We start from the raw sequence: 57,671 nt of genomic DNA, 5'->3' as shown, positions 1-57,671 counted from the left end.
TTTATACAGCCCGTTCCTGGCCATACACGGTCTTCATCCAACAGAGAGCCAATTGGAAAATCCTCTGTATCATTGAGATGAACGATAAAGATTTTTTTGCCATCGGCCTTTGCCAGATCTTCAACGTTGGAATTCATTCCATGAAAATGGAAACAATCAAGAGTAATGCCGACATTATCCATAGCAACTTCCTCGATGACCGAATATGCTTCACCAAACGTATTAATAGATGCTGCAGGATGACCGATGAATTCTACCGATATACGCATTTCATAGCTCGCAGCAATCTTCCCCATTTCCTTCAGGCATTTCACAGCGGATTCATGGATTTCCGTACGCGTAACTTTTTTAAGATCAACAGTCGGTACTGTAATAACAGTTTTGCAGCCAATCTTCTTCCCCCACGCACACATCTGGTGAAGTTCTGCCAGAACTTTCTGATAATCTTCTGGTGTACGGTTGTTAAAAAAGCAAAGCGTATTAAAAGCCAATGGCTTTACATGGTGCGTTTTGAAATACTCTCCCAGATCATCAATCGTATGCGTTTTCAAATAATCGGGTAAGCAATCCATCGTGCGCAGTTCGATCATGTCATAGCCATATTTCTCACAAAGCGCCAAATCTTTTTCCAAATTGGATTTTTCCAAAACTGTAGCTTCATTCATACTCAATCTCATTGTTTTTCAATCTCCTTTTTGTTCTTTTCTGTGCACAATTTATAAATTAATGCTTACTACACAAAAACTGTTTTTTTAATATCTCCCAGTTTAAGCCTCTAAAAACCATATTCAATGTAGAAACCAACAGCGCTATCATTGTTACTTTAGATAAGTACAAGGATAAACATCATTCTTTTTCCTTGCAGTATAACCAGATTATCACTGTTTCTATAGATTTTATCTGCCGCGTTCGCTTTGGGTAACAATCATCTTTGGTCATGATAATGTTCAACTTCAATTTTGAACAATTCGCCCCACCTTGTGGTGATATAACTCAATTTCTCCTCACCATCTCAATCAGTTCAACAAGCGTTTTGCAATACTCACGCATTTACTATAACTTCAGTTACTCTAGAAGACTTATGGTTTGTGCAATACACATTAAGTTAATTATAATGTAATATTCAGAAAAATACTTTGTTTTTTCTGTTCGTTTTTAAGCAAAAAAAAGAGTGCAAACCCCAAGTTTTGCACTTTTCTGCAAAAAACATATCCAACCCACTCATTTTTTCTGCCACAATTCGTAAATTTGATTGAGTTGTTTATATTGATTAGCGCCCACTCTATATTTTCGATAGCTTTGCGGTGACATTCCCACAATTTTTTTGAACTGGTTATTGAAATAGCTAATACTATCATAGCCTGCGCTTTCACTAACCTCGGTAATCGAAAGGTCGGTACTGATGAGCAAACTTTGTGCCCGACCAATACGCCGCCGAATAATGTATTGAATGGGCGAAAACCCCGAACGCTTCTTAAACTGATGAGCAAAACTCGATGTACTCATATGTGCCCGAACGCTGAGTTCCTCCACCGTAACCTCCTCCAAATAATGCTGATCGATATAACCTTTAAGCTCGAAGAACAAACTATCTTTATTGTTCTTCTGTTCTTCTGGTTCGTGCGGCACCTGATGCAACAGCATGACCAAGAGTGCATACATTAAATAATGACAAACGGCTCCGCCCTGCATCCGCCCTTCCAGAATCTGATCATATAAAGCATCGAACAACGCCAATATACGTCCGCTCATCATTCCAGTATGCAATATCGGCGAAGCTGCTTCCTCTAGCAGATGGTTTTCTGGTAAACCAGCCAGCTGTAAACCCATGAGGCCGCAGTTATAGAACCAGAGACCTTCTTTTGGGTCTGCACATTCATCATGTAACATACCGCTGTTATAAACAACCATATCACCAGCCCGCACGTCATACACCCGATTTCCAATGCGAATATTGCCGCCTCCTTTGCTAATATACTGTAACTCAAGATGATGTTCATGTGAATGAAATGCTGCTGGCATACTCGTCTGCTCCTGGTCCGCATAACAAACATAGAGCAGTTGCAGCTCCTTTTCGGAAAACTCCGGCTGGAACACATTTTTATTATAGTAAACTACAGTCATACTTTGATACCTCTTTACTGCCAAATAATTAACTTTCCTACCTACATTTTAACAAAAAACGCACCGTAACGACAGTAGTAACAGATGTAAAAACTGCAGAGTGGATTGTATATTTATTAAAGCATGATCTTGTGAAAACAAACTATTATTCCCATCGAAAAGAAAGGAAATATAAAACTGGCAAACGTAATTACAAATATTAATGATGAAATCGCATTACGTATTTTAACTCAATTATGATCTTCCGTCTATTCTTGAAAAGTATGTGTAGAAATCTCTTTCAATACGCTTTCAGTCCCAGCTTTCGATTCACTGATTTTGACAAGAATATTATCCGATTTATTAACTATATCCAAAATTCCCCCAGCAATCAAGGAATACCATTCCTAATAAATACACTGTCATAACATTTCATCTCCTATTCTATAAATTTAAATTCAAAATACACAAAGTTACTCAATGAGTATATTTTGAATAAAAATGGATTTTAAATTCAAAAATAGCTAATAAATTATTAATATATTGATTATATTATGATATTAATTTAATTGCATTATAATGTAATTGCACCAATATAGTCAATAATTAATTTTTATAAAACAAACATAAAAACCTGCTAACAAAAGTCAATCAAAATCAGATGAAATTTCTTTAGATATTTTATTGCATACGAATAGTCCGACACTATTTTAAATTTTTGCCCCGGTTCTGCGTATGTCATTTTTATGCCAGATGAATACGAAAGTTGGAAATAGTCGCATGATTCGGAGGTGCTTATCCTCAAGGAGAAACATGAAATTGAGGTCTCGTCTGTAGGCCTGCTCTATTTTGCGGGAGTTACGAATACAGTTCATGTGAGCATATATAATGATTTCCAGAATCTTCCACAGTACCGCCTGATTTTTCTTGATTTGCTTTTTTGCATACTTAAATTTTACACGTACTCTCAGACGATTAAAATCCTGTAAGTTCTTTTTTTGCAAAAAAAAGTTGCCGCACGTTTTTGTAACGTGCGACAGCCCCGTTTTTATTTTTATTTATATATTTCCTAATATGAAAGCACCATCACCCGTAAGATGCAGCTTTGTTTGATGATGCTGTTTGAGCGTATCACGATGACCAATACTTATCATCACCATCTGTGGCAAATTTTCAGCCAGCAGTTGATACATGATTTTTTCAGTTGCTTCATCCAATGCCGATGAAGCTTCATCTAAAAATGTCCAATCTGGACGAATCAGTAATACGCGCGCAAAGGCAATGCGCTGCTGTTCTCCCAAAGATAAAATTCTCGACCAATCCTCCACAACATCCAGCCTATTGATCAATTGTCCCAACTGGCAAAGCTGCAAAACATTCTGGATTTCATGATCACTCACCGCAATGTTTTTCTCGGGATAAAACAAGACAGTTCTAAGATTTCCCAATGGCAAATATGGCCGCTGTGGTAAGAACAACCGGCTCGTTCCTAAAGGAATGGTAATATTGCCTTTACCAAATGGCCAAATACCCGCAATCGTCCGCATCAAAGTACTCTTCCCACATCCAGAAGCTCCCGTAATCAAAAGCTTATCACCTTGCTTTAAGACAAAGCTGCAATTTTTCAAAAGTGCCTGCCCGTTGGGAAGGTCCACCGTTAAATCCTCAATCGCAATCACTTGACCATTTTTCTTAAATTGCAAGTCTGATTGCACATTTTCCACCAATTGCATATGTTCCGTAAAACCGACCAGACGTTTTACAACGGCAAGCCATTGCGCTACGGATGTATAGGCATCAACAAAAAATGATAAAGCATCCTGTACTCTACCAAAAGCACTGGTCGTCTGCATAAGCCCACCCAAAGCCATTTCTTTGGCAAAATAACGCGGTGCAGCAAATAAGAGCGGGAAAATTATCGCCAATTGTCCATACCCGGCTGTAAACCAGGTCAAGGCTTTTTCTCGACGCATCAAACTCCAATAATTTTTTATGACCTTAGCAAACCGTTCCGAAAACCCAGTTTTTTCGGGCTCTTCGCCACGATAAAAGGCTATACTTTCACCATTTTCTCGAACTCGCACCATATTGAAACGAAAATCAGCTTCATAACGCTGCTGATCATAATTTAAATGAATCAATTCGCGACCTACCCGGTGCGTTAAATAGGTACCCATAATTGCATAAATCAAAGATAACCATACCATATATCCATATATGATAAATTCGTAACCACCAAACGGCACCCGAATGATTCCTGATAAATTCCAAAGGATCATGACAAAAGCACCTAATGTAGCGGTTTGTTTCAAAAAACCCAATGCCAACTGTAATGTCAAGCTCACAAACTGATTGATATCTTCCGAAATACGTTGATCGGGATTATCTGTATCATAGTCTAAGATTTGTAATTTATAATAAGTCTGCTTATCCATCCAATGCTCTAAATAACGAGTTGTCATCCAGGTCCGCCACTTTATCTCGACCATTTGCCGAAGATAAATTGCATAAACAGCAATGGCGATATGACCAACAGCCAGCAACGTGAACCGCCCAATCAGCGGCCAGAATGCTTCATAATTATAATCCTGCAAGGCAGTATAGAAAGTGTTATACCATTGATTGAGCAACACTAAAATATAAACTGCGGCAAAATTAAGTACAATAACGGCCCCCAATAAACCTCGCGCCTTCCACTTTTCATCTGAACTCCAATATCCTTTAAACAGCCGCCAAAAATCAGCCAAGAACTTCTTATTCATTACTCCACACCAAGCTTTCCCTCTATCTATAAATCAAATCCACTGTAAATATCTCCTAGTATAAACTTTATTGAACATTATCGCAAGAAATATCCCTTCAACTATATATAAATAAGCTAAATATGATAAAATAAACGAAGACACTTTATGATATAGGAGATATTATTATGGAAATTTTATCCTACACCTCAGCCAAAACTGCAATTTTCATTACCCTAATCTTGATTGGGTATGCTATTTACATTGAATTCCGCAGCAAAAAAATGATTGCGCTCTTTCTTATTAGCATTTTGGGTGCATCTATTTTTGTCTTGATGACGCACGTTACAACACCAGAAACAGCACTGACAATTGAACAAAAAAATCAAATTCTCCAACAGCAGCACACTTTTATTGATTGGTATACCAATTATAAAAAAGACATCGACCTTCTGGATAGTAACTGGCAGCAATATGATAAAATACTACAGTCTTTTAAAAATGATGACATCAGCATTCAAACCGTCTATCTACGATTGACGCAATTACAAGAACAATCGCTTACACTTAAAAATAAATTTTTCCAGCAAAAACCTCCCGAAAGTTTAGAAGATACAAATTATACTCTAACCGCAAAAATAATTGAGAAAACGAGTAATTATATTACAATGCAAACAGATGTTATAACAAAGTCAAAAGCTGCTGTTGATCCAGCTAACCTCAAGACCAAAAGCCATGATGAACAAGTACAAATACTCGAACGAATCATGACGATCGGCGCCCCTGCCCCTCTCACCATTGCCGACGAAGTTTCCGTACTTAAGGAAAATTTAACACTCCCTGATGAAAAATAAATAAAGCAGCCATTTTGAACTATTTACTGGTTACTTAACAGACTGTTCAAATGGCTGCTTTATTTTGTTTTGTATCCATGTTTATTGATTACAAATCCATTGTTCGTTAAAAAAAGTGCCGCTATAAAATTTTTACAGCGGCTATATAATCATCACAAAATGATGAAGAGGGCCTCAACCGTGTATAACATCCGTATACTCTGGAAAATCAGATAATCTGTCAATTGGTTCAAACCCAACTGCCCCGGTAAACTTGCCCCGTTGCCAATCTTCTTGTGTTGACCAAAACATTTCGGTAAAATCCGTTTCATTGAAAGCACTGATTTGATATTCCTGTAATTCAGGAATAAATGTACCTTCTGACCCTACTTCAGCTGAAAATTCAGTGACAATACGAATGTACTGAGCTGGTGGCAAACCTTCTAAAACAATATAGTTTGTTCCATTTTTAAGAATAATTTGTTGACGTGCTTTAATGGAAGCACCATCATCTGATACCTCAACACTCGCTTTCATTCCTGCTTGCAACGGGAGTTTTGCTTTTGTTTTCAACTGTTTAAAGTTCCAATATTTTTTTTCAGTCTTATATGCTGGATCAAATACAGCTGGATGACACCATTCCGTTGTATGTGTCCCCACTGTTAAAATATCATGAAAATCAAGCCACACTGCCATTTTCTCAGCCTTTATGCCAGCTTTTTGCGGCTGTTCATAAATCTGTCGATTTTCTTGTTCTGATAAATGATCTTTATAAAAGCGGACTTGACTTATTTTTGCCGGAAGATGCGTAAAATATTTAGGTCTATCAATTTCTGTTATCACATGACCTATATAGGAGTATCCAATAAAAATTGGTTCATTTTCCCAATTTCGCAGTTTGGTATCAACAGCAATTCCTGAAACATGGGCCACACGTTTTCCATTACAATATGAATTCCCCCCTATTTGCTTATCAAAAGTCAATGTATATTGTGTCCATTGGTTCAAGTTGACCATACCGCCCTGCCATGAATATTCTGTAATATCATGGCAAGTCCCCCATTTGAGTCCACCCGCACGTTCAACAACCATCCTCATTAAATAAGTTGCTCCCCAGCCAACCGATTTACCCTTTACCATTAAAGGATTATGCCCCATTTCGTTCTGCTTGGCCAAACGATCTACATTTGCCCAAACCATTCCACTAAAAGCATTCTTTACTCGCAAATTGGGTCGCGCCGGTATCTCAATATAATCACCATATTGCTCCAGACAAATCTCAACTTTGTCGGGTCTTGTGATCACTTTTGGATTGCCATGCAAAAGTGCATAGTTTCCCTGCCCTGATTTATCCTGAATTCTTGGTATGATCCGAATCGGTCCAGGAATTTTAATATCACGCGGCAATTGATCCGCAATACTAACCTGATAACTTCCACCCTGATAAAATTTATAACAAAAATCAACCTGTTTTTTTTCGTGCCCCCGAAAAAATATATTTTTAGTTTCAGCAATTCTTTGATCAATATATAAATGGACGGGAACAAAAATCTCCCGATCCAAATTATTCGTTGCTTCAATGCTTGCCATAAGCAGACTTGCATGTTTAACATGATCTAACGTAAGTTTCATATACTGAAATGTCAACTGTTCTGGCTCAAAAACCGTGATATTTTCACTGACATTTTGGACTTTAATTTCATGCTGACCTTGATTAACTGCTCTATACAGCATTGTAAAGCTGCGCTTTTCTTTTTCATTTAAAACAATGACTCTTTCTTTGTCCACAGGTCCAAATAAATTCATGATATTTTCCACATTATTGTCAAAAAGCTGTAATGTCACCTCGGCCAAACCCCGACCAATATTTTCAGCAATTCCTTTAATTTCAACCTTTCCATTATTATCAATACGGCGAATTTCAACTTTGGAAATTGAAATTTTAGGTTCATCATGAACTAAAAGCACACGATCCACAAGTGCTTCATTTCCTGATTGCTGTGAAAATCCATATGTTTCACATTGCAAATGTTCTTCTTCAATAGTAAGTAATGTGTAATTACTTTTTCCCATCGCTACAACTTCCGGAAACTCTTCTAATAGGCGATGTTCTCCTCCGCCCGTATCCAGCTCACATTCCGGTTCCTGCGTACTGCCTTGACTAATATAAACTGTTTTAGCACCAACTTTAGGATCAATTGATACTGTTTTTACATAATAATGCAGGTGCCCCCCGATCACCAAATTTACATTATAAGCTTCAGCAACCGGCACAATATAACGATTATTAAATTCATCTGTATACGGGTGATGAAGAACCAGTACACGCCAAGCTGCGTTTGCCGCAGCTTCACTCGCCAAATCCTGCTTAATCCAATTCAATGTCTGCTGGATGGTCCGCTTTGTTTTGGCATCTGCCTCCACCCCAGAATTAATTGCATTCATTTCAAACAGACCCCAAGAGTTGCTATCTACTAGCGTAAAATGTGTTTTGCCGCAATCAAACGAATATGTGCGACCGGTTTCATCACATCGACATGTTTTCGCCTGTGGTTTTGTAAAAAACTCATCATAAAATGGTCCATCATCATGATTACCCGGAATATAAAAAACGGGTATATGCTTTAACAACTCTGGTATTTTCTTAAACCAATTATTTACATATTGTTCATGTTGGTAGCCTGTTCCAAAAGAAATATCTCCACTATGGATGATAAATTCCGGCTTTATCCGTTCCACCATATCTGAAAACTGTTTTTCTGTATGAAAAAGATGTGAATCACTTAGCATTACAATTTTTAGTTCATTTGGTTGTTTTTCTAACGTTTTAAAAGTTCCTGATTCCATCGCACCAGAATGCAATTTAATTTGATACATATATTTTGTATCCGGCTTTAAATCACGTAAAACTGCTGTATAAAGACAATTTCCCTTATTATTATCTTCATATGGAATTCCACGTTCAAAATTCGGTGTCATCGTCTGATTTAAAAATTCTTGTTCACCATAAATCACTTGAATATCCACCGGAGAGTTTGTTTCCCAGGCAATCGTCATATGTGATGCTGCCGGGTCCAATAAATACGGTCCATTTAGTATAAAAAAATTGCTATTCATATTGCTGCCTCCCCGTTACTGCATCGTCTAATTTGTGTAAAGCCCTGATGTACAGCCTTGTTAAAATTTTAATCTTTATGCCTGCGTTTCCTTTTGCAGTTTCTCATCTAAATTCTTATTGTTGGAACTTTCATTGTGCTTTACTTTTTTAGCCCATAGCGTCGGAACAATAAGAATTGTCATAAGCGCAACTGCACCAATCCAAAAAAGCATGATATTTTCAAAATGATAAATCACCTGACCATCTACAACCGTCTTAGCGGCATCCATAAGTAACCCATTAATCAAATCTTGTGCCGCTGCACCACCATAAGATAATAACCCAATTGTTCCCATGGCGGCACCTGTCGCTTTACGTGAGCAAAGATCCACCGCAAGCATGCCGCCAACAAAACACAAAATAACCCCTAACCCAAATCCAAAAACCGAAATCCATAGCATATCAATCCAAGGACTGCCTGCTGGTGTATAACAAAAACCTATAATTCCAACCAGCATCATACAACCAAAAACAATCGTCGTCAAAGCATGATTTGCTTTGAATATCTTATCCGAAATAATGCCAGAAAAGAATGAACCAACACCTCCCATTAAAGGTGATAAAGCCATTATACTACCAGCTGTCACGAGAGAATACGCTTTATATTCTTGTAAGAATATAACCCCCCAGCTGCTCATTGAGTATCTTGCTATCCCAAGACAAGTTGCCGAAAGAGCAATCAACCAGACATATGGGTTTTTTATAACTTCTAATTGTGCATCCCGTGTTGTTTTTTCTTTTTCTTTTTTTTCCTGAAGAACTTCACCTTCAAATTCATTTGCTGAAGGCAGTCCATAAGCTTCGGGACGATCATACATATAACGATACATGATAAAGGCTAAAACAATACAAGCAATTCCCGGAACAAAAAAGGCTGCATGCCAGCCAAAAGCAACCACAAGCATCGCCGTTCCAAAATATGTTGCACCTTCTCCGATATAATGAGCAATACTGAATACACCATAATACGTGGCTAGCTGGCTTTTTGAATACCATTGCGCCAAAGAAACAATACATGGTGCTGACCCCATCGATTGAAACCAGCCATTTACAAACCATAAAGCTAAAAAAATCCAATATTGGCTAGAAAATCCCAAAATGAAATTTACAATTGCCGCCCCCAATAACCCAATTGGCACAATTTTTTTTATATTGCAGCGATCCGCAATAAACCCATTCAAACATTTCCCGACAGCGATAGCAATAAGCATGGCTGCACCGATTTGTCCAAGTTCTGTCGGTGTAAAACCAGCTTCAATCATTGGTTTTTTTACAACCCCCAAGGTCATTCGCATAACATAATACATGCCATACCCAAGAATCATCGCTGTGACACCTTGTATTCTGGCACTACGAAACATTTTTCTCACCATCGTTGGATCTGTGATTTTGGATTGCTGCTTACCTGTTAAAAACCATTTTAACATAAAAATAGACCTCCTCTTAAAATTTCAATAATCATACAGTAAGTAAATGATACATAAGATCTTTGTCAGTTATGCGCAAGATATTAATTTTCAATAGAAAATTAAGTGGCTTTTCTCTGGCATTTTTGTTAGTATAATATAAATAGTTTCATCATGATCATATTTTGAAACATTTAATATTATATTATGTGTACTTCTTGTCCTCTGATTCTCATTATAGAGACAGTTTGAATACTGTATCTTTGAATTCTTGCTATTTTATAAGCAAAAAAGACAAAATACTTTAAATTTTTGCTCTTTTTGTAAAATCTTAAAAACTGCAGCATTCAATAGTACAAACCGTGTCTATATAATTAATCAGAAGGGAGATATTTTTATGTCACAATATTTTGCCCAGGAGACATTCACCACAATTTTTGAGCTGAACAGCGTACCGGCTTTAGCCTACATCGGCAAAACAAGTCAAACGACCACGCCCCTGCCTCGAACATTCCATGTTCATCACGATTTAGCAGAAATTATTTTTATTCGTCACGGGCAGGGAACCTATACCATTAATAATCACTCCTATGAAATAAAAAAAGGAGATCTTATTTTTATCAACAGCGGTATTCTTCACAATGAAAACAATGAACAGAATTCTATAAGTACCTATTGTATTGGCATCAAAAAACTTCGTTTAAAAAGTTTAGCTGAAAATCAATTGTTGCCCAATACTATGTGTCCAGTTCTCCAAAGCGGCATGCTTTTTTCACGCATACATCAGTTTTTTTCAATTTTGGCTTATTTCGTTGAACATAATTTAGAACCTGGGGCCGCCGAAATTGGGAACTGCACAATGCGGTCTTTATTAGTCCTATGCCGGATCTTAATCGATAATAATAAAGTCGTGTTAGAAGGTGAAGATTATAACCTCGGCTTACGAATCAAGGAATATATTGATGAACATTATCTCGAAGATATTAATCTCTCAACCATCTCAACCGCCATTCGTGTTAATACATATTATCTATCTCATGTATTTAAAAAAATAGTGGGATACTCACCCATGCAATATGTTATTCATCGCCGTATTGGTGAAGCCCAAAACCTCCTCATCAATACCGATTACAGTATCACACAGATTGCCTTAATGAGCGGATACAACAATTCAAATTATTTTCAAGTAGTCTTCAATACCATGGTTGGTATGCCTCCCGGAAAGTACCGTAAATCATGGTTAAATAATTCTTCTAAATAGTAGACTGCTTTTATCGATTAACATACAAAAAAGTTCTTTGCCGTTAAACAAATTGTACTTACTTTAACGACAAAGAACTTTTTATTTTCCTGTTTTATCAAAAAATTCTGGGGTGTCCGTTTCTTTCACCCACGATTTACGATAACGTCCCGGTGACATTCCAACAATTGTACTAAAAACCAGTTGAAAATAATTAGAGTTATTATAACCCACCCACATGGCGATTTTTGTAATACTATCCTCCGTATTGAGTAACAAGTTTTGTGCTTCGCCCACACGACGGCGCATTACATATTGCATGGGAGAATAACCTACCATTTCTTTAAAAACATGTGATAAATAATATGTATTTATATGTAAAGCCTCCGAAATTTTACTTAAATTCAAATCTTCTAGATAATGCGCATCAATATACTGTTTAATCTGAATACCTAAATTATACGGAATTGGTGCCATCGGCACTTCATATTTTTCGATACAATCATGAACTTTCACAACGAAAGCCCGCATCAGGTAATGGCTCATTTCCGTCTTGCAGTTCGTTTCTTCTTTCACTGTATCGCAAAGCAGCAAAAATATTTGTTTTACTTTTTCAAAATCTTGGTCCAAGTGAATAACCGGACACATCAAATTCGATAAAATTTCATTTTTTTCCAAACCCGTAATTTGAAGATTTTTAATAGCAGCACAGTATGTTAAAATATTCTGATCTTCACAAACTGCCTCATCATGAATAACACCACTATTAAAAAATAATAAATCGCCTTTTTGTACATGATATTTATTATTATGAATCGTATAGTCACCAAAACCTTCTACAATCAAAACAATTTCCACCCGATCTTCATGTACATGCATTGTCCGCGGCATTTTAGCATGCACAGGATCGACTTCACATACGTATAAAAGTTCCGGATTTTGATCTCCCAGAAAAATCGATGACAATTTTTCTTTGACAAAATACTGCAGCAAACGAATCACCCACTCTATAGTTAATCGAAAATTCTAATATTTATTTACAAACAAAGCAATAATTTGGAGTATATTTAGCAAACTCATTAAAAGAGCTGAAAAATCAATGTTTTTCTTTGCAAAAAAAGCAAAATACTAGAGGTAATCTTTGTTATTTCACCGTATACTTAAACATAAAGATAATCAAAACAAACATATAATATAACAATAAAGTTATCATCTTTTGAATCACTCTATTCTTATATTACCAAAAATCAAAGATAATAGCCAGTAAAATGAATACTGGCAAACAAAATCAAGGAGCTTCGCAAAAACGGAACTTATTTTGAAAGGCGGAATAAAAATTATGATTAACATTGGTATTATTGGCGTAGGCCGCATCGGCCGCGTTCATGGAGAAAGTATTTCCAATCATGTAAAAAATGCTCAAGTAAAGGCGGTAGCAGACCCATTCTTGAATGAAAACTCAATAGCTTGGGCAAACTCCCTCGGCATAAAAGAAACCTATACGGATTATAAAAAAATATTGGCGGATCCAACAATTGATGCTGTATTAATCTGTGCATCAACCGATCAGCATTCACCTCTTTCTATTGAAGCACTCCAAGCTGGTAAACACGTTTTTTGTGAAAAACCAATCGATCACAGTATTAAAAAAATCAAGGAAGTTCTTAAAGTAGTTGAAACTTCCGGCAAAAAATATCAAGTAGGTTTTAATCGTCGTTTTGACCATAACTTTAAAGCAATTCAGGAAGCGGTAGCCGCTGGTCAAATCGGCAAGCAACAAATTATAAAAATCACCTCACGCGACCCGGAACCACCATCCATTGACTATGTAAAAATTTCTGGCGGTATGTTCCTCGATATGACCATTCATGATTTTGACATGGTCCGCTACCTATCCGGCTCGGAAGTAGAAGAAGTTTATGCTGCAGGCTCGGTTACAGTCGACCCTGCTATCGGTCAAGCCGGTGATGTCGATACTGCCATCATAACTTTAAAACTTGCCAATGGTGCAACAGCTGTCATTGATAACTGCCGTCAAGCTTGTTATGGTTATGACCAACGAGCCGAAGTATTTGGAACAAACGGGGCAATTTCCATTCAAAATGATTCAAGTTCCAATGCAGTATTCAGTGGCAAAAATGGTGTAGTAGCTGAAAAACCACTCTTTTTCTTTTTGGAACGTTACATGAATGCCTATGCTGATGAAATTGCAGCCTTTGTTAATGCAATTGTCAAAGATACGCCAACTCTGGTAACTGCCCAAGATGGGCTAGAACCCGTACTTATTGGTTTAGCAGCACAAAAATCCGTAGCGGAAAATCGTCCCGTTTCACTTAAAGAAATCCGCGCTGTTTATGGTTTATAAAAATAAAATAACCACATCTTTATAAAGTAAAAACCGCTGAAACTATCTCAGCGGTTTTTACTTATTTCTTTAAGCGAATTGAACGAGATCACCAATACGTATGATTGTAACTTCAGACTTCATCGTCTGATTCCTCACTTATCCTCATTAAATAATTTTTGATAACATGACTGTCATGCTAATTGCAACCAGAGATGCAATACAAGTCGCTAATGTATAAGATTTTAATGCATCGGCAACCGTTAAGCCAAAATATTCTTTAACAATCCAAAATCCAGAATCTGTTACATGTGAAAAACAGATTGCGCCCGAGCCTACAGCTAAAGCAACAAAAGCCGGATCAAGATTCGGATATTGCACCAGCATTGGCATTACTATACCAGCTGACGTCATCATTGCAACGGTAGCCGAACCAACGGAAAAGCGCATAACTGCCGCTACGATCCAAGCTAGAATCAATGGACTTAGGTCTAGCCCCGTAAGAACTTTGCCAAGTTCCACGCCTAGGCCACTATCAATCAATACTCGGTTAAACGCCCCGCCAGCACCAATAACAAGCAATATACCCGCAACCGGAGCAAAGGATTGATCGGTAAATTTTAAAAGTTCCGGCATTTTAAAGCCACGTGCCAAGCCTAAAGACCAATAAGCAAAAAAAGCTGAAATCATTAAGGCGGTAATCGGATTACCGATAAAATTCACAATCGGAGCAAATTCTGATGTTTTTAATGAACTTAAATCAAAAATTGTTTTTGAAACCATAATAAGCATTGGTAATAAAATCGTAAATAAAGTAATGCCAAAAGCAGGCAGATCTTTATCCGCTATTTCTTTTATTGGTGTCGTTAAGGATGGAAGATCTACTTTAATACCATTTTTAATGAATTTCGTCCAAATTGGTCCGGCAATTGTAGCGGATACAACACAGACCAAAAGCCCCAGCATAATCACTTTACCAATATCAGCATTGAGTGTCGCAGCAATGGCCATAGCAGCCGGATGCGGCGGCAGCATGCAATGAACAATCTGCAGAGATACGCCCATTGGAATACCGATTGCTACAATTGACATCCCTGTAGCCCTAGCTACACTAATAACCAATGGTATCAATAATACAAATCCTACTTGAAAAAACACAGGAATCCCTGTAATCAGACCAACGACCATCATAGCCCAATTTGCCCGCTGCTTCCCGAGCTTATCAATCAACGTCCGTGCCAAACGTTCAGCCCCGCCTGAAGTTTCCAGCATTTTACCTAAAATACTGCCAAGCCCCAGAACCGTCGCCAAAAAGCCAAGCGTACTGCCCATTCCCGCTTCAATGGATGCACAAATCTTAACCAAAGGCATCCCTGTCATAAACCCTACATACATACAAGCAACAATCAAACTAACAAATGCATGCAAATGCATTTTCATTATCAAAAATACAACTAACAAGATTGCTGTAAACAAAGTAAAAACTAAAAATGTGGTTTCCATCACAAAATCCTCCTATATCGCCGAACGCCTACGCATTTGTAAAAACATAATTTTAACATATGGTGCATTGTCGATCTCATTTATTTAAACAAATTGATATAGTCTGCTACGGTTTGAGACATGGCGCCTTCAACGGCTTTTGCCAATATCTCGAAACGAGTATTTTTATCGAGATGGTCTGCTAAAAATGATCGTGCCGTTTGAATTCCTTTTGTTGATACTTCCGTATTAATATTGATTTTCCGCACACCTAAGGAAATTGCCTTACGCAGAGAATCCAATGGAATACCAGAGCTGCCATGCAAAACAATCGGCACCTTGATAGTTCGCTTAATCTCTTCCAGTCTTAGAAAATCAAGGGTGGGAATACCTTTATAGATACCATGCGCATTACCAATTGCGATAGCTAATGCATCTACTCCAGATTGCTCCGTATATTCTTTAGCCGCTGCAACGGTTGTGTAACCCTCCGCCAAACATAAGCCATCCGGTGATGTTCCATCTTCATTATTCATATACCCTAATTCACCTTCAACACTCACACCCACCAAATGCGACAATTCCACAACTTGGCGACTTCTTCGTATATTTTCATTAAGGGGTAAAGCCGATCCATCATACATGATCGAGGTAAAGCCAGCACGAATTGCTTTCATTATCGTTGCTAATTCTTTGCTATGATCTAAGTGCAAACAAAATGGCACATCTGATTTAATACAGTATATTTTGACAATTTCGGCAATAACTTCGATTGGTGCATGTGAAGTATACGATTCGCCAAACGATATAATAACAGGTTGTTTTGCAGCCAAGGCTGCCTGTACGACAGCCTGAATAGATTCTAAATTATAAACATTGAAGGAACCAATCGCCGATTGATTGACCTTGGCATACTCTAATATATCTTTTAAATTCAGTAACATAAAAACTCCTTCATTAAAATAAAATTAAAAGTTTAACGATCATTCAGCATGTCTACTACTTCACGCAGTGTTTCAACCGCTCCAACATTGCCGGGGAAAATAATATAAGACATATTAGGGAATTTACTTTCACTGCCTGTTTTCCAAACGGGAATACCTGGTTTCACCTGTCCTAAAACTTGCGCTTTTTTCACGCCAAGACCTTTTGTTCCAACATCACTAGATGTAATACCGCCTTTTGCTATTAAAAACCCAGGTTTGATTGACAAACGCTGAACGATACTGGTAATTGCTTCGGAAATCTTAACAGATACTTTGAGTGATTCTTCCTCCGAACCAACATCCAATCTTTTTCTGCCAGTAAAGACAACAACCGCTTGTCCGTTTTTAATATCGCTTTCGGCTTCACTAATAATGCGTTTTAATTCAAGTTCTAAATTTTCTGGCTGCAAAACTAATAAATGGTTAAATTCAATAAATTTAATATAATCACATTTTTGTAGTTCAGCTAACTGCTGGGTTGTTTTTTGTACATGTGAACCAACAATTACCAGACCACCATTTGTGTTCCCCGTTTCAACCAATTCTTTTTTCGTTAAAAGCGGTTGATCTGTAACGCCACCAATGACTTTAGTAAATGCAGCAGCAGTTCTAAACATAAATGTTTTTCCCTTACGCATCGCTTGAATCAAAGCAATTGCAAACACTTTCACATCAACATAATCGACAGCATTAACAATAACTTTATTGAAATTTTCTACTTTTAAGAGTTGATTGGTAATTTCTTGAATTTTAAATTTTCTGATATCTGTAAGCGATATATACGTTGTATCCGCCGCTTTGTATGCTCCTTTTGTTTTCTCTTCTATATACTCACCTAGATTAGAAGCTGTATAAGCAAAAGTTTTATCCTTCGCAAATTCCGTTTCACCTGCTGGAACTAAATATTCATCTTCCTGTACATAATGAATATTATTGATTGTAAAACGTCCGCCTTCTTTAAAAAATGGCATGATAACTTCACCATCCGTCTGTACACCGGAATTTTTTGCAACTGTGCTTTCAAGTATCTGTGTTTCTAATGGATAATGTCCCCGCAGCGTAGAATCACTACGGCTGATAATCATAAATTCCTGCTGCGTTTTTTTAGCTTCGCTTGCTATACGATTCGCAATATCACGATGAACAAGTTCGGTTTCGGCTGTTGAAAAAGCGCGTGAATTCGTTAAGATAAAGAACATCGAATTTTTTTCGGCAAAACCGGCAGCAATACTTTCTGCAGACCAATCTGTATAGACCGAAATATCATGTACCGTTTGAACCCCTGTTGGATCATCATCTAAAACCACAATTTTTTTACCAAATGCTTTTAATACATCTTTTAATGTGTCATCGACCATTGTTTCGTCGATTACTGGAATATCTTTAAATAATTCACTTTTGAGTATTTTTGCCATGATAAAGCTCCTCTGTCTTTCATTTAATTTTCAGCCTAAGACTAGTGAGACGATTCTGCCAGCTCAGGCTGAAATAATTTATAAGCTATATATAAATTGCAGCTTATTAGGCTGCTAGGAAAGAGGTATAGGGCATCGTTTGCTTCCTCCGTAACGCCACTCAACCCTACACCCCTTTCCTGACGATTGCCATACAAAATATTTAATGCAACTTATCTAGAATTGACTCACAATTTATTTTTGTGGAGTTTTTACTTCCACGCCAGAAATTTTTTCATAAAATTGAACAATACCACTATGGTCATCCATAATATGTCCATCGGATTTTAGGCTCAGCATAATTTGCTGTAACTGGCTTGTAAGAATCAACGGTACTTCAAGACTTTTGGCGGTATCCATAACATTGGTAATATCTTTTAAATTGATTGCAAGCGTTCCGCCTGGTTTAAAATTACGATTGAACATCATCGGTGCTTTTGCATCGAGTACGGTACTGCCCGCAAGTCCGCCGCGAACTGCTTCATATACTTTCTTCGGATCTGCGCCGGCTTTTTGGGCTAAAATCAAAGCTTCGGAAACCGCGGCAATATTAAGATTTACCATGATCTGGTTCGCAAGCTTTGCTACCGAACCACTACCATTTGGTCCAACTACTGTAATTGAAGTTCCCATTGCTTCATAAACATCTCTGATTTGTTCCACAACAGCTTCATCACCACCGACCATAAATGCTAACGTTGCATTTATGGCACCGGGCTCCCCACCACTTACTGGAGAATCAAGGAAAGGACATTGTTTGCTCTTTGCCAGTTCCGCAAAATATTTTGAATCCACAGGTGAAACCGAACTCATATCGACAATGACAGTGCCTGGTTTTACACCAGCTAAAATTCCATCAGGACCTTCTAGTAAAATGCCAACAATCTTAGCATTTGGAACCATTGTGATAACAACATCATTTCCGCCTGCTAATTCTTTCGGCGAAACTGCACCTTTTGCCCCAGCTTCTTTTAATGCATCAACCGCTGCCGGATTAATATCATATACCGTTGTTTCAATTCCTGCTTTTAATAAATTCAATACCATTGGTTTTCCCATAATTCCTAATCCAACAAAACCTACTTTTGACATAAAAAGACCTCCTTGATATTTTCTATTTATAAATGATAGGCTGTACACTACTTTTTTATATGAACCTGTATGTAGCATACCACTAGATATAAAAACAAAACATTGCTATGAAAGGCTATATTTTCATTTTCTTGAAATTAGTCTAACTGGCAATGTTTCATAATTTCTTCCGTTATTTTCATATGTTTTTCAAATGATTGATACGCTGCGTCAACATTACCGCTCTGTATCTTTGTCAGTAAATCCCGATGTTCAATTAAAGCGGCATTGGTTCTATTATATGCTTTAAGTGAACTGACCGTTGCTTTTTCCAGTCGGGATCTGAGCATATCGATCGTCTTAACAAAATATTCATTATCTGTAAAGGCTATAATAAGTCCATGGAACTGTACATCGGCTTTCATAAAATCATAAATTCCTAAGTCTTGCACTTCAACGGCTCGTTCTTGATCAAGACACGACTGCATTTTTTTTAAAGTTTCGCGCGCAACATCCGTTTCTACACGCTGCGTTAAATAACGTACACTATAGCCTTCAATGGCTACACGTGTTTGGATGATTTTCTGCGCGTCAAGAAAAGACAACGGTTTTACCATAATACCGCGATTATTATAAACTTCAAGCATATTTTCATTTTTAAGCTGTAAAACAGCTTCCCGCACAGGAGTCCTTGAAACTTGCAGTTGATCAGCAAACATCTGTTCAGAGTAAATTTCACCGGTACTCAGTTCACCATTTACAATGGCTTTTTTTAAATATTCATAAACCTGATCTTTAAAAGAAATTCTCTGTAAAATAGTATCACCGCCTTTCTGCAATAAAAGAGTAACTACGCATTATGTATTGTTTTATATTCTTTCGTTTTGATTACCTGTATGTAGCATACTATTAGTTATTGTTAAAGTCAATATATTTTATTAAGATATTACAATTTATTTTTTTATCATACGTCAAAAACATCGAGTCCCACAACTTTGTCTGTGAACTCGATATTTATCCCTAGATTAAATACTTTTTTTCAACCAACATCGTGCTAGATATTCTTGTACTTTATTACTGTGCATCGTTAGATATACACCAGCAAAAATTCCTATAGCACCAACAATATCAGCCCGTCCGATTATTTCATTAAAAAATATGGTTCCCCCTATTACACCAACAACTGGTGTAATATTTTGGAAAATTGCTGTCAAGCTCGGACCAGCATCTTTTACGCCCATGTTCCAAAATAACATTGCTAAGACACCACCACAAATTACCGTATACATAAATGCCGCAACTGCTGGTACGAATAATGGCAAAAAATGTACCTCCTCAACGATTAAACCATAAAGAGCTGTAAACGTTGCTCCAAAAAAGCCCGCCCAGGCAGTTGCAGCAAGTGCCGATATTTGATGCATAACTTTAAGACCGATTATCGAATAAAGGGTCCAACTAAGCTGACAGATAAAAAACAAAATATCGCCCCGATTAAACTCACTATATAATATAAATGTTAGGGAACCATGGCTTATTATACATAATACTCCCGCAAAAGAAATTCCAATTCCCATCCATTGTATGCCATTAAGACGTTCTTTAATACAGATAGCTGATAAAAAAGCTGTAATAGCCGGTGAGGTAGCGGAAATAAGCGTGCAATTAATAATAGTAGAATACTGCAGCCCCGTAAACTGGGCAATATTGTTTATCGCAATCCCCATAATCCCCATGAGAATCAAAGGGAAAAGACATTTTTGCGGTGGGAACAAACCTTTATCCTTCCGCAGGTATAAAATAAAGAAAAGTATCCCACTGATTACAAAGTAGCGGGCGCAGGTGATTGTCACTGGTGTCCACTTTGTAACAAGCAGTTTGATACAAAGTGGCTGAATTCCCCAAAAAGCTGTCGCAATTACCAACAAAAAATAGGTCTTGTTTTTATTTTCCATATGAATTCCTTCTTAATGATCTTATCCCTATCCCTCGATATCACTCAGACCAGTCCAGTTAATGTATAAATTGCTAAGCAGATAAATACTACCGCGGTCTTTAGCCCTGTTAAAATTATAACATCATAATAAGATTCTTTGTGCGTAAGCCCACAAACTGCCATAAGGGTCACCAATGCCCCAGCTTGAGGTACTGTATCTATACACTCCGAAGCCATACAGATTATACGGTGTAAAACTTCTGGTGACATGCCAATTTGCTGTGCCCAATCAAGCCATTGCTGTCCCAGCATTCCAAGAGCAATCGTCATCCCTCCTGAAGAAGATCCAGTCACTGCCGTCATAATATTGGTCGTAAAAATCACTGACAAAAGCGGTCCGCCGCCAAAAGTTATACCTAACAGCATTTCTCGAATGACCTGAAATGCCGGTAAGGCCGCAATAACACAACCAAAAGCATACCCAGAAGCAACATTTAAAATTGCACTGGTTGACCCAATCGCACCACTATTAATGGGATGTACCACACCACCTTTTCCTTGTAAGCGTTTTTTGCCAATCACAGCAGCTGCTATACTGCTGATTACAAGTGCTGCATTAATCGACCAGATTGCCTGTACTTTATCAACACTGGATGCCAATAAAGACAAATTTAATGGTAAAAAGGAATCCAAACTGCTGCTATCCCAATGATAGGCCCACGCCCAATGGAATGGATTACTTATCAATAAATTTAAAACAATAACTAACAGAAGCGGCAATGCTGACAATCGCCAATCTGGTAAAGCTTCTTTTGCTACCTCTGGCTCATTTAATACATGTTTACCATAGCCTTCACCACGGGCTTTTAATTTTATATGGCGATGACGAATCCAGCCCCAGGCAATCAAAAAATAAAGAACTGCACCAATAAGCCCCAACCCTATACCGGCCCAAGTCGTCGTTCCAAAAAAAGAAGTTGGAATAATATTTTGAATTTGCGGTGTTCCTGGGATGGCTACCATGCTATATGTAAAAATCCCCATCCAAAGCAATGCCGGCAACAAACGTTTCGGAATATCTGCTTCTTTAAATAAAATTGCTGAAAACGGATACATTACAAAAGCAACAACAAATACACTTAATCCACCGTATGTTAGAACACCACACCCCAAAAGTATAGCCAGAATCGCTTTTTCTTTTCCCAATGTGGATACAATTTTTTCGGCTACAGCTGCGGCCAACCCACCTTCTTCCATGATTTTAGCAAAAACTGCTCCCAATAAAAAAACCGGATAATACGTTTTAATATATTCTGCGGCCTTAGTCATATAAATCTCACTATAAATCGGCATAGCTGCATGCCCGCTGCCGATCGCAGCTACAATAGCAAACAATGGGGCAATAAAAATAATAGAATAACCTCGATACGCAAAAAACATAAGCAACAGTAAACTGATTACAATCATTGTAAGTCCCACGAAAATCACCCCATCTATAAAAAATGAGCTGCTGCGAAATAAATATGGCCAATAAGCCAACCTCAATTTTAGAAATTCATCTAAAATAGGTATATTTATTTTCACAGCACCCCTACCAGCCTAACCTATAAATTTAACATAAAAAATTGTATTGCTGAATATTACAATTTTGCCTGTTCTCTGATATATTTTCTTGCTATTTGTGCATATTCCAGAGGATTTGCCTTAGCTGGATCTTGTTCTGCTTCGACAATATACCAACCCTGATACTGACTTTTATTAACAAGGTCAAATACTGGCGCAAAATCAACATCTCCATCGCCAGGAACCGTAAACATACCAGCTCGAACGCCATCAAGGAAACTCATATTTTTTTCCTTAACCTGTTTAACTATATTCTTACGAATATCCTTTAAATGGATATGCTGGATACGCGGTAAGTATTTTTGGAGAATGCCCAGATAATCTTCACCTGAACAGACTAAATGACCCGTATCAAATAAAAGATATACCAATGCTGGATCTGTCATTTCCATCAGTTTATCAATTTCACTTTCAGTTTGGACACCAGTCCCCATATGATGATGATACACGACTTTCATGCCCTTTTCTTTTGCCAGTTCACCTAGTTTATTAAGTCCTTGGACAAGTTTGTCCCATTCCATATCTGTAAAATATGGTTTCCCCGCAAATACGGGTGTATTGAGCATTCCCTGAACACTATGCCCTTGTTCAGCAACAACAATAACCTTTGCGCCCATGGCAAAGAGAAAATCCCGATGTTCAATAAAAGCCGTTACTGTTTCTTGTAATGGTTTCGTTGTTAAAAATGAACTAAACCAAGCGCTGGCAATTGACATATTGCGAAGTTTTAGTGCTTTTTGTAAAACCTCTGTATCTCGTGGATATTTACCACCAACTTCGCACCCTGTAAAGCCAGCCAGGGCCATTTCGCTGACACATTGTTCAAATGTATTTTCTTTTCCAAGATCGGGCATATCATCGTTTGTCCAAGCAATCGGTGCAATACCCAATGTTATATCTGCCATTTCATTTTCCTCCAATTCATTCTACTAATCTGTATATTTATAATTTTTTTGTCATTTGATCATCCTATTCCCCGAAAAATTTCGCTTAGCTTAATTGTAATTTAATTTTAACAGCAGTCTATCATTAATTAGATAACCTGCTGTTAAACAACACAGAGAAACTCGATCAGACATTGACAAGTTAAAAAAATAACTCTAGTATTAGGATGTAACACTTAGGACGTTATTCGCAATTTATGCGAGGCCTGCTTTGCAGTGCTGGTTCTCAGGTCTTAGCGGGACTGAACCATAGCGTTCTTTTTTATATGTAATTATCATCCTGCACCTCTTATCATTCTGCAGAAGTACTCGCTTTAGTCAGTGTTTCTGCTTTTTTTTTGCCATGATTTCTAAAATCTTGTTCGATCTGTTCTAAGGAGCGGCCTCTCGTTTCTGGAACAAATTTATACGCAAATAGTAACCCAAAAAGACCAATTCCTACAAACGCAAAAAATGTATGCGATAGTCCAAATGCATCCATTAATACAGGAAAACTTAAACCAACGAAGAAATTTGTGATCCATAAACATAAAACCGTTAAGCCCATGCCCATCCCACGAAGTCTCATCGGAAAAACTTCGGAAAGCATCAACCAGGTAATTGGTGACAAAAAACCTTGTTGAAAAAATAAGAAAGTTACAGTCAATGAAAGTACAACATATGGCAATATGGTAGTTCCTTCTAATACATTGGAAAATGTTCCAATTAAAAACAGTGCACAAATCGTACCAATCTGACCTGTCATTAAGAGTGGTCGGCGCCCATGACGGCCCATCATCCAAATGCCAAAAAATGTAGCCGACACCGAAATTACACCATTCGCAATGTTACCAATCAGTGCTGCTTCTGTACTAAATCCCGCTTTTTGCAAAATCTGCGTTCCGTAATACATAATTGAATTTACGCCCGATATCTGCTGGCAAATTGCAATCCCCATAGCGATAAAGACAATTCGCCTCACCCAAGGCGTTGTAAGATCTTTTAGTGTTGCTTTTTCAATACTTGTTTCTTGTGCCAGATTATCCTGAATTTCATTTAACTCAGCAATCGCGCGACCTTCATCTCTGGCCTGTTTCAAAACTTTAAGAGCTTCACCAATTTTACCATTCATCACAAGCCATCTTGGGCTTTCTGGCATCGCCAGCATTCCAAACCAGAGCACAACCGCTGGAAGCGAGGCAATTACTAACATGTAACGCCAAACATGTGCGCTTTCACCAAAACTTACACCAATGATTGCATTAAAAACAAAAGCACATAACTGACCACTTACAATCATCAGTTCATTTTGCGTGACCATTCGTCCACGATTTTCCGCTGGTGACATTTCAGCTAAATATGCTGGCACCGTTACAGATGCACCCCCAACTGCTAACCCCAGCAAAAATCTAAAGCATACCATAACTTCAACGGTTGGTGATAATGTGCAGCCAATTGTTGCAAAAAAGAAAATAACGGCAAGCATTAAAAGCATTTTTCTGCGACCCTTTGCATCGGAAATGCGTCCACCCAAAAATGAACCAATTGCCGCTCCAAATAGAAGCCCACTCGCGACAAGTCCTTCTGTAAATGGTGTAAGATTTAATTGATCGGGAAGTGCCATGTACGGCAATGCACCATTGACCACACCCGTATCATACCCAAAAAGCAAACCTCCAAATGTAGATATAATTGTGACTGTTCTTAAAAATTGCTTAGGTGTTTTCTGTTGTCCCATACTATTTCCCCCTCATCATTTAGTCTTTAATAGACTTTATAAAATAGTAATTTGCGAGAATATCCTGAAGCAGTATTATATTTTAAGAAATTAAAAGATTAAGAAATTTTCATTACGGTTCTTACAAATTCATAACTCAAAATTAAAACTATTCAGTCTATTCTACTGGATAATCCTGGGTCACCTATCTAAAGATAAAACGAAACCCGCAATGCCATTTTTATAATATATGTCAGTAATAAATATTTTATGCGGATTTCGTATATCAAAAGAACCTTTTAGTATTTCCTAGCTTCAGCCAAATGAGGTAAAATTACATTTTCATAAACATCGTGTACTTTTTGACTTTTTGAAACTTCCGCAACGCCGACACGCCACCAAGATCCATATTTATGCACCATGGTTTTCGGTAATACTTTAATATCAATTAAAGTAGATACAGTTTGCTTTTTCGAGTCAATAAGTGCAGTTTTCAGTTCTTCTACCGTTTTAACAGTATATGTCTTGCAGCCATAAGATGCTGCATTCATCGCAAAATCAATCGGCACAAACCCGCCATCAAGCTTACCTGTTGCTTGATTTCTAAATCTAAATTCTGTACCAAAGCTGCCTTGTCCATGTTCAATCTGTAAATTATTGATACAGCCAAACGTCATATTATCAAATAATATAACATTGATTTTTTTGCGTTCTTGAATAGAGGTTGGTAATTCTGAATGAAGCATCATATATGAACCATCGCCTAGAAAAGAATACACTTCTTTATCTGGTTCAGCCAGCTTTACACCAAGTGCCGCATTAACTTCATAACCCATACAGGAAAATCCATATTCCACATGATATGTATTGGATCCTTTTACGCGCCACGCCCTCTGCAAATCTCCCGGCAGACTGCCTGAAGAACCTACAATAATATCTGTATCATTCAAACATTCATTTAATACACCTAAAGCACGCGATTGTGTGAGACAAGACCCCGTAATTGCTTGATATTCAGCAAACACTTTTTCGCGATCTAAGCTGTCATCAATTTCAGGAATGAAGCCTACACCTGTGTATTCTACGTTATAAACACGATCTATCTCAGTATCATATTTCCTTTTTGCTATCTTTATTTCATCTGTATACGCTGTTTTCCAATCTGTTGTACTAAGAATTTCCTCAATTGCCGCCAAACCCGCTTTTGCATCGGCTATAATCTGTACTCCATCCATTTTAGCAGCATGGAATTCAGATACATTGATATTAAGGAATTCCACATCTGGATTTTGAAACAACCATTTCGAAGATGTTGTAAAATCCGTATAACGTGTGCCTACACCAATAACTAAATCTGCTTCTTTAGCAATCATATTTGCAGCCAAACCACCTGTTTCACCAATGCCGCCAAGATTTAATGGATGATTCCACACAATTGCACCACGACCAGCTTGTGTTTCAGCGATGGGAATATTATAGGTTTCGGCAAATTCTTTGTACATTTCAACAGCTTCTGAATATTTTACCCCTCCGCCGAAAATAATAATCGGCTTTTTCTTGCGCGTAATAATATCCACCGCATCAGCAACCATTGCTTTTGTCGCCGGACGACGGTCAATACGATGAACACGCTTTTGGAAGAAATATTCCGGATAATCATAGGCTTCACCTTCTACATCCTGCGGCAGCGCAATTGTAACCGCCCCCGTATCGGCTGGGTCCGTAAGCACACGCATTGCATTGATACAAGCCGACATGAGAATTTCCGGGCGAGTAATTCTGTCCCAATACTTGCTGACAGCCTTAAACGCGTCATTTGTGCTAATAGACAAATTACTCGGTTGCTCCATCTGCTGCAATACTGGATCCGGTTGACGCGTCGCATAGACATCGCCTGGTAAAAATAGCACTGGAATACAATTGGCAGTTGCTGTTGCTGCTGCTGTCACCATATTGGCCGCACCAGGTCCAACCGATGAAGTACAAGCATAAATCTGTTTACGCATTTTTTGCTTGGCAAACCCCATCGCCGCATGAGCCATGCCTTGTTCATTGCGTCCCTGATGTACAACCAGTTCTCCTGGATCTTCCTCCAATGCCTGTCCTAACCCAATTACATTACCATGCCCAAAAATAGTAAAAATACCTTTGAACATTCTATTTTGTTTACCATCAAATTCAATATACTGATTATTTAAAAATTTAACAAGAGCCTGCGCTACTGTGAGTTTAATCGTATTTGCCATTTCATTCCACCCTTTCGTGATCTGTCATACCTTAAAATTACAAAATTTTAACAACTTACTCCAATAACCATACATGATCCGGATCATCTGTTCTTGTTTTATTCCATGGATCTCCTGGTAAATGGCGAATCATCCAGCTATACCACATTGCATAACCAGGTGCCGTAACCTGAGGATGACTATCTCCCCCCGGAATCGCCGACCAACTATTATGTGAAATTTTAAATGCTTCCTCACCGATAAGAGAACAACCAAATCCCTGCGGTTTATCAAATTTATATGTATATACTTCAGGCTGCGGATGCGTATGCGGAATATAGCCGGACCAGCGTCCTGGGCGGTTGATAACTTCGCCGTTGACCATATTTGAATAGGGTGCATTGGTATAATCAAAAATTGTTCGAACGGTTCGTTCAGCCGTACCATTCCACATTCCTGCACCAAATTGATCGCACTGCACGTCTGCAGGACGATAAAATTTAGCTGGAAACAATTTTTCATTTTCTGTTTTTTGAATCAATATTTCTGCTGCTGATACTGCTTTTATTTGTACTTGTGTATTGACTGGTACATGCAAACAATATGGATTTTCATCAAACAAAGATCTGCGTTCCATAGTCTCAGTTTTTTCATCCCAAGTTATGCTGATCTGTCCAGTTAAAATAACAAAAGCTGTTTCTTTCGTTGTATCAATAAAGCTCAAAATTTCTTTTGGTTCCATTACCTGATAGCCAATATCCATTAACATTTTGCTATCACAAGTTGTCATTGCATTATAACCATGCTGAAGTTTGTCTAACCGCCCAAATTTCATATTTTTTCACTCCAATCTAATTTTGTAACGACTTGTTCCTCTTTATGTTTTTCAATAAAATCTCGAATCTGCTCTGCCGTCTGCATTGCATTAGAGCAACTATGACTGGCAACAACCATTGCAGCATGTGCCGTCGCATATTTCAATGCTTCGGGCAGCGACCAGCCTTCAAGTAAGCCATAGACAAAAGCAGAACCGTATGCGTCGCCACCACCAAAAGATTTCAACAATTTGATATTATAAGAATCAATTTTATAAGCTGTTTTATCCGCACTATAGGCAATTGATCCTTTTTTTCCGTGTTTGATGATAACAATTTGATTGCCATGCGCAATATAAGCATCCGCCAATTCGTGATCAGCAATTCCATTTTCTTCCGGTATATTTTCCATTAAATTAAATTCCTCGCGGGACCCAATTATAATATCACTCATCTTCCCCAGCAAAGAATAATAAATTGCCAACTCTTCTTTTGATTTCCAAGTATAGTCGCGATAGTCAATGTCAAAAATGACTTTAACACCATGTTTTTTTGCATATTGTACAGCTAAAAGACAAGCTTCGCGAGATGGACTTGCCGCCAAAGCTGTGCCTGAAACCAGTAAAATCTTACTATCGGCAATATATTTTTCTGAGACATCCTGCGGTGAAATCTGCAGATCTGCCACATCATTTCGATACATCAATATTTGGCTATCCGTTGGACTCGATATTTCCGTGAATGTCAGCCCTAAATTTTCACCATGCTGTGCTCTGACCATTTGTGATATATCAATCTTGCGTTCCTTAAAATAATTAAGGATAAACGTGCCAAATTGATCATTGGATACGCAACCGATAAATCCAACATTTTTACCTAATTTATTAACACCAACGGCCATATTCCCCGGTGACCCGCCAAGATACATCGAAAACGTTTCAACTCTATCAAGCGTACGATTTAATTCATTCGGATTGAAGTCAATCGTTACGCGGCCAATTAAAACCAAATCCCTGCTTTTCGTCTGATCAAACTCTATCACTGCCATTTTTAATCTGCCTCCTTCAAGCTTTGTCTTTTAATCCAAAAATCAACATATGATGCTCAATGTTTTCACAAGCAGCCGCCACTGTTTCATGACTTAAATCAAAATAATTCGCTTCGGGTTTCGTTTTCAGTAAAAGTTTTACCCGTTTTGCAATATGATCATAGGATGCCGTAGCAATATTAATTTTTTTAATACCGTTTGCTAAACAATTTTTGAAATCAGCATCCGTAAGTCCAGTCCCACCATGCAGTACGAGCGGGCACTTGACGACTGCGGCAATTTCTTTCAATCTTTCAATGTTAAGCTTTGGCTGTTCTTTATAATTGCCATGTGCTGTCCCAATGGCAATGGCCAAAGCATCAACACCAGTCTCTTCCGCAAACTGAACCGCTTCCGCTACACTTGTCAAAAGTATATCCACACTTTTATAATCACCTTCGGCTCCGCCAACACGACCAATTTCACCTTCAACATCAGCACCATAGCGACTTGCCAATGCTTTTACAGCTTTTGTTTTTTCTATGTTTTCCTTGAGGGAATATTTCGAACCATCAAACATTACAGAAGTAAAACCAACATCCAGTGCTAATTGGATTGTTTCCAGTGTAAAGCCATGATCAAGATGCACCGCTGTTGGTACTTTTGCCTGTCTGGCTGCCGCCACCATCATCGGTCCCAGAATTTCCAGTGGTGAATATTTAAGCCGACCTTCCGCAATTTGCAAAATCAGTGGTGCATTTAGTTCTTCTGCTGCCTGCACCGCTCCCATTGCCATTTCCATATTCGAAACATTAAAGGAGCCAACTGCATAGGTATTGTCTGTTACATCATTTAAAAGTTCGCTTAATTTTACGAGTGGCATTTTTTGTCCTCCTTTAAAGTAATATATTCTTAAAATTAAAACAATTTTTTGTATATTTCAATAATTTGTTCTTTTGTTGGACTCCGAAACGTATTTTGTGGGCTGCCGCTGTCTAAGGCATCTTCTGCCATTTTATCAAGCTTTGACATAAAGTCTTCTTTCCGCACACCCAATTCCGCCATTGTTGGAATTTCTATTTCTTTACAAAAGCGGCTGACTTCTTTTACCATGGCCTTGGCCGCAGTTTTATCATCGGTTTTTTGATCAGCAACTTCCATGAGCCTGCCAATCTCCGCGAATCGTTTCGTATTGTCTTCAATCGCAAACTCGAGACAAGCTGGCAATAACACCGCATTTGATACACCATGTGCAATATGAAAAAGTGCTCCAATTGGCCGACTCATGCCGTGAACCAATGTGACGGAAGCATTATTAAAAGCAATTCCAGCTTCATTCGCACCTAATGACAGCTGCAATCTTGAAGCTTCATTTTTCGCATCATGAAAGCAAATCGGTAGATTTTTATGAATTTTTTTAATTGCTGACAGCGCGAATATATCGGAAAGCGGCTGTGCTTTGCGAGAGGTATAGGCTTCTATCGCATGTGTTAAAGCATCAACCCCGGTTGCCGATGTTACTTTTGGTGGAGCAGTCATCGTAAAAACAGGATCAATAACGGCAAGAGCCGGCAAAATTGAAGGACCTGCTAAAAGCATTTTAACATTGTTTTTTGTATCGGCAATAATTGTAAATTTAGTCGCTTCTGAACCAGTTCCCGCCGTAGTTGGTATTGCAACAAGATAAGGAACTTTTTCATCAATTGTTTTATGGAGATATTCTCGGATATGCCCCGATGAATTCGCCATAAAGCCAATGGCTTTTGCCGTATCAATGGGACTGCCTCCGCCTAAGGCAATCAAAAAATCACATTGCTCTTTTTTATAAAGCGCAACACCATCTGCAACAATGGTATCGGTTGGTTCACTATTCGCTCCATCATAAATAACATAATCAATATGTTCCCTATCTAAAACTGCTGTAACTTTTGCAGCATTGCCAAATTGAACCATAAATTTATCCGTAACAATCAGTGCTTTTGTGCCTTTTCCTGCAATATGTATACCAAGTTCATTTATAACATCTACACCGGATATTATTTTTGCTGGCACTAAAAATACATTCCCCACTATGAACACCCCTTATATAACTGAGTATATTTTATTATTATCTTGATAATCTTTTGATTACCTTATGGTTATAAGTTAATACATTTACTTCTTTTTGTCAATAGTTTTTCATGCTTTATTAATTTTTATTATTCGTCCATAACTATTAATAATTTCATATTAGATTTAAATTATTAATAGTTATATAGAGTGAAAATAAACATCCATACCGGTCTTTGTGAAAATAACTTGTATATTCAAGGAAAGACATTTATAATAAAGCATAAGTAACATACTCAAAATATGCTTATTTTTATGAATACATTATGAGCATGTGTGAAGATCTACGAAAATCAAAAGAGAACAGGGGAAAATTTATGAAAATTAACCGCTTAAACAAGATTGAAGAAATCCTCGAAGATTCCGATAGTATTTCCATCAATAAACTTTGTGAAATTTTTGATGTATCCAAAAATACGATTCGCCGCGATATTGCTGAACTTGAAAAGCACGGTATTATAACGAAAGTATATGGTGGAATCATGCTGAAACATAGTACAGAATCCCCTGAGCCATTTGCTACCCGCGAAATAAAAAACCCATCTTTAAAGAAGCAAATTGCTCGCTTGGCAGCTGATCTTGTCTGTGACGGTGATGTTATCTATATTGATTCAGGAACAACTACAATGCATATGATCCCATATCTTGCCGAAAAGAAAAATCTAACAATTGTAACGGCCAGCGTCCATGTCATCAACCTGGCAGCAGCATACAGCCAACTCAATATCATCGCGACTGGCGGCTCTCTATACCTGCCATCTAATGCATTCGTTGGTCCTAGTGTTGTAAACTGTTTAAACAACTATAATATATCAAAAACATTTCTTGCTTCAACTGGGATCTCACTAGAAAACGGTGTAACGAATGCTTCTCCTCTCGAATGCGAAATCAAACGCTATCTTGCCCAGAAAAATAATATGAAAGTGTTACTCATTGATTCTTCAAAAATTAATGTTTCCTCTCTAATGACCTACTGTGAAATCAGCGATCTCAATTACCTCATTGTCGATAAAGAACCACCTGTGGAGTATTTAACCTACCTCAGCAAACATAAAGTGAAGCTCCTCACAAATCAAACAAATTTTTCGCAAGAAGAAAATTTTTACAAATTATGAAAAAAGAAACCTTCGCCTGACAAATATTCTATACTTGTCATACGAAGGTTTCTTTTTAAAATTTATACATACTGCATTCGCCGATTTTTAAAATACACCATTTTCAAATTGCACCATTCACTTAATTCCTTTGCCGCCGTAAAATGACTGCCAATATCGACCATTTTATGTGCATCGGAACCAAGCGTTACATAACGTCCACCCAAATCATAGTATCGCTTATAAATAGGTGCCAGGGATTTAATGACAGAACGGTCACCTAATCGCCGCGTGTTCAGTTCTATGACGGTATCATGTGCTATCAAGGCTTGTAATACTTCATCAATCTGCTCGGCAAATTCATGATAATAAATTTCTGGTTCCGCATAAGGAGCATATCGTGCAATATAATCAATATGTCCCAAGGCATCAATAAAAGAATACTGCTTCACAGAATCTGCCATCGTCTTAAAATAAATCGAATACACTTCCTGTTTCAGTCGATTTCCGTAAAAAGCTGGATAATATATATCTCCGGTATGCTCCAATAAATGAATTGAGCCAATAACGTAATCAAATTGGTTTTCCTCTGCCAAAGCACGACTTTTTTCATAGCAGGATTCCTGCATACCAATTTCCACACCAAGCAATAAAGACTCACTCCTATAGCTGGCATATTCAGTAAAATAAGCTTGCGGATCAAAGATAAAACTTGGATCTGGATAATCAAAATCCATATGTTCTGTTACGATTAAACCAAGCTTCAGTTCACGGGCTCTGGTCAAAGCCTCTGTTATCTGCATTTCGGAATCGGCCGACACTTTCGTGTGAAGATGGGTATCAAATATCATGCGAACCAGCCTTCTTTCTATTGATCTCGATCTTATGCGTTTTCGGCTGCATAGGCTTCTTGCAAAGCTTTCGCTAATTGATCTGGACAAGATGTCGACCTTGGGCCACAAGTATTACCAGCAAATTTTGCAATAACAAAATCCATATCCATGCCTTCTACAATTTGTGATATACCACTTAAATTACCGGCGCAACCACCTTCAAATTCTACTTTTTTAATGGTTGTTCCTTCTAAATCAATGCTAATTTGACGGGAACATGTTCCCTTGGTTTTATATACATAAGTACTCATTACTAAACACTCCTAACAAATAGTATAGTTCTTATTATAACGAAATCAACAGATTTGTAAATAGTTCGCAGCGAAGCATCACATCAAAAAAACTGTATTCATCTCGAGAAAGATGAATACAGTTCAAAAACCTTATGCTTTTTTAATAATATCCACGCCCATATATTTACGCAATGCCTCAGGAACAATAACCGAGCCATCTGCTTGTTGATAATTTTCCAAAATAGCTGCCACGGTTCGTCCTACAGCTAAACCGGAACCATTTAAAGTATGAACAAACTCCGGTTTTGATTTTGCATCCCGACGGAATTTAATATCAGCACGACGTGCCTGATATGATTCCGTATTTGAACAGGATGAAATTTCGCGATACATATCAGCACTTGGCAGCCACACTTCAATATCATACGTTTTTGCCGCCGTGAAGCCCATATCTCCCGTGCAAAGCAGTACCACATGATAAGGCAGTCCCAATATTTGCAAAACATGTTCGGCATCATTCGTTAATTTTTCCAATTCATCATAAGATGTTTCAGGTTTTACGAACTTGATCAATTCAACTTTATTGAATTGATGCTGACGAATCAGGCCGCGTGTATCACGCCCCGCGGATCCTGCTTCAGCACGAAAGCAAGCCGTATATGCACTATATTTTTCCGGCAATTGATCGCCGTCGAGGATTTCGCCACGATGATAATTGGTGGTTGGAACTTCAGCCGTTGGTACTAAATAATAATCAAGACCTTCTAACTTAAACATATCATCCGCAAATTTGGGCAGCTGTCCAGTCCCAATCATGCTTTCTTTGTTAGCAATAAAAGGTGCTAACATTTCCGTATAACCATGCTGATCGGTATGCAGATCCATCATAAAATTAATGAGAGAACGTTCCAAACGCGCTCCCAGTCCTTTATAAAAAGTAAACCTGGCTCCGGTCACTTTAGCGGCACGTTCAGCATCTAAAATTCCTAAATCCTCACCAATTTCCCAGTGTGGCTTCGGTGTAAAATCAAATTGCTTTGGCTGACCCCATTTTCTAACTTCAGGATTATCATTTTCGTCTTTGCCTACCGGTACAGATTCATTTGGTATGTTGGGAATACTGAGCATGATATCTCGCAGTTCTGCTTCGACTTCTTTAAGACGGCTATCCAAGCCACCGATTTTTTCACCAACCTGACGCATTTCAAGAACAATTGCATCTGTATTTTCATTGTTTTTTTTCATCACGCTAACCTGTTTAGAAACGGAATTGCGCTGACTTTTCAGTATTTCAACTTCGCCTAAAATAGCCCGGCGTTCTTTTTCTAGTTCCATAAACCCAGCCAGAGTCATTGAACTACGACGGTTTTTTAAAGCCGCTTCTACTTTTTCCGGATTATCGCGGACAAATTTAATATCTAACATCTCTTCGACCTCCATATAATTAAAAACAAGGGAAACGTCCTGTTATGTCTTATAATTTACAAATATATCTCTCTATTATAGTATATAGTTCAAATTTCTGTCAAACCAGATCCCCTTACTGGATTCATTTTACTCCATGAATTCGTCTTCAACGATATATTCTCGGTACACGACTGCTAACCATACAAGCCAGCTCATAATTGATAGTACCCAGCCATGCTGCTGCTTCATCCATTGGCAGCGTTGCACTGCCAAACAAAACAACCTCATCGCCATTATGTACAGTTTCAAGATCCGTCACATCAATCATACATTGATCCATACAAATACGTCCCACCAAAAAAGCACGTTTTCCGGCGATCTCAATTTGTGCTTTACCGGAAAAGAGCCGCGTATAACCATCCGCATAGCCAATCGGCAGTGTCGCAATCAAACTATCACGATTGGTTATAAATGTGCGACCATAACCAATCGACTGCCCTTTTTTCAGTTCTTTCAAATAAGCAATTTTCGCCTTAAGAACCATAGCTGGATGAAGATCCACGCAGCGTTCTACTTCATCAGACGGCCATAATCCATAAAGAATAATCCCCGCTCTAACCATATCAAAATGAGCTTGCGGCATTTCTAATGTTGCTGCACTATTGGCAATATGTTTCAGCGGAATATCGATACCTTGTTTTTCGATCAGATCAATGGCTGTTTGAAACCGCTGCAGCTGTTCGTTCGCAAACGATTTATCACGGCTGTCAGCTAAGGCAAAATGAGAAAACAATCCTTCTAATTCAATATGAGGTAATTGTTGAATTTTTTTGGCAAGTTCACCTGCATCTTCCGGTAAAATACCGATACGACTCATCCCCGTATCAATTTTCAGATGAATTTTTGCCGTTTTTTTCTGTAAAACAGCTTCTTTTGACAAAGCTTCCGCTGCTTCATAAGAAAATACAGTCTGTGTAATACCACGATCAACGAGAATAGCCGACTGTTCAAGTGGTGTAAAGCCCAAGATCAAGACAGGCTCTGTAAAGCCTGCATCGCGCAGCTCAACTGCTTCATTCAAAATTGCTACTGCCAGATAATCAGCCCCAGCAGCAATCGCCGTTCTAGCTACAGGTATAACCCCGTGGCCATACGCATTCGCTTTGATGACTGCACAGAATTTTGCGCCGCCATGCACTTTTTTCTTAATTTCTCTGATATTGTGTTCAATGGCTGCTAAATCAACTTCAGCCCAGACTGCACGATTTGGCATACGGTTCACTCCCTCATTAAATAATTGCAAAATAAAATTCAGATAGCAGGTATTGCCTCTCTGAATTTTATTTATAGCTATAACCTAAAGATTTTCTCTGCTGAATTCTTTTTTTATTTTACACCGTTCAGTTCTAAATTGAAAGGTTAATTCAGCCGTTTTTCTCCAGCATCAACTCGTTTCAAAATAAACCGCCAGCTCTGTGTGCTGATCGACAATCGTATTTGGTTCGATGCTTTGCCGTACGGCAATCCCTGTACCGCTTGGTTTCATAACGAGCCCCAGACCATCCAATTCATCAGAAACCTGACGCAGGCTTTTGCCCGTCATATCTGGCACAAGAATTTTGCCCTGAGGCACCATTGGAATGGCTGTTGCCGGAAAGGTTCCCTCTACTTGAGCATTTTTAGGCTGCCCTGCCAAGGGATCACTTGATGGAGCAATATTCAAATAACGAAACAGTTGTGAAAAAATCTCCTTGGCAATTGGTGCAGCAATCTGACCGCCATAATAGATCCCTGATGGGTCATCAATCATCACGAGAACTGTTATCTGTGGATTTTCAACAGGAGCAAACCCGCAAAAAGAAGCAATATAATGGCCTTCCATATAGCCTCTGCTATCATCGCGGATTTTTTGTGCCGTGCCGGTCTTACCGGCAATACGATATCCTTTTACCGCTGCCTTGCCGCCACCACCAGAAGCTACAACCTGTTCCAGCATGCCAACCAACGTCGTATCGGTATCTTGGTCGATAACACGACGTACGGTATCCGTCTGTGTTTGCGCATACGTCGAACCATCGGCGTTATTAACAGCTTTTAAAATATGTGGTTTTAGTAATACGCCATTATTCGCAATTGCGGACATTGCTGTTACTAACTGTAGTGGTGTAACAGCAATGCTTTGCCCAATCGACATCGTTGCCACATCTGAGTCACGCATATCTTTCGGATCAAATAAAATTCCTTGTTCTTCACCCGGTAATTCAACACCAGTAGGCTGACCAAAGCCAAAAAGCTTAGCATAATGTGTCAGTTTTTCAGCACCTACACGAAGACCAACCTGAACAAAACCTGTATTGATGGACTGTTTGACTACATCCAAAAACGTAACGGTACCAAAACTGTCTGCGCTCCAGTTTTGGATTCGACGCCCCGATACCATGACATATCCGGGATCAACGAAAACTTGCTGTGGCGTAACGAGATTTTCCTGCAGTGCGGCAGCTGCCACAACGGCTTTAAATGTTGATCCAGGTTCATAGACAAATGAAACTGCTTTATTTTTCCAATCAGCCGCTTTATAATCATAAAATTTATTTGGATTATAAGACGGACGACTTGCCATAGCTAAAATTTCGCCAGTTTGTGGATTCATTACAATCGCTGTAACTGCACGAGGATTATTTTCGATCACTGCTTTATCAAGCGTTTGTTCAACGATAAACTGCATCGTAGAGTCGAGAGTCAAATAAACATCCTTGCAGCGGTCTCCCTTAAAGGATCTATTGGAAAAAATAGAATCAAAAATAGGACGAGCCTGCATGTCCGTAAACAACAACTGCTTTTTTGATTCACCTTTCATAACAGAATTAAACTCCTGTTCAATTCCATCAAGACCTAAATCATCTGTACCGACAAAACCAATTACATTCGCCGCTAACATATCATTCGGATAATAACGCTTGCTTTCTTCTTTAAAACCCAGACAATTTAATCCTTGTTCATCGATAAGTTTTTGTACCTTCTCAGATTCATCATGTTCAAGCCGGCGTTTAATCCATACAAAACCACCGCCTTGAGCTATGTCTGCTTTGATTTCAGCTTCACTTATCATCAGTATCGGTGCTAAGTCAGCCGCCAGCTGATCGCCATCTTTTACATTACTTGGATCGACAAAAAGTGATTTGGTCAGCATACTCACGGCAAGTTCCCGACCATTGCGATCATAAATAGTACCACGAGGTGACTGCAAAACTTTTTGTTCACCGCTTTGTGCCTTGACTCGTTCAGCCAGCTGCCCCCCTTGAACCAGTTGCAGCCAAGCATAGCGTCCACACAAAATGATAAGAAAACACAAGATCAATCCTATAAAAATAGCAATACGTTTCTGAACGTTTACTTGCAATCGAATCAAACTACTTCACTCCTAAAAATATTTCAATGTGATATATATTCGTTTGCTGTCATTAAAGTTCCTTTGTTTTTAGAAAATACCTATATTATTTTCTAAAATACCTATGATCTATATAAGTTGCATTAAATATTTTATATGGCAATCGTCAGGAGTTGGGTATAGGGCTCCGTGGCATTACATAGGAAGCAAACGATTCCCTACTAATTTTGGGAAACCTAATAGACTAGATGCAATTTCTTTAATCAACTTATATATAATGTATTGATCACAAATTTTACATTATATAGTAGAAAAAAGCTTACAGATTCGCTTGAGCCTGTTATAATATAATATGCATATAAAATAAAAAGATGCTTAAAATTATATAGAACGGCGGTGTTTCATAATGGATGATATTGATAAAAAAATTCTGAAAAATCTACAGCAAAATGCTCGCATGACAATTTCTGATTTGAGTTCGCAAGTTTCTTTGTCCATGCCGGCAATCAGTGAAAGACTAAAAAAGCTGGAAGCATCCGGCGTCATTAAGCAATATACAGTCATATTAGATCCAGCCATGCTCAATAAACACCTTATGGCGTTAATGTTTCTTCGTTTTGACAATCCAACCCATAGTGACAGCTTTGCCGAATTTGTAAAAAATGAAGCTGAAATCAAAGAGTGTTTTTATATTACGGGAGATTTTGATTATTCGTTGAAAATCATTACCGAAAACACCCGAACTTTGGAACTATTATTGACCCGAATCAAAAATCATCCTGGAATCGTAAAAACACAAACTATTGTTATTTTATCAACGATTACTGATAGTCCTTCTATTATCCCTGATTAAAATCACTGGATCAGAAAATCTATTTTACTTAAATACATAACGGTGACTCCTATCGATTTTCTTGTTACGATAAGGGTCTTTTTTTTTATAAACAAAACCGATCTCCGTCAAAAATATCCACTATATTATTCGTCCCTAATTATTTTAAAAATAATAATTAGAATATTGCCATAACATATTTTCTATGTTATAATAAAAACATAAAGAAGAGCAACAGAAAATAATTTACCACCTCAATTTTACTCTTCTTTTACCAAATGTGAAGGGATGTGGTGTTATAAAAAAACACAGCAAGTCGTTCTCAAGTGGGTTTGGATTCACGTGCATTTCTGGAAAGATTATTTTCAAACGGCACAGTTAGACGCAATGATGGCTCTTAGCATTATGCGTACTCAAAAGCCTAGAGGAAAATTAAAGCCGCACAGTAATAACACAATTGAGAGCATAACGATTTGACAACCAGCCTTCCAATGTATTGCAATACAAAATTCCAAGCTCGATATTATTTATAAGGCACTTCGATATATGTTGCGTATCCTGGTTCTTGTCCCTGTAAGTAGTATCGAAAAATTCGTAAATGAATGCGTAAGCATGACATGCATCATTTATAGCTAGATCTAACTGTTTGATAAAGCATTACTTCTACTTAAGAGAAGTCTTGCAGACAAATGAATAAAGAAGGTAAACAATGATAACTCGTAACTCGTAAAAGCGACTCGCATGTAATATGCAGTCGCTTTTTTATTGGTCAATTCCCCATTCATCAACATTTACGATTTCACGAGTCCGCTAATTACCTAAAAAAATAGCACAAGTCGACTAACTGACCAGTGCTATTTTTTATCCATTTTTTTATCTGCTGTACGCAGATCAAGACAGTTTCTCTTATCTGTCATCAATCCATCGGAATTACGGTTCCATTATGAAATAGATAAAGATATTTTTCTTTTATGTCTTTTTTTAATATTTTCTCAGCGGCTTCACTGTAAAGATTAATCTGCAGTTTATATTTATTGATTAAAGCTTCAGTTTGTGTATTTTTATCGGTTTTATAATCAATTAAAACCATGCCATCCGGTTCATCAAATAAAACATCAATAATTCCCTGCACAAAAATATTTTCCTGCTCATCCAATATATCCGGATAAAACTTTTTCGCTTGCAGCATTATACTAAAAGGAAGTTCGCGCCTTACCTTAGCTGAGCCTATCATTCTTTGCCCGAGTGGAGAAGTGAAAAATTTATGCACCCCTGCTAAATCAATGAGGCTGATCTGTTTTGGCAAAATCATCTCTTTGTTGACAAGGGATTCCAGTTGCAATTTTAGTCCATTTTCACTCAAGTCTTTACAAAAATCAATATGCTGCATAACACCATGCATAAGCGTCCCATATTCCGCACCGGTAAGCTGTGTTTGTTCTTGAATAAAGCGTGGTCTTGTGACAATCAATTTTGGTTTAAAAAGCGGCAAGGCTTGTGTATCCATTACCTCAAAACGCCGTTTCATCTCCGTCACAGAAAGTTTTGCCGGAACTTCCTGCATAGTCTTATCAGGATATTGCCAATTCAAAACTTGTTCAACCCATTTTTGCTGTGGCGATCCCGGTAAAATCTGCTGTGCTTTAACCGCAGCCAGCAATACCTCCGTTTCGCTGGATATAACGTCTTGGTTTTGAATGTTACTGGCTGGTATAATATTAATTTCCCACCGTGAGTGATTCTCATAAACTATATTAAGACGTTTTTTCGTTGTCTGCGCAAAATCCCGCAGCACTTTACCATCCTCATGGCGGGCAAGCGCGGCACCAATCCAATCTAAATAAGTCTTCGCACCCGCAATTGTATACGTTGGCAGCACTGGACAGGTCAAATCAATATTACGGCACCAGTTTAAAGCCCGATCAGCCAGTTTTGTACTTGATCCAACTAAAATTAATTTTTCGCGTGCCCGCGTTAGCGCAACATATAAAACCCTCAGTTCTTCAGCTTTACTTTCCCGATTCATTAGACAAGCAATTGCCTGTCTGGCAATGGTTGGATAGCGCAAGGAAATATCCGGCTTACTTACGAACGGACCCAGCCCATATTTCCGATGAACCAAAAGTGTATCACTACTATCTTGCAGATTAAATTTTTTGCCAAGATCAGCCACGATAACGACCGGAAATTCCAATCCTTTGCTTTTATGAATGCTCATGACACGTACTACATTTTCACTTTCCCCCAGCGTTCTGGCCACAGCCAGATCCGTACCAGTATCTTGCATCTTATCGACAAAGCGCAGGAAGCGAAATAGTCCACGAAAATTTGTGGTCTCATATTCTCTAGCTCTGTCATAAAGCACCCTGAGATTCGCCTGCCGCAAAAGGCCGCCCGGCATCCCCCCTACATAATCATAATAGCCCGTATCACGAAATAATTGCCAAATAAGATCCGGTACACTGCTGCACCTCGCCAAATTGCGCCAACTACTTAATTGAAGCACAAATTTCATCACTTTTTCTTTAACTTCACTATCTATCTCAGTCGAAGGCTCATTGACCAGTAGGAGCGCTGCAAACAAATCATCATTGGGCTGTAAAAGTTTAATTTTTGCCAGCATGACTGGTGATAAACCAATAATTGGCGAATACAAGATACTGGCCAGCGGTATGTCCTGACGTGGATTATCAATAATATTCAATAAGGCTAGCATGATTCGTACTTCCGTTTCCTCAAAATAACCCGAGTCCACTGCCGCATAAGCTGGAATATTATTCGCATGCAATATTTCTAGTAAAATATTTGCTTTTCCCTTGACGGAACGCAATAAAATTACAATATCACGCCATTCTAAAGGGCGATATGTTTTGGTCGCTTTATCAAAAACCTGTTTTTTTTCGTCCATCAATGTTTGAATTCTATTGGTAATAAATCTGGCTTCTAAAGGGAATCCTTTTAACTCTTCCGTTTCTTCCTTTTCAGCCGCTTGTGTCTCACCCACAGCAAATTCGGTTTCACTAAAAGTTCCCGTTTCATCGCGGTCAATCAAATCAACCTCGATCGAGTCATCCAAAGTCCCTTCGCCTTCAGGATATGGCGGTCCAGGGTTTAGTTGTTCGGCTGCACCATAAGGAAGTTCCATGGCCTTTTCTGACATTACCTGAGCAAAAATATAATTGATTGCCTCTAAAATTCCCGCCCGGCTGCGAAAGTTTTGCGCTAAATCAATACGGGCAAAATCGCTGCCTGCCGTTGGATATTCACGATATTTTTTCAAAAAAAGTTCTGGATCGGCCAAACGGAAACGATAGATACTTTGCTTTACATCACCAACAACAAAAAGATTTGGCACCGATGATTTTCGTACCAATGACAAAATTGCTTCCTGTACCCCATTTGTGTCTTGATATTCATCAACCATGACTTCGACATATTTCTGCTGCAAATTCAATGCTGTGACAGATGGCTTCAGCTGCTCTGCCGTGGCTGTTTCATCGAGTAAAATCTGTAAAGCAAAATGTTCCAAATCACTAAAATCCACAACCATCTTAGTACGTTTTGCCGCCGCAAAGCCATTCGCAAAAGCCACTGTCATATCACAAATAGCTCGTATCAATGGAGCTGTTTGACGTAAATCATCCATCAATTCCATACTATCGGACATAAAATAGACTTCTTTTATGGTTTTTATTTGTTCTTTGACTTGCTGTCGTGGTTTTTGAAATAATGTTTTCAGCTCGACATCTGTACCACGCGGTGCCGTAAGTGTTGCAAACTTCACTGCATATATGCCATTGCGTAATGTTTCCCAATCCGTTTTTAACAAATCCTGCAAATGGAGAATGATTTCTAGATCTGAGTGCAAAACAGGCAGATAAAATGTACAGTCCAGCTCTTGTGCCATTTGCACAAGTTCATCGCACTGCACGCGACATTCTTCAAAAACAAGAGTTAACTGTTCTTTAATGATGCGCGGCCACGGTGTATCATCCACCGTCATAGCTTCTGACAAAACAAAGTTTTCTGGCAGAGTTCCAATCCAATGCTCTGGATAAGGCTGACTACGCGAAAATTCATACAGCTTTAATAAAATTCCATACATTTCTTCATCACTACGTTCGTCGGCATAAGCATCAACAAAGCTCAAAAATTCAGCATTATTGCTTTCATACCCCTCTTCAAAGATCGCTTCCAAAACATCCCGCTTTAATAAGTTCATTTCCTGTTGATTCGCCAGACGAAATTTCGGGTCCAAATCCAAAAGGTGAAAGTTTTGCCGAATGATCGTTTGGCAAAAAGAATGCAGTGTTGAAATTGAGGCTGTATTGAGTAAAACCAGCTGCCGCTCTAAATGAGACGACTGCGGATTTTTTTTAAGTTCGGCATCAATTGCCAGAGCAATCCGTTCCCGCATTTCTGCCGCTGCCGCATTGGTAAATGTTACCACCAAAATTTCATCAATATTGCAGTTTCCACTCAACAGCCGCTGAATGATTCGTTCTACCAAAACAGATGTTTTACCTGATCCAGCAGCAGCAGCTACCAGTAAATTTTTATTATAGGTAGTAATTGCTTTTAATTGTGCTTTAGACCATGCCATGTTGCTGCCTCCTCTGTAATGGATTCCATAACCGCTTCATTTTCTAGTTTTTTTAGTTGGCGATATTCATGTCCTGGTATCATACGGTCGAATTGACAAAAAGAACGATACGGACAAAACGTACAAGCCTCTTTATTATCTAAAGCAAACGGACTGACGGAAACATCACCGCTAAGAATCTGCCGCCCAGTATCCGATAAAATATAATCAACAAAACCCAGCAAAGCCATAAATTCCTCTTCACTTTTTACATTGTTTTTTCCGGTTTGCTTTATTTCGCCATCCGTTTTTAATGAAACTTTAATAAAATTAAACGACGAATCAATCTGACGAATAATCTCCGAATCCGCCAGTATCCACCCCGGCATTTTAAGCATTTTCGTTAATTCCGCTTCGGTTTCTTTCTCACTCAGTCGATATTTTGCACTCACCACGGGATTTTTTAAGAAATAATATAAAATACCGGCCGGTATCGTTTTACCACCAACTAGTTTTTGTGCCGCATTTTGGGCGACAAGCAGATAGGTCAGCAACTGTAATCTAAGTCCATAGTAGACATCAATCAAATTCAAATAAGCATTACCGGATTTATAATCAATCACCAAAAAATACTTACGATCCTCCGCCTCCATGCAGTCAATGCGATCAATCTGTCCAGTGATTTCTATCTGGTAACCATCTTCCAAACTATACGTAAGGGGTGGCAGAGCATCAAAATCATGGCCAAACGCTTTTTCAAAACCAATTGGCTTAAAGCAACTCACATAATCAAAGGCAATCAGACGCTTCACCGCTCGCTCGACCGTACGACGAATTCGACCTAACAAATGCTGATATTTAGCTGAACTAAGCAAAATTTCATTTTGCAATCTAGGTGCCAAATCCGCAACAATTTCACCGCATATATTTTGATATTCTCCCTCTTTAACGTCACTCCAATTACGCTCTTCCGCCTTCATCCGTTCACCAAAGGCTTTTAGTGATGCATGTAAAAAATTCCCTAAATCTGGGGCAGCAAAAGAAAACTCAGCCCGTTCTTTAAGTTTTAGTCCATACTGCGCAAAATGCTGAAACGGACAGGCACGAAATCTTTCAAAACGAGTCACACTACCGCGTAAGCGTTTATTGTTTGTAAAGAGCATTTTTGCGATATCCGTTGGCAGCGCTTCGGCTTGGCGCAAATCAAACAAACCCGCTGTAACCATTTTCAAGACAGGATTCATTTTTTCGTCGGTCAAAGCCCAATTATACACATCCTGCCAAACAGGACTAAAAAAACCGTTTTTCCGATAAGCACGTAAGGCTCCCGCCAATTTCGCTACAGCCTGTCGCGGCTGAGCAATTGACCAGTATTCAGATCCCGGTAAAGGTTCCAGCGGCAAAGACTGTAGTTTTATAGCCGGCAAAAGTTCACGCAGCCGCTGTACCAATGAAGATGGATTCAGCCCCGCCCCTTCCTGATCCGCCAAAGGATAAGACACCCAAAGATATTCTGTGCCACGTGTAAAAGCGCTATACAAGAAATATTTTTCCGCAAAATTATCGGCACCAACCCCTTGAGAAAGTTCTAGTCCCAGCGAAGCCAGCTCTGCTCTTTCACCATCCGTCAGCAAGCCCTCTGCCCGACCGCGCCTTGGCATTACACCTTCATTTGCCCCAATAATATAAATAGCTTTTGTATTGTCCAGGCTATTTTGATCAAATGGCGCAATCGTCACATAATCAAGTCCCGGGGGAATCAAACTAATCATCAGCCCATCGAGCCCATCATTGATTGTTTGCTCATAAACATCCGCGGTCATTACATCCGCTCCGCAAGTTTCCACCAGTTGGTCAAACAACTGAATAACATTATCCCAAAGCTGCTGATGCTGGCGGGCTTCGGCAAGATTCCCCTGCTTTTCGGCTGCCTTGGCCCATTTTTCGAGTGTATCCGGCACTGCCAAATCCGTAAACAACTGATATAAAGCCGTCGTGCGTTCACAAACAGTGGCTGCTTTTTTTATCTGCTGCGCAAATTTTGTCAAGGGAAGCATAACCTGTCGCCGAATCTGATTGATTTGTGCTAACCGTTCGGCATTTTCATCACTTATTTCACTGTCTTCGTCCAAAGATAAACGTTTATGATAACGCCAATCTTCTTCCATCAGCCAGCGATTGCCGCGGATACCAAATTCCAATACATAATTTTCGAGCAAATCAATTTGTGAGCGTGTGACGGGGAAAAAATCCGTTTTAAAACACCGAAATAAAGGCTCATATTTCCAGCCATGCAAGGCTTCAAGAACCGAACGCAAAAGTTCTGCCAATGGATGATGAATTGTTTGACGTTTGCTGTCACTAAAAAATGGAATTTGATAATCTTGTAATACCGCTTGCAATACATCTTCATAGGCACTGCTATCACGTACTAATATACCAATATCACGCCACTTGTAGTGTTCTTCGCGGCATAATCGTAAAATATCTACCGCAACACCTTCAACTTCAATACGACGATTCGCAGCTTCCACAATCGCGACCCCATCAACTTCGGCAAACTGCTGGATGGGATACTTAAATAAATTTGACTCGATATGCCCTAAATTTGCCCTTATAAAACGTATTGGCGCAGTAAGCTCCAATACCTCTGCCTTCATATCCAATTCTTCTGCCAAACGTTTTACTTGTTGCAGCGTCTTCCACTGCCGATGAAAAAGCGATGTATCAATCGTATGCTCCACCGAATCAATAGCCTCTAAAGAAAGTGTTATTTTCACACTTTTCGCGGTCAATAAAATCTCCCGCAAAATATTCATTTCCTGTGGATTAAAAAAAATGAATCCATCAATCCAAACTTCGGCATCACGCAAAATAGACGAATCTGCAATTTTCTGCTCCATCACCTCAAGTACATCTTCCGCATCCGTATAATGTCCTTCCATCCCAAGGTTAAAGCCCTGATAAATCAAAGCTAAATCCGTCAACTTATCTTTTAATGCACTGGCTGTCATAGATTCTGCCGCTTGCTGCAAAGTCTTTGCATCAACACCATAGCTTTTGAATTCCTCAATCATGCGTGAGAGCGAATCGGTAAAATTACGCTGGCGAGCTGCCCGGCCCAATGTATGCAGCGTATCAAGATTATCACTCAACACCCTTGAAAGAAGTAATCGTTTTCCAATTTCTGTAATTGATGGATAAATTGCGCCACCAGTCTCTAATAGTACGCGCTGGGCCAAGCGCCGAAAGCCAAAAACATAGGCTCTTGTAAAACCATGTAAATCAGGCGTATTCGCTAGTTCTTTTTCTACTTTAAATGTCATATGTTCTGGTAAAATCAAAACTAAAGGCGCCCCTTCCGGCTCGGCAAAAAGTTTGGAACGCATGGACTCTAAACAGTATGATGTTTTACCAGACCCGCCGCGTCCGATAATAAATTGCAATGACATATTTCCACCTGACTCCCTTTTTATAATATATAGACGCATTAAACATTTTATATGGCAATCGTCAGGAATGGGTATAGGGCTCCGTGGCGTTACGAGAGGAAGCAAACGATACCCTCCTACTCTTGGCAGACTGATAGACTGTATGGCATTTCTTTAAGTATATCTTATCCCACATGAAAAGCAGCCTGACTGCCTTGTTTGCCTTTGGTAACTTCAAGTCTCGCATCAATTCGTTCTTTAAGTTCTGGCACATGCGAAATAATCCCCACCAATCGACCGCCTTTTTGCAAATCAATCAGAGCTTTAATTGCCATATCCAGTGCCTCCGGATCTAAAGTTCCAAAACCTTCATCAACTAAAATCGTATCCAAATGTATTCCACCAGCATAGCTTTGCACCACATCAGCCAAGCCCAAAGCCAGTGATAAAGATGCTAAAAATGTTTCGCCACCCGATAAGGTTGCCACGGATCTCGCATAGCCCGTATATTGATCAAAAATCTCTATTTCAAGACCACCTGCTGCATTTTTACGCGTTCGTTCCGGCGTGCTTTGCAAAGTATACTGGCCACGGCTCATAATTTTCAATCGCATATTGGAAGCATCAATCACATCCTCCAATAGTGATTTCAAAACAAAACGCTGAAATGTCATGCCATGTATATTATTGCCGCCAGCAACAGCTGCCAAAGTTCCAATCACGCCGTATTCTTCCTGAATAGAAGCTGATCTCGCCTCAAGGGTCTGCAACCGTTTCGCTTTATTTTGACTTTGCTTGATCTGCTCTTTTTCTCGCTGCCACAGGGCATAGGCTTCATTATAATCCTGCGCCGTCTTTTGCAGTTCTTGTTCTAATGCGGTCAGATCAGGCCGCGTTAACATCACAATCGCCGCCTGTGCTTTTTGGTCAGCATCTTCTACCGCGGCCAACTTATCATCAAATATCCGGATCTTTTCCTTAACTTCCTGCCTTTTTTTCTCCGTCCATTTCGCAGTCAGATATTCTTCCTGACTACTAAATCCCGCATTTTGACGCCGCATAGTAAATTTTTGTTCAGTCTGCGCTAACCGGTCCTGCTCTTGCAGTAAATTTTTCTGTACCATTTCAAGAGTTGCCGTTGCTACAGCATATTCACTACGAAAACGCTGAACTTCCTGATCTGCTTTTTCAAAGGCATATTTAAGATCTTTTTGTTTACGGATTGCATCACGTTGCGCTTCTAATAAAACAGTTGAATCTCGATAGATTTCTGGCAAGGACTCTTCCCGTTCCTTGGTAACAGCTACCGCTGCCTGATATTCATTATCAGTTTGTTTGTAGTGAAGGCTGTACTCCGCTTGCTGCTCACCGATTGAAATTTCTTCAAACTGCAATTTTTCTAATAAGTTTTCTACTTCCGTTAGTTCAGTACCTGCCTGCTTAGCGCTTTGCAGATAACTCTCATACAATTTGATCTGCTTTATCACTTCACCAATGGCTGGTGGGTTTTCTCCCAATACAAATTTACTGTCATTTTTCCGATTCATAGCTGTAGCATATTGGGTTTCAATCTTACTCAAATCAATGTGCTGCTGCTGTCTTTTTTTATCGAGTTCTGCCAATTGATGTTGTGCTTCCTTCACTTCGTTTTCAGTTGGCAATATTTCTGTACTGCTCGCTACATTCGGGTGTGACAAAGATCCACAAACCGGACAAGGCTGTTTTTCTTTTAAACCTCGGGCTAAGATAGCAGCCTGTCCAATCGCAAACAGATGTTGAAGACGCATTACCTGAAGCTGCTGTTTTTCATAAAGTTCACTTACCTGCTGCATTTTCAGGTCTTCCTGTTGCTGTTTTGCAAGCATTACAATTAATTCACTATCAATTTTTTCTCCTTCGTTCAATTTGATCTGTAAATTTTTGAGACGCACTAGTTCGCCTTGATATCCCTCAATTTTCGCTTTTTCCTGCGTTAATGGCAAAACCAAAGCTTGTGCTTTTTGACGTTTTTCAGCTAGAAGCAAAATCTTTTTTTCACCATCGGTCTGCAAAGCTAAAGCTTGTGTGAGCGAAGCTTCTTTTTGTTTGGCAGCCTGTCGGGCATTTGCCAAACCAGTCAATTGTTCGGCAAATGCAGTCAATTTCAGAACTTGTGCATCCATAACCAGCCGTTTTGGTTCGTCTTCTTGCCCTTTGCGAAAATTCTCTTCCGCCACTTGTAACTGTTTTTTTAAATAGTCTACACGCTCACTCGTTTGCCTAAGTTTACCTTCATCCGTTTTGACATTCACTAGCAAAGATTGAACCTGCACTTCAAGATCCTCCAGGCTTACCGCTTGCTGTGCCGCCTGGTATTTTTTACGATAGTCTTCCACCACTGGAATTTTCGTTTTCTGTTCTGCTTTTTCCAAGGCAGCTTTTGCTGCTGCTTGAAATTTACTCTCAGTAAGACGACCATCCACATCTTCACCTTGCGCTTTTTGCTGCAAAGCTTTCAAAGCCTCTACTTTTACACCTGTCTGTTCAAGGGTTATTTTTTTACTTGCAATACTCGCCTCTAAACAAACCAAAGAATCAACTTCAAGTTCACGCAAAATAAAATTCTGTTCATCATCCAATACTTTTTTAGCCGCTGCGATATCTTTCGCTTTTTCTTTAAGATGTTCCTCAATTTGACGATATAATTCTGTTTTAAACAAAGTTTGCATGATTTCCTGTCGCTCGGCCGAATTCGCTAAAAGCAGCCGGCGAAATTCTCCCTGTGGCAGCAGCACAACCTGTCGAAACTGATTGCTCTTGAACCCCAGTAGTTTTTCAATTTGCAGCGTAACATTTGTATAGCCCTGCACCAATAATTTTTCTTCGCTGCCATTTATTTTATAAAGCAATGCATCGGCCGTGCTTAAGGTCGTCCCCTCGCCGCGTTTTTTTGGACGCTGCTGTTCAGGAGCACGCCATACCTTATATAAATCCTGACCTAATGAAAAAGTAAATTCTACCTCCGTCATTTGTTCGATATCAGCATTATCACTGCGCAGCATTTTCGCTTCACGATTTTCGCCGCTGGCATCACCATAAAGCGCAAAACAAATCGTATCCAGTATGGTTGTTTTACCTGCTCCAGTCGGTCCATGGATCAGAAAAAAGGATCTTCCCTGTAAATCAGCAAAATTCAGAGTTTCTTTGCCTAAATAAGGTCCAAATGCACTAAAAACAAGTTTCAACAGTTTCATGATTTGACCTCCCGTGCTTTAAGCAAAAGTTCATCCAAATTTGTGGCAAAAGTTTGTTTTTGCTCTTGATTCAACTCCCGATCTGTCATCTGCTGAAAAAAATCGCCAAATAGCTGCAGCTCCGTCTTTGTACGATAATCCAAACGCTCCGTAGCTAGTTTCCCCCCTATATTTAAATAAGGTCGTTCAATCTGCATGAGGTTCGGATAAATTTTCTCCAATTGCCCATGCACATCAAGAATTGCCTGCGTATCTTTCAGTGAAACCATCATATAATCATCCTGAGAAGGATATTTTTCACGGTTTTGCAAGATATCAGCAAAATAACCTGACACTTTACAAACATCATATTTGGGCTTGAGCGAAACCAGCTCGATCTCTACTTGCCCATTCTTATCCATATCCACGATATTGATTCCTTTAGTTTGATTTGCCTCATCAAAAGAATATTTCATCAAAGAACCCGAATAACAAATCTGTTTTCCACCTGCTTTTTGCGAATTATGTAAATGCCCTAGTGCTGTATAATCAAAGGCGGCAAAACTTCCTGCACTAACATTGCTGCTGCCACCTACCGATAACGGGCGCTCCGATTCTGACTCTTGCCCACCAGCAATAAAGGCATGTGCTAAGGCAACTTTACGTACCCCTTGTGGGATTCTTTGCAGACTTTGCTGCACTAAAAATTTCATTGCCCCATCAAAGTCCAGCGATTCATTATGTTGATATACGGATCGTACCAAAGATGGTTCGGCATAGGTAAACGGCATAAAATACACATCGCCAAATGAATCCGTCAGTACCACGGGCGTAAGAGGATTTGTGAGCTGTCCCGTTACATACAGACCCTGCCCGGCAAGTAATTTACTGCCAAATCCAATCCGCTGAGCACTGTCGTGATTACCAGCTATCATAATAACGGGTATCTTTTGGTCCAGCAAAAGACGTGCCAGCGTATCATCCAAAAGTTCCACCGCCTCGATCGGTGGTACCGCACGATCATAAATATCACCTGCAATCAATATTGCATCTGGTTTTGTGTCCTTTACCACTTGATAAAATTGTTCAAGAACATGCGACTGGTCCTGTGTTAAATGTTTACCATGAAACAACCGTCCTAAATGCCAATCTGACGTATGAATAAAACGCACTGACGTTCCCTCCTCTATCTATAAATCTTAAATTCTTTTCAGCTCGCTCAAAACCCTGCAAGAATAAAAAAAGCACCAGATTTTTATCCGGTGCAGCAAACGTACAATCTTTAAATTTTCTTGCATTAAGGTGTCGTCAGCCGAATCAATGTACGACCACACTTACAGGTATCCTGATCGAGCATCACCATCTGTCCTGTTCTAAAACGAATCAAAGGCATTGCTTCTAAAGCTAAAGATGTGATAACGAGTTCACCCATATGATTTTCATCAATAGCTTGATTATCACCCAATCGAATAACTTCCGGATAAAAATAGTCTTCCTGTATATGAAAACCACATTTATATTCACATTCAAACAACATCCCCGCACAGCCAAACTCAACGGGTGAATACATATTATAAATTTTCGCTCCAATTCTGGACTTCAAATGCGTGTCCATATTGTTGCGAAGCAAATCATTCATACAAAAGATGGCCGTAAGCGGCATCCCCTTAATATCATTTTCAAATGCCTGTGCATTGATGATGAGCTGTAAAAGTTGTTTCGGGTTGCTAACGATTGCATCCACGCCAAATTGGTTCATCATCGTAATCGCACGTTCCAAGTTTGTCAAAGGCGACGGAATCACCGTCGCACCAAGTACTTCGGCTGCATATTGAACACTCAAAGCATTTTCATCTGAATATTCATCAATCACTTCCATGATCGTTCCCTTGGTTACACCCCCAGCCATCAGGCAGCGTGTCATCATTTCAACATTGCGTCCGACATCAGCATTTGTATATGCACGAGCAATGTTAAAATTTCTTCCAACAATCCGCATACGGATCGTACCGCTGATTGGTACCGTTAAAAAACCAAACGGGGAATTTACGATCAGATCATTTTGTGTTGTAAATGGCATTTTTTTTAAATCATCTAACGTCTGTATAGACTGGTCTGTCAGCCCCATCGAGTTCATTTTTTCATGATAAAACGGGCTTTTTTCATAAGCCCATTTCATTGTCTTGCGCAATCGTTCCGTCTGCAGCTGCGTCATGAGTTCGCGAGGCATCGTTTCGATTTTCTGATTCGAGTACATAAAATCTCCTCCGCAATTGATTCCGCTCTAGAGTATGTTTTCATTGTAACACATTTCTCACGATTAATTCTGACGAAATCAATTTATAGCAAAATCATCCCCATAATCTAGATGATCTATTACATTGGTCTGCGATAAAAAAATGGTAAATAAGATTCATAGCCCATATTGCGGAAATTTAAGATAGCCTCGGTGGCACCAACAAATAAAACGCCGCCTGGTTTCAGTGCCGCAAAAAAGTCTCTATATAATTGATCCTTAGCTTCTTCTGTAAAATAAATTACTACGTTACGGCATAAAATAAGATCAAAGCCCGTTTCAAAACGATCCTTTAATAAATTATGCTGTTTAAATTCAATACAGGACTTGATCTCAGGCAAAACTGCAAATTTATCCGCCTCTGCAGTAAAATATTTTCTTTTGCGATCCGCTGAAATACTTTTTAATTCATTATCAGAATAAACACCTTTTTTGGCTTTCGTAATAATTTCAATATCAAGATCACTCGCTAAAATACGATGTTTTGACATCGGCGTCATTTCTTTTAAAATCATTGCCATGGAGTAAGGTTCCGCTCCAATTGAACAACCAGCACTCCAAATATTAAGTTTTGAACTTTTTTTCAATAAATCTGGAATTACCGTTGTTTCCAGCTGAGAAAATTTATCCGGTGTCCGAAAAAATTCCGATACATTTATCGTCAGATATTCAATAAAATTAGCAAAAGCTTGTTTATCATTTTCAATGCTGCTAAAAAAAGCCACATACGATGTACTACCATGCCGCGTCATTAGATTCCCGATCCGGCGCTGCATTTGATTTGCTTTATACAAATTTAAATCAATACCCGTCTTCATTTTCAGCTTTTGTTTAAATAATTCCCAATCTTTTTCATCGAGCATATATTTACCTCCTCATTATAATTAACACTAATAATCCTTATGGTCAAAAGGTTAACCTTTGTTATATACAATAATGGGCATACTTCTAACAGCGAGTCTTCAACGCCTACAAAAAACAATTATAACCCAATAAAGATAATATTCGTTCTTTAGATAGAAAAGTCCTACATAAATGCACGGAAATTCACAAAAACTTAATAAATTCTCTTTTTTTCCAATTAGCCTTGATTTTTATTTTTATTTTAAAACAAAAATAATAGAACCAGTGACTTTATACACCGATTCTATTCGACAGTTTTTTATTTATTTAAATCAATATCAAGACTGATATCAAGGGATCGAACCGAATGTGTCAGGGCCCCCACCGATATTATGTCTACACCCGTTGCAGCAATAGCAGCCACCGTTTTTGCCGTAATACCACCAGAAGCCTCTACTGGTACACGTCCATCAATTAGCTTTACAGCTTGTATCATTTGCTCACAATCCATATTATCCAACATGATAACATCTGCGCCTCCGCGAAGAGCTGCTTCGACCCCCGCAATATTTTCCACTTCAATTTCAATTTTTGTCATATGTGAAATTTCTTGTTTGACCAATTCCAACGCTGCCTTAATGCCTCCAGCCACTTTGATATGGTTGTCTTTAATTAGCACCGCATCATAAAGCCCCAGGCGATGGTTGAAGCCCCCGCCTACTCTTACAGCGTATTTTTCGAGTAATCTAAGCCCTGGTGTAGTCTTGCGAGTATCTACCAGACGTGCACCATATGGCGCTGCCAGCGCTGTGAAATGTGCTGTTTGGGTCGCAATGCCGCTCAAATGCTGAAGCAAATTGAGTGCCAGTCGTTCACCCGCCAAGATACTGCGTGCATCACCTTCGACGGTTGCAATCACAGTTTGTTTATCAAGCTGCGCCCCATCTCGCGCACACACCGTAAATTGGATGTCGGGATTGAGTAAAGTAAAAACACGTCCAGCAACATCAACACCAGCCAAAAGTCCTATATCTTTAGAATGAATACACGCCTTTGCCACAGCTGCTTCCGGCACAATCAAATCGGTTGTCAGATCACCACTGCCAATATCTTCGGCTAACCAGTTTTCAAGCCAACGATCTAGATTAAAGTTTTTAAATTTCATAGTTTTACCTGCTTTTCTCTAAAATATGCTGCTGCCAAGCCGCCGAAGGTCTGGAATAGTCACTGCGATAATGTCCACCGCGGCTTTCTTGGCGCATTGCAGCCGTCTGGGCAATAAGCTTCGCAGTTAGCAGCATATTACGATATTCGAGCTCCTGCTGACTAAAAGCATTTGTTCCATCGAGATCATTATGTATACCAGCAAAAAATTCATTGGCAACCGTCAAACCCGAAAAATCACGAATTAGACCCAAGTGACGGCTCATTGTTTTTTGCATGGCCGTTATAGCACAGCGATAGGCTTTCTTTTGCAAGGATGTACATTTCCAATCAATGCTTTCCTTGATTGCCACATGTCGCCGTGCGATAAGCTCAGCAATTCTCCGCCCAAAAACGAGTCCTTCTAGCAGGGAATTGCTCGCTAGACGATTGGCACCATGCAGCCCTGTACAAGCAGCTTCACCACAAACAAATAGTTGCTGGATGCTGCTCTCGCCATTTCGATCAACTTGGATGCCTCCCATCATATAATGTGCTGCTGGAGCAACGGGAATAAGATCCGATTGGATGTTGATCCCATACGTTTCACAAGTTGCTGTAATCATGGGAAACTTTGTCGTCAACTGATCAATCGCCCTGGCGTCCAGATAGATATGATCCGCACCATCTTGTTTCATTTCTTGGAAAATAGCGCGTGCTACGATGTCGCGCGGTGCCAATTCCGCCAGTTCATGATACTTTGGCATAAAACGTTCTCCTCGTGCATTGCGTAAAATACCGCCCGCCCCACGTACCGCCTCAGAAATCAAAAAATTATCTCCACCACTAAAAGCAAGTGCTGTTGGATGAAATTGAACAAATTCCATATCCATAAGAACTGCACCGGCGCGATAGGCAATGCTAATTCCACTTCCCGTTGCACCATCCGGATTCGTTGTATGAACAAACAATTGTCCGGCACCGCCAGTAGCCAAAACAATCGAGCCTGCACGAACCGTCAATAATTCTTTATTTTGCTCGCACCATAAAAGTCCCCCATAACAAGTTCCCTGTTGAATCAATAAATCTACTAAATAATGATGTTCCATAATAACTATATTCGGATGTGATTCAACCGCCGCCAGCAAACAGCGCACAACTTCAGCCCCGGTCGCATCGCCTTTGGCATGTAACACCCTTGAACGTGAATGACAACCCTCACGCCCCAAAGCAATATTCCCCTGTTTATCACGATCGAAAACCGCCCCTAATTTCATCAGATTCTCTACCGCATCATGTCCTTCTTCAACAACCAGTCTCACAATTTCTTCATCGCAAAGTCCAGCTCCGGCTTTGATTGTATCGGCCACATGCAAAGCAAAGGTATCATCTTCACCAAAAACGGAAGCAATGCCGCCCTGCGCCTGATTGGTATTGCTGTCATGTAATGTATCTTTTACCATCAATAAGACCTTCTGACCTTTTTCAGCCGCATACCAGGCAGTAATCAGCCCAGCAACCCCACTGCCGACCACAAGACAATCCGTTTTTTGTACGGGAAGATCCTTGGTCGAAAAATTCATTAAATAACGCTGCATTCTAATTCTCCTAACCGCAAATTGCCAGCATTTTTTTCAAGCTTCCGACTGCCCGCAAGCGAGTTTCTTCCGGAACGATGATTCGTGGTTCCAACTGAACCAATGAACTTTTAACTTTTTCGAGTGTCGTTTTTTTCATATTGCTGCAGACCATTTTATCCGATGCCAAATAAAAACTTTTCTCTGGGCACTCCTTTTCTAGCTGATATAAAACGCCCTGCTCCGTTGCAATAATAAATTCACGGTTTGGGCTGCGTTTTGCTTCTTTTACAATATTAGTCGTGCTGCCAATAAAATCAGCAATTCCCCTCACTTCCGGCTCACATTCAGGATGCATTAGAACGAGTGCCTTGGGGTGCTTTTCTTTCATTGCCTGAAGTTCCTCTTTTGACAGACGTGCATGCGTTGGGCAACAGCTGGGCCAAGAAAAAATATTAGCATTCGTTTGCTCTTGTACATACGAAGCGAGATTTCGATCCGGCACAAAAATAATTTCTTTGTCACACGCTATCGATTCAACCACGGCGACTGCATTGGCGGATGTGCAGCAAATATCACTTATCGCTTTAACCGCTGCTGGTGTATTGACATATGACACAACGACCGCATCCGGTTTTTCCTGTATTTTTTTCTTTAATGCCTGCTCAATCATATCATCAAACATCAAGCATCCAGCATCGATTGCTGGGAGCAAAACTATTTTTTCTGGTGATAAAATAGCGGCAGTTTCCGCCATAAAATGAACACCGCAAAATACAATTACTTCTGCATCGGTTGCTGCTGCTTGCTGCGATAGACCAAATGAATCGCCTGTGTAATCCGCAATCGCTTGAATTTCTGGCGGCTGGTATACATGCGCTAAAATAACAGCCCGTCGCTCTTTTTTTAATTTTTCGATTTCCTGTACCAAATTTTTCATTTATAATTTCTCCATCATCTTTCTTACTGTCTTGACAGTTGACAATACTATAATTATAAATCCTTTTCCAAAATACCGCAACGGTAAGCAAAAAAATATTTAATGCAACTTATATATCCTAAATATTTTGGAATACAAAAAAACCAAGAGGAGCAGAAAAAATCATAATGATTTTTTCTGCTCCTCTTGAGTTAACTCTAAATATGATATGTTTATTTATTGCGTTGGCAAAGTTCAACTAAAATACCGCCGGTAGATTTTGGATGAACAAACGCAATACTTGATCCGCCCGCACCATAACGTGGTTTTTCATCAATCATACGAACGCCTTTTGCCAATAAATCTGCAATCGTTTGTTCAATATTATCAACGCGAAGTGCAATATGCTGAATCCCGTTTCTGCCATTGTTTTTTTCAATGAATTTTGCAATCGGACCATCTGGAGACGTCGATTCCAAAAGTTCTAATTCGCTGTCACCGGATGGTATAAAGCAAACTTTTACTTTTTGTTCTTCAACTACTTCTTCGCCTGTTGCTTTAAGACCAAGAATATCTGTATAGAATTTTTTTGCTTCTGCTAAGTCAGCAACAGCAATACCAATATGATC

General features: G+C 39.1%; 40 protein-coding genes (1 of these 40 running past the window's edge). 5 read left to right on the top strand and 35 right to left on the bottom strand.

The window, feature by feature from the left end; all coding sequences use genetic code 11:
- The 3 genes from F606_RS0112610 to F606_RS0112590 all read right to left on the bottom strand — a co-directional run.
- Positions 1-677, bottom strand: partial view of a sugar phosphate isomerase/epimerase family protein gene (locus tag F606_RS0112610; protein WP_019554256.1) — the 5' portion only. Its footprint begins 157 nt before the window's first position; 677 of the gene's 834 nt are visible here — the first part of the coding sequence; it begins with the start codon at positions 675-677; the stop codon falls past the left edge of the window.
- 544 nt (positions 678-1,221) lie between these two features.
- Entirely contained in the window at positions 1,222-2,124 is a 903-nt protein-coding gene (locus tag F606_RS21090) for a helix-turn-helix domain-containing protein (protein ID WP_019554255.1), read from the bottom strand.
- Between the two features lie 1,037 nt (positions 2,125-3,161).
- The gene (locus F606_RS0112590) at positions 3,162-4,865 is read right to left on the bottom strand and encodes an ABC transporter ATP-binding protein/permease (protein ID WP_019554253.1); all 1,704 of its coding nucleotides are present in this window, start codon (positions 4,863-4,865) and stop codon (positions 3,162-3,164) included.
- Positions 4,866-5,032: 167 nt separating this feature from the next.
- On the opposite strand from F606_RS0112590, the gene F606_RS0112585 reads away from it, so the two are divergent.
- The gene (locus F606_RS0112585; RefSeq protein ID WP_019554252.1) at positions 5,033-5,698 is read left to right on the top strand and encodes a hypothetical protein; all 666 of its coding nucleotides are present in this window, start codon (positions 5,033-5,035) and stop codon (positions 5,696-5,698) included.
- Between the two features lie 174 nt (positions 5,699-5,872).
- Here F606_RS0112585 and F606_RS0112580 read toward each other — a convergent pair whose 3' ends face one another.
- Both F606_RS0112580 and F606_RS21085 read right to left on the bottom strand, forming a co-directional pair.
- Positions 5,873-8,794: a metallophosphoesterase gene (locus tag F606_RS0112580; protein WP_019554251.1), complete on the bottom strand. Its 2,922-nt coding sequence runs from the start codon at positions 8,792-8,794 to the stop codon at positions 5,873-5,875.
- Positions 8,795-8,869: 75 nt separating this feature from the next.
- Positions 8,870-10,261 (bottom strand): MFS transporter, encoded by a 1,392-nt coding sequence (locus F606_RS21085; RefSeq protein ID WP_019554250.1) that lies wholly within the window; start codon positions 10,259-10,261, stop codon positions 8,870-8,872.
- A 376-nt stretch (positions 10,262-10,637) separates the two neighbouring features.
- Here F606_RS21085 and F606_RS0112570 point away from each other — a divergent pair, with 376 nt between their 5' ends.
- Complete coding sequence (locus F606_RS0112570) at positions 10,638-11,501, top strand: AraC family transcriptional regulator (protein ID WP_019554249.1); 864 nt, start codon at positions 10,638-10,640, stop codon at positions 11,499-11,501.
- Between the two features lie 81 nt (positions 11,502-11,582).
- Here F606_RS0112570 and F606_RS0112565 read toward each other — a convergent pair whose 3' ends face one another.
- The gene (locus F606_RS0112565) at positions 11,583-12,473 is read right to left on the bottom strand and encodes an AraC family transcriptional regulator (RefSeq protein WP_019554248.1); all 891 of its coding nucleotides are present in this window, start codon (positions 12,471-12,473) and stop codon (positions 11,583-11,585) included.
- Positions 12,474-12,819: 346 nt separating this feature from the next.
- Between F606_RS0112565 and iolG the strand changes: the two genes are divergently transcribed.
- A complete protein-coding gene (iolG, locus tag F606_RS0112560) occupies positions 12,820-13,845 on the top strand; it encodes an inositol 2-dehydrogenase (RefSeq protein WP_019554247.1) in 1,026 nt (341 codons plus the stop codon).
- A 147-nt stretch (positions 13,846-13,992) separates the two neighbouring features.
- On the opposite strand, the gene F606_RS0112555 is transcribed toward iolG, so the two are convergent.
- The 14 genes from F606_RS0112555 to F606_RS0112490 form a co-directional block, all read right to left on the bottom strand.
- Positions 13,993-15,327 carry a GntT/GntP/DsdX family permease gene (locus tag F606_RS0112555; protein WP_019554246.1) on the bottom strand — a complete coding sequence of 445 codons (1,335 nt, stop codon included), beginning with the start codon at positions 15,325-15,327 and terminating at the stop codon, positions 13,993-13,995.
- 80 nt (positions 15,328-15,407) lie between these two features.
- The gene (locus tag F606_RS0112550) at positions 15,408-16,250 is read right to left on the bottom strand and encodes a class II fructose-bisphosphate aldolase (RefSeq protein ID WP_019554245.1); all 843 of its coding nucleotides are present in this window, start codon (positions 16,248-16,250) and stop codon (positions 15,408-15,410) included.
- Between the two features lie 32 nt (positions 16,251-16,282).
- Complete coding sequence (locus tag F606_RS0112545) at positions 16,283-17,707, bottom strand: four-carbon acid sugar kinase family protein (RefSeq protein ID WP_019554244.1); 1,425 nt, start codon at positions 17,705-17,707, stop codon at positions 16,283-16,285.
- A gap of 234 nt (positions 17,708-17,941) precedes the next feature.
- Positions 17,942-18,838, bottom strand: coding sequence for a 2-hydroxy-3-oxopropionate reductase (garR, locus tag F606_RS0112540; RefSeq protein ID WP_019554243.1), 897 nt, complete (start codon positions 18,836-18,838; stop codon positions 17,942-17,944).
- A 137-nt stretch (positions 18,839-18,975) separates the two neighbouring features.
- On the bottom strand, positions 18,976-19,656 hold the full coding sequence (locus F606_RS21080) for a GntR family transcriptional regulator (protein ID WP_019554242.1): 681 nt from the start codon (positions 19,654-19,656) through the stop codon (positions 18,976-18,978).
- Between the two features lie 186 nt (positions 19,657-19,842).
- Positions 19,843-20,769 (bottom strand): DMT family transporter, encoded by a 927-nt coding sequence (locus tag F606_RS0112530; RefSeq protein WP_019554241.1) that lies wholly within the window; start codon positions 20,767-20,769, stop codon positions 19,843-19,845.
- Between the two features lie 44 nt (positions 20,770-20,813).
- The gene (locus tag F606_RS0112525; protein WP_026329382.1) at positions 20,814-22,229 is read right to left on the bottom strand and encodes a GntP family permease; all 1,416 of its coding nucleotides are present in this window, start codon (positions 22,227-22,229) and stop codon (positions 20,814-20,816) included.
- 161 nt (positions 22,230-22,390) lie between these two features.
- Entirely contained in the window at positions 22,391-23,278 is an 888-nt protein-coding gene (gene iolE, locus F606_RS0112520; RefSeq protein ID WP_019554239.1) for a myo-inosose-2 dehydratase, read from the bottom strand.
- 331 nt (positions 23,279-23,609) lie between these two features.
- A complete protein-coding gene (locus tag F606_RS0112515; RefSeq protein WP_019554238.1) occupies positions 23,610-25,034 on the bottom strand; it encodes a sugar porter family MFS transporter in 1,425 nt (474 codons plus the stop codon).
- A 278-nt stretch (positions 25,035-25,312) separates the two neighbouring features.
- The gene (gene iolD, locus F606_RS0112510; protein ID WP_019554237.1) at positions 25,313-27,259 is read right to left on the bottom strand and encodes a 3D-(3,5/4)-trihydroxycyclohexane-1,2-dione acylhydrolase (decyclizing); all 1,947 of its coding nucleotides are present in this window, start codon (positions 27,257-27,259) and stop codon (positions 25,313-25,315) included.
- A gap of 55 nt (positions 27,260-27,314) precedes the next feature.
- A complete protein-coding gene (locus F606_RS0112505) occupies positions 27,315-28,073 on the bottom strand; it encodes a 5-deoxy-glucuronate isomerase (RefSeq protein WP_019554236.1) in 759 nt (252 codons plus the stop codon).
- Positions 28,070-29,101 (bottom strand): 5-dehydro-2-deoxygluconokinase, encoded by a 1,032-nt coding sequence (gene iolC / locus F606_RS0112500; protein ID WP_019554235.1) that lies wholly within the window; start codon positions 29,099-29,101, stop codon positions 28,070-28,072. The genes F606_RS0112505 and iolC overlap by 4 nt, the downstream gene beginning before the upstream one ends.
- Positions 29,102-29,117: 16 nt before the next feature.
- Complete coding sequence (locus tag F606_RS0112495; RefSeq protein ID WP_019554234.1) at positions 29,118-29,963, bottom strand: class II fructose-bisphosphate aldolase; 846 nt, start codon at positions 29,961-29,963, stop codon at positions 29,118-29,120.
- Between the two features lie 35 nt (positions 29,964-29,998).
- On the bottom strand, positions 29,999-31,150 hold the full coding sequence (locus F606_RS0112490; RefSeq protein WP_019554233.1) for an iron-containing alcohol dehydrogenase: 1,152 nt from the start codon (positions 31,148-31,150) through the stop codon (positions 29,999-30,001).
- Positions 31,151-31,506: 356 nt separating this feature from the next.
- Here F606_RS0112490 and F606_RS0112485 point away from each other — a divergent pair, with 356 nt between their 5' ends.
- Positions 31,507-32,304, top strand: a complete 798-nt coding sequence (locus F606_RS0112485) for a DeoR/GlpR family DNA-binding transcription regulator (protein ID WP_019554232.1) — start codon at positions 31,507-31,509, stop codon at positions 32,302-32,304.
- 62 nt (positions 32,305-32,366) lie between these two features.
- Here F606_RS0112485 and F606_RS0112480 read toward each other — a convergent pair whose 3' ends face one another.
- The 5 genes from F606_RS0112480 to F606_RS0112460 all read right to left on the bottom strand — a co-directional run bounded on the left by F606_RS0112480 (position 32,367) and on the right by F606_RS0112460 (position 38,228).
- A complete protein-coding gene (locus F606_RS0112480; protein WP_019554231.1) occupies positions 32,367-33,134 on the bottom strand; it encodes a histidinol phosphate phosphatase in 768 nt (255 codons plus the stop codon).
- 32 nt (positions 33,135-33,166) lie between these two features.
- Complete coding sequence (locus F606_RS0112475) at positions 33,167-33,427, bottom strand: TIGR03905 family TSCPD domain-containing protein (RefSeq protein ID WP_019554230.1); 261 nt, start codon at positions 33,425-33,427, stop codon at positions 33,167-33,169.
- Between the two features lie 132 nt (positions 33,428-33,559).
- A complete protein-coding gene (gene serS / locus F606_RS0112470; protein WP_019554229.1) occupies positions 33,560-34,834 on the bottom strand; it encodes a serine--tRNA ligase in 1,275 nt (424 codons plus the stop codon).
- Between the two features lie 148 nt (positions 34,835-34,982).
- Positions 34,983-36,089 (bottom strand): alanine racemase, encoded by a 1,107-nt coding sequence (gene alr / locus F606_RS0112465; protein ID WP_019554228.1) that lies wholly within the window; start codon positions 36,087-36,089, stop codon positions 34,983-34,985.
- Between the two features lie 171 nt (positions 36,090-36,260).
- Positions 36,261-38,228 (bottom strand): PASTA domain-containing penicillin-binding protein, encoded by a 1,968-nt coding sequence (locus tag F606_RS0112460; RefSeq protein ID WP_019554227.1) that lies wholly within the window; start codon positions 38,226-38,228, stop codon positions 36,261-36,263.
- A 385-nt stretch (positions 38,229-38,613) separates the two neighbouring features.
- On the opposite strand from F606_RS0112460, the gene F606_RS0112455 reads away from it, so the two are divergent.
- Positions 38,614-39,060 carry an Lrp/AsnC family transcriptional regulator gene (locus tag F606_RS0112455; protein ID WP_019554226.1) on the top strand — a complete coding sequence of 149 codons (447 nt, stop codon included), beginning with the start codon at positions 38,614-38,616 and terminating at the stop codon, positions 39,058-39,060.
- An 895-nt stretch (positions 39,061-39,955) separates the two neighbouring features.
- On the opposite strand, the gene addA is transcribed toward F606_RS0112455, so the two are convergent.
- From addA to mce, 10 genes are all read right to left on the bottom strand, one after another.
- The gene (addA, locus tag F606_RS0112445) at positions 39,956-43,642 is read right to left on the bottom strand and encodes a helicase-exonuclease AddAB subunit AddA (RefSeq protein WP_019554224.1); all 3,687 of its coding nucleotides are present in this window, start codon (positions 43,640-43,642) and stop codon (positions 39,956-39,958) included.
- Complete coding sequence (gene addB / locus F606_RS0112440) at positions 43,618-47,073, bottom strand: helicase-exonuclease AddAB subunit AddB (protein WP_019554223.1); 3,456 nt, start codon at positions 47,071-47,073, stop codon at positions 43,618-43,620. The genes addA and addB overlap by 25 nt, the downstream gene beginning before the upstream one ends.
- A 164-nt stretch (positions 47,074-47,237) precedes the next feature.
- A complete protein-coding gene (locus F606_RS0112435) occupies positions 47,238-50,285 on the bottom strand; it encodes an AAA family ATPase (RefSeq protein ID WP_019554222.1) in 3,048 nt (1,015 codons plus the stop codon).
- Positions 50,282-51,436, bottom strand: a complete 1,155-nt coding sequence (locus F606_RS0112430) for an exonuclease SbcCD subunit D (protein ID WP_019554221.1) — start codon at positions 51,434-51,436, stop codon at positions 50,282-50,284. Before F606_RS0112430 ends, F606_RS0112435 begins: the two co-directional genes overlap by 4 nt.
- 125 nt (positions 51,437-51,561) lie before the next feature.
- A complete protein-coding gene (locus F606_RS0112425) occupies positions 51,562-52,521 on the bottom strand; it encodes a phenylacetate--CoA ligase family protein (protein ID WP_019554220.1) in 960 nt (319 codons plus the stop codon).
- A 119-nt stretch (positions 52,522-52,640) separates the two neighbouring features.
- Positions 52,641-53,423, bottom strand: a complete 783-nt coding sequence (locus F606_RS0112420; protein ID WP_019554219.1) for a CheR family methyltransferase — start codon at positions 53,421-53,423, stop codon at positions 52,641-52,643.
- Positions 53,424-53,722: 299 nt separating this feature from the next.
- A complete protein-coding gene (nadC, locus tag F606_RS0112415) occupies positions 53,723-54,568 on the bottom strand; it encodes a carboxylating nicotinate-nucleotide diphosphorylase (RefSeq protein ID WP_019554218.1) in 846 nt (281 codons plus the stop codon).
- A 4-nt stretch (positions 54,569-54,572) separates the two neighbouring features.
- Complete coding sequence (gene nadB, locus F606_RS0112410; protein ID WP_019554217.1) at positions 54,573-56,144, bottom strand: L-aspartate oxidase; 1,572 nt, start codon at positions 56,142-56,144, stop codon at positions 54,573-54,575.
- A 10-nt stretch (positions 56,145-56,154) separates the two neighbouring features.
- On the bottom strand, positions 56,155-57,063 hold the full coding sequence (gene nadA, locus F606_RS0112405; protein ID WP_019554216.1) for a quinolinate synthase NadA: 909 nt from the start codon (positions 57,061-57,063) through the stop codon (positions 56,155-56,157).
- A gap of 212 nt (positions 57,064-57,275) precedes the next feature.
- On the bottom strand, positions 57,276-57,671 hold a 396-nt coding region (gene mce, locus F606_RS0112400), incomplete at its 5' end, for a methylmalonyl-CoA epimerase (protein ID WP_019553319.1).

The organism is Propionispira raffinosivorans DSM 20765, assembly GCF_000381065.1.
GTDB lineage: Bacteria > Bacillota > Negativicutes > Selenomonadales > Selenomonadaceae > Propionispira > Propionispira raffinosivorans.
Note: the sequence above shows the minus strand (reverse complement) of the source record. Positions and strands in the feature narration are given on the sequence as shown.

Coding starts and splice junctions, on each gene's coding strand:
- F606_RS21090 (WP_019554255.1), bottom strand. CDS start 2,124: ATGACTGTAGTTTACTATAATAAAAATGTGTTCCAGCCGGAGTTTTCC.
- F606_RS0112590 (WP_019554253.1), bottom strand. CDS start 4,865: ATGAATAAGAAGTTCTTGGCTGATTTTTGGCGGCTGTTTAAAGGATAT.
- F606_RS0112585 (WP_019554252.1), top strand. CDS start 5,033: ATGGAAATTTTATCCTACACCTCAGCCAAAACTGCAATTTTCATTACC.
- F606_RS0112580 (WP_019554251.1), bottom strand. CDS start 8,794: ATGAATAGCAATTTTTTTATACTAAATGGACCGTATTTATTGGACCCG.
- F606_RS21085 (WP_019554250.1), bottom strand. CDS start 10,261: ATGTTAAAATGGTTTTTAACAGGTAAGCAGCAATCCAAAATCACAGAT.
- F606_RS0112570 (WP_019554249.1), top strand. CDS start 10,638: ATGTCACAATATTTTGCCCAGGAGACATTCACCACAATTTTTGAGCTG.
- iolG (WP_019554247.1), top strand. CDS start 12,820: ATGATTAACATTGGTATTATTGGCGTAGGCCGCATCGGCCGCGTTCAT.
- F606_RS0112555 (WP_019554246.1), bottom strand. CDS start 15,327: ATGGAAACCACATTTTTAGTTTTTACTTTGTTTACAGCAATCTTGTTA.
- F606_RS0112550 (WP_019554245.1), bottom strand. CDS start 16,250: ATGTTACTGAATTTAAAAGATATATTAGAGTATGCCAAGGTCAATCAA.
- F606_RS0112545 (WP_019554244.1), bottom strand. CDS start 17,707: ATGGCAAAAATACTCAAAAGTGAATTATTTAAAGATATTCCAGTAATC.
- garR (WP_019554243.1), bottom strand. CDS start 18,838: ATGTCAAAAGTAGGTTTTGTTGGATTAGGAATTATGGGAAAACCAATG.
- F606_RS0112530 (WP_019554241.1), bottom strand. CDS start 20,769: ATGGAAAATAAAAACAAGACCTATTTTTTGTTGGTAATTGCGACAGCT.
- iolE (WP_019554239.1), bottom strand. CDS start 23,278: ATGGCAGATATAACATTGGGTATTGCACCGATTGCTTGGACAAACGAT.
- F606_RS0112515 (WP_019554238.1), bottom strand. CDS start 25,034: ATGGGACAACAGAAAACACCTAAGCAATTTTTAAGAACAGTCACAATT.
- iolD (WP_019554237.1), bottom strand. CDS start 27,259: ATGGCAAATACGATTAAACTCACAGTAGCGCAGGCTCTTGTTAAATTT.
- F606_RS0112505 (WP_019554236.1), bottom strand. CDS start 28,073: ATGAAATTTGGGCGGTTAGACAAACTTCAGCATGGTTATAATGCAATG.
- iolC (WP_019554235.1), bottom strand. CDS start 29,101: ATGGCAGTGATAGAGTTTGATCAGACGAAAAGCAGGGATTTGGTTTTA.
- F606_RS0112495 (WP_019554234.1), bottom strand. CDS start 29,963: ATGCCACTCGTAAAATTAAGCGAACTTTTAAATGATGTAACAGACAAT.
- F606_RS0112485 (WP_019554232.1), top strand. CDS start 31,507: ATGAAAATTAACCGCTTAAACAAGATTGAAGAAATCCTCGAAGATTCC.
- F606_RS0112480 (WP_019554231.1), bottom strand. CDS start 33,134: ATGATATTTGATACCCATCTTCACACGAAAGTGTCGGCCGATTCCGAA.
- F606_RS0112475 (WP_019554230.1), bottom strand. CDS start 33,427: ATGAGTACTTATGTATATAAAACCAAGGGAACATGTTCCCGTCAAATT.
- serS (WP_019554229.1), bottom strand. CDS start 34,834: ATGTTAGATATTAAATTTGTCCGCGATAATCCGGAAAAAGTAGAAGCG.
- alr (WP_019554228.1), bottom strand. CDS start 36,089: ATGCCAAATCGTGCAGTCTGGGCTGAAGTTGATTTAGCAGCCATTGAA.
- F606_RS0112455 (WP_019554226.1), top strand. CDS start 38,614: ATGGATGATATTGATAAAAAAATTCTGAAAAATCTACAGCAAAATGCT.
- addA (WP_019554224.1), bottom strand. CDS start 43,642: ATGGCATGGTCTAAAGCACAATTAAAAGCAATTACTACCTATAATAAA.
- addB (WP_019554223.1), bottom strand. CDS start 47,073: ATGTCATTGCAATTTATTATCGGACGCGGCGGGTCTGGTAAAACATCA.
- F606_RS0112435 (WP_019554222.1), bottom strand. CDS start 50,285: ATGAAACTGTTGAAACTTGTTTTTAGTGCATTTGGACCTTATTTAGGC.
- F606_RS0112425 (WP_019554220.1), bottom strand. CDS start 52,521: ATGTACTCGAATCAGAAAATCGAAACGATGCCTCGCGAACTCATGACG.
- F606_RS0112420 (WP_019554219.1), bottom strand. CDS start 53,423: ATGCTCGATGAAAAAGATTGGGAATTATTTAAACAAAAGCTGAAAATG.
- nadC (WP_019554218.1), bottom strand. CDS start 54,568: ATGAAATTTAAAAACTTTAATCTAGATCGTTGGCTTGAAAACTGGTTA.
- nadB (WP_019554217.1), bottom strand. CDS start 56,144: ATGCAGCGTTATTTAATGAATTTTTCGACCAAGGATCTTCCCGTACAA.
- nadA (WP_019554216.1), bottom strand. CDS start 57,063: ATGAAAAATTTGGTACAGGAAATCGAAAAATTAAAAAAAGAGCGACGG.